This window comes from Rhodococcus maanshanensis NBRC 100610 (genome assembly GCF_001894865.1).
In the GTDB taxonomy this organism is placed as follows: Bacteria; Actinomycetota; Actinomycetes; order Mycobacteriales; family Mycobacteriaceae; genus Rhodococcus_G; species Rhodococcus_G maanshanensis.
The window spans coordinates 56335-112879 of sequence record NZ_BCXA01000005.1 but is presented as its reverse complement, the minus strand read 5'-3'; the positions used below and the strand labels follow the sequence as shown (position 1 = coordinate 112879).

The 56545-nt window shown below is 69.4% G+C and carries 58 protein-coding genes and 1 pseudogene (2 of these 59 running past the window's edge); 42 read left to right on the top strand and 17 right to left on the bottom strand.

Going from position 1 to position 56545, the window contains the following annotated elements; all coding sequences use genetic code 11:
• Positions 1-18, top strand: partial view of an Ig-like domain-containing protein gene (locus RM1_RS03350; RefSeq protein ID WP_169922278.1) — the 3' portion only. Its footprint begins 1125 nt before the window's first position; 18 of the gene's 1143 nt are visible here — the last part of the coding sequence; the start codon falls outside the window, past its left edge; the stop codon is at positions 16-18.
• 52 nt (positions 19-70) lie between these two features.
• Positions 71-943, top strand: coding sequence for an Ig-like domain-containing protein (locus RM1_RS03345; protein WP_072750002.1), 873 nt, complete (start codon positions 71-73; stop codon positions 941-943).
• Between the two features lie 72 nt (positions 944-1015).
• Here RM1_RS03345 and RM1_RS03340 read toward each other — a convergent pair whose 3' ends face one another.
• Entirely contained in the window at positions 1016-2149 is a 1134-nt protein-coding gene (locus tag RM1_RS03340) for an IS30 family transposase (protein WP_218019673.1), read from the bottom strand.
• Between the two features lie 193 nt (positions 2150-2342).
• On the opposite strand from RM1_RS03340, the gene RM1_RS03335 reads away from it, so the two are divergent.
• On the top strand, positions 2343-2906 hold the full coding sequence (locus RM1_RS03335) for an NADPH-dependent FMN reductase (protein ID WP_072750000.1): 564 nt from the start codon (positions 2343-2345) through the stop codon (positions 2904-2906).
• Positions 2907-2913: 7 nt separating this feature from the next.
• Here the strand turns inward: RM1_RS03335 and eccE are convergent, their stop codons facing one another.
• Positions 2914-4518: a type VII secretion protein EccE gene (gene eccE, locus RM1_RS03330; RefSeq protein WP_072750052.1), complete on the bottom strand. Its 1605-nt coding sequence runs from the start codon at positions 4516-4518 to the stop codon at positions 2914-2916.
• Positions 4519-4660: 142 nt separating this feature from the next.
• On the opposite strand from eccE, the gene eccB reads away from it, so the two are divergent.
• The gene (gene eccB / locus RM1_RS03325; protein WP_072749999.1) at positions 4661-6127 is read left to right on the top strand and encodes a type VII secretion protein EccB; all 1467 of its coding nucleotides are present in this window, start codon (positions 4661-4663) and stop codon (positions 6125-6127) included.
• Here eccB and mycP read toward each other — a convergent pair.
• Both mycP and eccD read right to left on the bottom strand, forming a co-directional pair.
• Positions 6094-7482 (bottom strand): type VII secretion-associated serine protease mycosin, encoded by a 1389-nt coding sequence (gene mycP / locus RM1_RS26685; protein WP_245815983.1) that lies wholly within the window; start codon positions 7480-7482, stop codon positions 6094-6096. The two genes, eccB and mycP, sit on opposite strands and share 34 nt — an antisense overlap.
• Positions 7479-8945, bottom strand: a complete 1467-nt coding sequence (eccD, locus tag RM1_RS26680; RefSeq protein ID WP_072749998.1) for a type VII secretion integral membrane protein EccD — start codon at positions 8943-8945, stop codon at positions 7479-7481. Before eccD ends, mycP begins: the two co-directional genes overlap by 4 nt.
• 207 nt (positions 8946-9152) lie before the next feature.
• Here eccD and eccCa point away from each other — a divergent pair, with 207 nt between their 5' ends.
• The 12 genes from eccCa to RM1_RS03255 all read left to right on the top strand — a co-directional run bounded on the left by eccCa (position 9153) and on the right by RM1_RS03255 (position 21484).
• Positions 9153-13157: a type VII secretion protein EccCa gene (eccCa, locus tag RM1_RS03310; RefSeq protein WP_072749997.1), complete on the top strand. Its 4005-nt coding sequence runs from the start codon at positions 9153-9155 to the stop codon at positions 13155-13157.
• Positions 13154-13780: an Hsp70 family protein gene (locus tag RM1_RS26340; protein WP_072749996.1), complete on the top strand. Its 627-nt coding sequence runs from the start codon at positions 13154-13156 to the stop codon at positions 13778-13780. Before eccCa ends, RM1_RS26340 begins: the two co-directional genes overlap by 4 nt.
• Positions 13777-14529 (top strand): type VII secretion-associated protein, encoded by a 753-nt coding sequence (locus RM1_RS26335; protein WP_072749995.1) that lies wholly within the window; start codon positions 13777-13779, stop codon positions 14527-14529. The genes RM1_RS26340 and RM1_RS26335 overlap by 4 nt, the downstream gene beginning before the upstream one ends.
• 144 nt (positions 14530-14673) lie before the next feature.
• The gene (locus tag RM1_RS03295) at positions 14674-14988 is read left to right on the top strand and encodes a WXG100 family type VII secretion target (RefSeq protein WP_027501821.1); all 315 of its coding nucleotides are present in this window, start codon (positions 14674-14676) and stop codon (positions 14986-14988) included.
• A 77-nt stretch (positions 14989-15065) separates the two neighbouring features.
• Positions 15066-15356 carry a WXG100 family type VII secretion target gene (locus tag RM1_RS03290; RefSeq protein ID WP_027501820.1) on the top strand — a complete coding sequence of 97 codons (291 nt, stop codon included), beginning with the start codon at positions 15066-15068 and terminating at the stop codon, positions 15354-15356.
• A 144-nt stretch (positions 15357-15500) separates the two neighbouring features.
• Positions 15501-16370, top strand: a complete 870-nt coding sequence (gene ddaH, locus RM1_RS03285) for a dimethylargininase (RefSeq protein ID WP_245815972.1) — start codon at positions 15501-15503, stop codon at positions 16368-16370.
• Positions 16367-17593 carry an ornithine--oxo-acid transaminase gene (gene rocD, locus RM1_RS03280; protein WP_072749994.1) on the top strand — a complete coding sequence of 409 codons (1227 nt, stop codon included), beginning with the start codon at positions 16367-16369 and terminating at the stop codon, positions 17591-17593. The genes ddaH and rocD overlap by 4 nt, the downstream gene beginning before the upstream one ends.
• A gap of 172 nt (positions 17594-17765) precedes the next feature.
• Positions 17766-18209, top strand: a complete 444-nt coding sequence (gene rplM / locus RM1_RS03275; protein ID WP_027501817.1) for a 50S ribosomal protein L13 — start codon at positions 17766-17768, stop codon at positions 18207-18209.
• Positions 18206-18730, top strand: coding sequence for a 30S ribosomal protein S9 (rpsI, locus tag RM1_RS03270; RefSeq protein ID WP_027501816.1), 525 nt, complete (start codon positions 18206-18208; stop codon positions 18728-18730). Before rplM ends, rpsI begins: the two co-directional genes overlap by 4 nt.
• A gap of 118 nt (positions 18731-18848) precedes the next feature.
• Positions 18849-20189, top strand: a complete 1341-nt coding sequence (glmM, locus tag RM1_RS03265) for a phosphoglucosamine mutase (RefSeq protein ID WP_072749993.1) — start codon at positions 18849-18851, stop codon at positions 20187-20189.
• Positions 20190-20376: 187 nt separating this feature from the next.
• Complete coding sequence (locus RM1_RS03260) at positions 20377-20580, top strand: PspC domain-containing protein (RefSeq protein WP_027501814.1); 204 nt, start codon at positions 20377-20379, stop codon at positions 20578-20580.
• A gap of 157 nt (positions 20581-20737) precedes the next feature.
• Positions 20738-21484, top strand: a complete 747-nt coding sequence (locus RM1_RS03255; protein ID WP_083576501.1) for an IclR family transcriptional regulator — start codon at positions 20738-20740, stop codon at positions 21482-21484.
• 23 nt (positions 21485-21507) lie between these two features.
• Here RM1_RS03255 and RM1_RS03250 read toward each other — a convergent pair whose 3' ends face one another.
• Together RM1_RS03250 and RM1_RS03245 are read right to left on the bottom strand one after the other, a co-directional pair.
• A complete protein-coding gene (locus RM1_RS03250; protein ID WP_072750049.1) occupies positions 21508-22125 on the bottom strand; it encodes a PadR family transcriptional regulator in 618 nt (205 codons plus the stop codon).
• A gap of 87 nt (positions 22126-22212) precedes the next feature.
• Positions 22213-23076: an SDR family NAD(P)-dependent oxidoreductase gene (locus tag RM1_RS03245; protein ID WP_072749991.1), complete on the bottom strand. Its 864-nt coding sequence runs from the start codon at positions 23074-23076 to the stop codon at positions 22213-22215.
• A 272-nt stretch (positions 23077-23348) separates the two neighbouring features.
• Between RM1_RS03245 and RM1_RS03240 the strand changes: the two genes are divergently transcribed.
• The 6 genes from RM1_RS03240 to RM1_RS03215 all read left to right on the top strand — a co-directional run bounded on the left by RM1_RS03240 (position 23349) and on the right by RM1_RS03215 (position 28760).
• A complete protein-coding gene (locus tag RM1_RS03240) occupies positions 23349-24269 on the top strand; it encodes a tyrosine-protein phosphatase (protein ID WP_072749990.1) in 921 nt (306 codons plus the stop codon).
• A gap of 202 nt (positions 24270-24471) precedes the next feature.
• Positions 24472-26307 (top strand): acyl-CoA dehydrogenase, encoded by a 1836-nt coding sequence (locus tag RM1_RS03235; RefSeq protein ID WP_072749989.1) that lies wholly within the window; start codon positions 24472-24474, stop codon positions 26305-26307.
• A 20-nt stretch (positions 26308-26327) separates the two neighbouring features.
• Positions 26328-27005 (top strand): enoyl-CoA hydratase/isomerase family protein, encoded by a 678-nt coding sequence (locus RM1_RS03230; protein WP_072749988.1) that lies wholly within the window; start codon positions 26328-26330, stop codon positions 27003-27005.
• An 80-nt stretch (positions 27006-27085) separates the two neighbouring features.
• Positions 27086-27331 carry a hypothetical protein gene (locus RM1_RS03225; RefSeq protein WP_143069399.1) on the top strand — a complete coding sequence of 82 codons (246 nt, stop codon included), beginning with the start codon at positions 27086-27088 and terminating at the stop codon, positions 27329-27331.
• A complete protein-coding gene (locus tag RM1_RS03220) occupies positions 27328-28572 on the top strand; it encodes a hypothetical protein (RefSeq protein WP_072749986.1) in 1245 nt (414 codons plus the stop codon). Before RM1_RS03225 ends, RM1_RS03220 begins: the two co-directional genes overlap by 4 nt.
• On the top strand, positions 28569-28760 hold the full coding sequence (locus RM1_RS03215) for a hypothetical protein (protein ID WP_072749985.1): 192 nt from the start codon (positions 28569-28571) through the stop codon (positions 28758-28760). Before RM1_RS03220 ends, RM1_RS03215 begins: the two co-directional genes overlap by 4 nt.
• Here the strand turns inward: RM1_RS03215 and RM1_RS03210 are convergent.
• Entirely contained in the window at positions 28736-29560 is an 825-nt protein-coding gene (locus RM1_RS03210) for a poly(ethylene terephthalate) hydrolase family protein (protein ID WP_072749984.1), read from the bottom strand. The two genes, RM1_RS03215 and RM1_RS03210, sit on opposite strands and share 25 nt — an antisense overlap.
• Positions 29561-29605: 45 nt before the next feature.
• Between RM1_RS03210 and RM1_RS03205 the strand changes: the two genes are divergently transcribed.
• From RM1_RS03205 to glmS, 3 genes are all read left to right on the top strand, one after another.
• Positions 29606-30688 (top strand): alpha/beta fold hydrolase, encoded by a 1083-nt coding sequence (locus RM1_RS03205; protein ID WP_083576500.1) that lies wholly within the window; start codon positions 29606-29608, stop codon positions 30686-30688.
• Positions 30689-30793: 105 nt separating this feature from the next.
• Entirely contained in the window at positions 30794-31927 is a 1134-nt protein-coding gene (locus RM1_RS03200; RefSeq protein ID WP_072749982.1) for an exo-alpha-sialidase, read from the top strand.
• 68 nt (positions 31928-31995) lie between these two features.
• Entirely contained in the window at positions 31996-33861 is a 1866-nt protein-coding gene (gene glmS, locus RM1_RS03195; RefSeq protein WP_027501800.1) for a glutamine--fructose-6-phosphate transaminase (isomerizing), read from the top strand.
• A gap of 21 nt (positions 33862-33882) precedes the next feature.
• Here the strand turns inward: glmS and RM1_RS03190 are convergent, their stop codons facing one another.
• The gene (locus RM1_RS03190; RefSeq protein WP_083576499.1) at positions 33883-34227 is read right to left on the bottom strand and encodes a cupredoxin domain-containing protein; all 345 of its coding nucleotides are present in this window, start codon (positions 34225-34227) and stop codon (positions 33883-33885) included.
• Between the two features lie 47 nt (positions 34228-34274).
• On the opposite strand from RM1_RS03190, the gene RM1_RS03185 reads away from it, so the two are divergent.
• From RM1_RS03185 to RM1_RS03150, 8 genes are all read left to right on the top strand, one after another.
• A complete protein-coding gene (locus tag RM1_RS03185; RefSeq protein ID WP_072749980.1) occupies positions 34275-35720 on the top strand; it encodes an NAD(P)H-hydrate dehydratase in 1446 nt (481 codons plus the stop codon).
• A 100-nt stretch (positions 35721-35820) separates the two neighbouring features.
• Positions 35821-36978, top strand: coding sequence for an alanine racemase (gene alr / locus RM1_RS03180; protein WP_072750048.1), 1158 nt, complete (start codon positions 35821-35823; stop codon positions 36976-36978).
• Positions 36975-38051, top strand: coding sequence for an alpha/beta fold hydrolase (locus tag RM1_RS03175; RefSeq protein WP_072749979.1), 1077 nt, complete (start codon positions 36975-36977; stop codon positions 38049-38051). The genes alr and RM1_RS03175 overlap by 4 nt, the downstream gene beginning before the upstream one ends.
• Positions 38044-38526: a tRNA (adenosine(37)-N6)-threonylcarbamoyltransferase complex ATPase subunit type 1 TsaE gene (gene tsaE, locus RM1_RS03170; RefSeq protein WP_072749978.1), complete on the top strand. Its 483-nt coding sequence runs from the start codon at positions 38044-38046 to the stop codon at positions 38524-38526. The genes RM1_RS03175 and tsaE overlap by 8 nt, the downstream gene beginning before the upstream one ends.
• Before the next feature lie 15 nt (positions 38527-38541).
• Positions 38542-39186 carry a tRNA (adenosine(37)-N6)-threonylcarbamoyltransferase complex dimerization subunit type 1 TsaB gene (tsaB, locus tag RM1_RS03165; RefSeq protein WP_072749977.1) on the top strand — a complete coding sequence of 215 codons (645 nt, stop codon included), beginning with the start codon at positions 38542-38544 and terminating at the stop codon, positions 39184-39186.
• Positions 39183-39665: a ribosomal protein S18-alanine N-acetyltransferase gene (gene rimI / locus RM1_RS03160; RefSeq protein ID WP_072749976.1), complete on the top strand. Its 483-nt coding sequence runs from the start codon at positions 39183-39185 to the stop codon at positions 39663-39665. The genes tsaB and rimI overlap by 4 nt, the downstream gene beginning before the upstream one ends.
• Positions 39662-40714, top strand: a complete 1053-nt coding sequence (gene tsaD / locus RM1_RS03155; RefSeq protein ID WP_072749975.1) for a tRNA (adenosine(37)-N6)-threonylcarbamoyltransferase complex transferase subunit TsaD — start codon at positions 39662-39664, stop codon at positions 40712-40714. Before rimI ends, tsaD begins: the two co-directional genes overlap by 4 nt.
• A complete protein-coding gene (locus RM1_RS03150) occupies positions 40704-41246 on the top strand; it encodes a potassium channel family protein (RefSeq protein WP_072749974.1) in 543 nt (180 codons plus the stop codon). The genes tsaD and RM1_RS03150 overlap by 11 nt, the downstream gene beginning before the upstream one ends.
• Positions 41247-41255: 9 nt before the next feature.
• Here RM1_RS03150 and RM1_RS03145 read toward each other — a convergent pair whose 3' ends face one another.
• The 3 genes from RM1_RS03145 to RM1_RS03135 all read right to left on the bottom strand — a co-directional run bounded on the left by RM1_RS03145 (position 41256) and on the right by RM1_RS03135 (position 43909).
• Positions 41256-41699, bottom strand: a complete 444-nt coding sequence (locus RM1_RS03145) for an RrF2 family transcriptional regulator (RefSeq protein ID WP_072749973.1) — start codon at positions 41697-41699, stop codon at positions 41256-41258.
• A gap of 43 nt (positions 41700-41742) precedes the next feature.
• Entirely contained in the window at positions 41743-43473 is a 1731-nt protein-coding gene (locus RM1_RS03140) for a TIGR03767 family metallophosphoesterase (RefSeq protein WP_072749972.1), read from the bottom strand.
• Between the two features lie 85 nt (positions 43474-43558).
• Positions 43559-43909 (bottom strand): DoxX family protein, encoded by a 351-nt coding sequence (locus RM1_RS03135; protein ID WP_072749971.1) that lies wholly within the window; start codon positions 43907-43909, stop codon positions 43559-43561.
• A gap of 88 nt (positions 43910-43997) precedes the next feature.
• Between RM1_RS03135 and RM1_RS03130 the strand changes: the two genes are divergently transcribed.
• From RM1_RS03130 to RM1_RS03115, 4 genes and pseudogenes are all read left to right on the top strand, one after another.
• Positions 43998-44624, top strand: a complete 627-nt coding sequence (locus RM1_RS03130; RefSeq protein ID WP_169922277.1) for a TetR/AcrR family transcriptional regulator — start codon at positions 43998-44000, stop codon at positions 44622-44624.
• A 158-nt stretch (positions 44625-44782) separates the two neighbouring features.
• Positions 44783-45082 (top strand): co-chaperone GroES, encoded by a 300-nt coding sequence (gene groES, locus RM1_RS03125; RefSeq protein ID WP_027501788.1) that lies wholly within the window; start codon positions 44783-44785, stop codon positions 45080-45082.
• 89 nt (positions 45083-45171) lie between these two features.
• Positions 45172-46788, top strand: a complete 1617-nt coding sequence (groL, locus tag RM1_RS03120) for a chaperonin GroEL (protein WP_072749969.1) — start codon at positions 45172-45174, stop codon at positions 46786-46788.
• A gap of 318 nt (positions 46789-47106) precedes the next feature.
• A pseudogene (locus tag RM1_RS03115) lies at positions 47107-47413 on the top strand (IS30 family transposase); the annotation flags it as partial.
• Here the strand turns inward: RM1_RS03115 and RM1_RS26990 are convergent.
• A complete protein-coding gene (locus RM1_RS26990; protein WP_072749968.1) occupies positions 47410-49368 on the bottom strand; it encodes an Ig-like domain repeat protein in 1959 nt (652 codons plus the stop codon). The pseudogene RM1_RS03115 and the gene RM1_RS26990 overlap by 4 nt on opposite strands.
• A gap of 399 nt (positions 49369-49767) precedes the next feature.
• Between RM1_RS26990 and RM1_RS03105 the strand changes: the two genes are divergently transcribed.
• Entirely contained in the window at positions 49768-50040 is a 273-nt protein-coding gene (locus RM1_RS03105) for a sigma factor-like helix-turn-helix DNA-binding protein (protein ID WP_072749967.1), read from the top strand.
• A 177-nt stretch (positions 50041-50217) separates the two neighbouring features.
• Here the strand turns inward: RM1_RS03105 and RM1_RS03100 are convergent, their stop codons facing one another.
• From RM1_RS03100 to RM1_RS03085, 4 genes are all read right to left on the bottom strand, one after another.
• On the bottom strand, positions 50218-50952 hold the full coding sequence (locus RM1_RS03100) for an anti-sigma factor (RefSeq protein ID WP_072749966.1): 735 nt from the start codon (positions 50950-50952) through the stop codon (positions 50218-50220).
• Positions 50952-51602, bottom strand: coding sequence for a sigma-70 family RNA polymerase sigma factor (locus RM1_RS03095; protein ID WP_174562903.1), 651 nt, complete (start codon positions 51600-51602; stop codon positions 50952-50954). The genes RM1_RS03100 and RM1_RS03095 overlap by 1 nt, the downstream gene beginning before the upstream one ends.
• A gap of 31 nt (positions 51603-51633) precedes the next feature.
• Positions 51634-52287: a fasciclin domain-containing protein gene (locus tag RM1_RS03090; RefSeq protein WP_072749964.1), complete on the bottom strand. Its 654-nt coding sequence runs from the start codon at positions 52285-52287 to the stop codon at positions 51634-51636.
• Positions 52288-52413: 126 nt separating this feature from the next.
• Positions 52414-52707: a WhiB family transcriptional regulator gene (locus tag RM1_RS03085; protein WP_027501783.1), complete on the bottom strand. Its 294-nt coding sequence runs from the start codon at positions 52705-52707 to the stop codon at positions 52414-52416.
• A 485-nt stretch (positions 52708-53192) separates the two neighbouring features.
• Between RM1_RS03085 and RM1_RS03080 the strand changes: the two genes are divergently transcribed.
• The 3 genes from RM1_RS03080 (at position 53193) to RM1_RS03070 (ending at position 55696) form a co-directional block, all read left to right on the top strand.
• Complete coding sequence (locus RM1_RS03080) at positions 53193-53987, top strand: hypothetical protein (protein WP_072749963.1); 795 nt, start codon at positions 53193-53195, stop codon at positions 53985-53987.
• 88 nt (positions 53988-54075) lie between these two features.
• The gene (locus RM1_RS03075) at positions 54076-54654 is read left to right on the top strand and encodes a sigma-70 family RNA polymerase sigma factor (RefSeq protein WP_027501781.1); all 579 of its coding nucleotides are present in this window, start codon (positions 54076-54078) and stop codon (positions 54652-54654) included.
• Positions 54647-55696: an anti-sigma-D factor RsdA gene (locus RM1_RS03070; RefSeq protein WP_083576497.1), complete on the top strand. Its 1050-nt coding sequence runs from the start codon at positions 54647-54649 to the stop codon at positions 55694-55696. The genes RM1_RS03075 and RM1_RS03070 overlap by 8 nt, the downstream gene beginning before the upstream one ends.
• A gap of 73 nt (positions 55697-55769) precedes the next feature.
• Here the strand turns inward: RM1_RS03070 and RM1_RS03065 are convergent, their stop codons facing one another.
• A complete protein-coding gene (locus tag RM1_RS03065) occupies positions 55770-56174 on the bottom strand; it encodes a DUF5319 domain-containing protein (RefSeq protein WP_072749962.1) in 405 nt (134 codons plus the stop codon).
• A gap of 208 nt (positions 56175-56382) precedes the next feature.
• On the opposite strand from RM1_RS03065, the gene guaB reads away from it, so the two are divergent.
• Positions 56383-56545: the beginning of an IMP dehydrogenase gene (gene guaB / locus RM1_RS03060; RefSeq protein WP_072749961.1), read on the top strand. It continues 1361 nt past the right edge of the window; 163 of the gene's 1524 nt are visible here — the first part of the coding sequence; its start codon is at positions 56383-56385; its stop codon lies beyond the right edge, outside the window.

Sequence of the window (56545 nt, the reverse complement as noted above, 5' to 3'; positions counted from 1 at the left end):
CTCGGGTTCGGCTCCTGATCACGAGGGCCGGTCGCATTCAGTTCCACACAAGCACCTTGGAGGAATTCTCATGTCTCAGACGGTGATGCGCCGCGCAGCGGCCGCGATCAGCGTGGCGGCCGTTGTCGCCCTCGGTCTAGGGGTCGGTGGTGGTGTCGCGTCGGCGGCGCAGACGTCGGCGACGGTGACGACCACGAACATCGTGGCGACGAAGACGCTGCTCGGTGACGGTGTGGTGTTTCCCGGTGAGGTGGTGACCTACCGGACCGAGTTCTCGGTGAACAGCATCATCGATCGGTACCTGAACAAGATCACCGATGTGCATCCGGCCGGGTTCGAGTATGTGCCTGGGAGTGCGAAGGTGTCGGCGGCGTCGACGTCGGCGGTGACGCCGAGCGTGGATGTGGCGAACAACCGGGTGTCGGTGTCGAACTCGCTCAGTGCGTGGATGCTGTCGAAGAACGTCAACCGGACGGTGTCGCTGGAGCTGTCGTACAAGGTTCCGGACAATGCGCCCGCGGGCACGTTCGACAGTGGTCTTACGTTCGACGTGAACACCTTCGGTTCGACGCAGGTGTTCAACCCGATCGGCGTCTTCGCGACCGTTGAGGCGCCGGACACCGCCACCTTGACCGGGCTGACGGTGCCGGGCTCCGCGGCGGCGGGCACCGCCGTCGAGCTGTCGGCGACGGTGGCACCGGTTCCCACCGGCGGCACCGTGCAGTTCAAGGACGGCGGCGCCCCGATCGGTGCACCCGTCAACGTCGTGGACGGCAAGGCGGTGCTCTCGCACACCTTCGACACGAACGGGAGCCACCCGATCACCGCGGTGTACTCGGGCGCGGGTCGGTTCCTGGAGTCGACCTCGCCGACGTTGTCCGTGAACGTGTCGGGCGGTAGCGGCGGCGGAACCGGTTCGGCAGGATTGAACTTCGGCTCCTGATCATCTGCAGCGTGAAAGGCCCCCACCCGACCGGGGCGGATTCGAGGGGTCGTCGCAACACGGTGGTTGATTTCAGGCCGCGGTGAGCTTAGCCAGGCGCTCGGCTGGGGTATCCCAGCCGAGCGCCTTTCTTGGTCTGGCGTTGATTTGGGCCGCGACGGCGTCGAGGTGATGGCGCGAGTGCTGGGACAGGTCGGTGCCCTTCGGGAAGTACTGACGGAGAAGGCCGTTGGTGTTCTCGTTGGAGCCGCGTTGCCACGGTTTTCCGGGTTCACAGAAGTAGACGGGAATGCCGGTTTCGCGGGTCAGCTCGTGGTGGCGTCCCATCTCGCTGCCCTGATCCCAGGTCAGAGACCGCTTGAGGTGGGCCGGTACGTGATGCAGGGTCTCGACGAGTCGGTCTCTGACAGTTGTGGCGGATCGGTCGCACGGCAGGTGAACGAGCATGACGTAGCGGCTGGTTCGTTCGACGAGCGTCCCGATCGCGGAGAATCCGTTCTTCCCGATGATCAGGTCGCCTTCCCAGTGTCCGGGGATAGCGCGATCGTCGACCTCCGCGGGTCGGTCTTTGATCATGACCATCGGTGACGAGTACCGCCTTTGCCGCTGCTCCGGGTGCCGCCGCCGTTTGCGGCGGGGTCGCGCGGTTCGCAAGGCCCGGTGCAGGTCGCGATGCAGGTCACCGCGCCCGGGCGTGTACAGGGCCTGATAGATGGTTTCGTGGGTTACGTGCATCTCGGGCTGCTCCGGGAAGTCCCTTCGGAGGCGTTGACTGATCTGCTCAGGGCTCCATCTGCCGTGCAACAGGTCCTGAATCGCCTCGCGCAGCGCGGGGATCCGCGCAATCTTGCCTGCCTTTGGCCTGGGCAGCCTGGCGGTGGCGCGGGCGTGCGCGGCGTGCGGGCGATACTGCCTACTTGTGGGGGTGGTGTTCCGTCGAATCTCCCGGCTGACGGTCGACGGGGATCGACCCAACTCCCGGGCGATGGTGCGAAGCGACGCCTTCTCTCGGAGTCTGTCGGCGATATAGATCCGGTCCTTCTCCTGAAGGTAACGACCAGAACAGGCCTGCGACACCTCAGCATTCGTTGGAGGTGTCGCAGGCCTGTTGTTCGATCGGCGGCGTCCGTTGCGCCACCCTCGCCCGGTCCGATAGTGGATCCCGACGATCCGGCATGCCTCGAGATTGCTTACGCCCTGCTGCATGAGCTCGAAGTATGCTTCCCGCTCCCGATGCAGCTTCCGACGTCCCTGTGTCGAACGGTCCTTGCGTATCTCAAAATCCATCGCATCCCCAGGTTTCGGGTGTTGCGACGATCCCTAGAACGCAAGCCGGTGGGGGCCTTTCACATGTCCGGGGGACACGCGCCCGACGACCGATACGTGGTTCGATGGGGACGTGGCAACAGAACCGATCCGGCTCGAGGTGATCGTCGGAAGCGTCCGCGTCGGCAGGTTCGCACCGGTGGTAGCCGACTGGTTCGTGCGTCGGGCGCGCGCGCACCAGGCCTTCGATGTCGGCGTGCTCGACCTCGCCGACATCGCGCTGCCCGCCGATCTGTCGGACGGCCCCGACGCTGACGCCTTTCGCGAACGGGTCGACGCCGCAGCGGCGTTCGTGGTGGTGACCCCGGAGTACAACCATGGCTATCCGGGTGCGCTGAAGAACGCGATCGATGCCGCGAAGGAGCAGTGGCGGGCCAAGCCGGTGGGTTTCGTCTCCTACGGCGGGCTGTCGGGTGGTCTGCGCGCCACCGAACAGCTACGTCAGGTGGTCGCCGAGGTGCACATGGTCTCGATCCGCCAGACCGTGAGCTTTCATCAGGCGCGCAAGCGATTCGGTCCGGATGGGGAGACCGAGGACGGCGCCGCGATCGACGGCTCGGTCCGACTGCTCGATCAGCTGGCGTGGTGGGCAGAGGCGCTGCGTTCCGCGCGTGCCGCCGACCCGTATCCCGGCTGACCGATCCTCACCGGGCCGGCTGAAGCGGACGGGTGGCCCTCGGCCTGCCGATGAACGCGGTCTCCTGCGCGATGGTGACCAGGACCAGGTCGACCTGATTGCCGCCGGCACGGAGGGTGACACGGTCGCCGCTCGCGCCCGGCTGCACGATCGAGATCTGTGGATCGATCGCCGACACGGGCTCGTGGACGTCGCGAACCCGGATGGTGGTGACCCCGGCGCGCGGCGGCACCGGCTCCACCCCGTCGAACAGAACCGCGGTGAAGGTCGGGTCGAGCCGGGTGGGATCCTCGACCAGCCGCAACCGGTCGGGCGTGGCGATGGAATCGATCAGCGAGCCCCATACCTGGGGACGGTCCGAGTGGATCTGGATCCGGGCACCCGTCGCGACGGCTCGGAAGACCAACTGCTGCGCGAGGTACAGCTCGCCGAGCACGTCCACGTAATCGATCTCCGGTCCCACGATCCGGGCCGTCAGTCCGTGCCCGTAGTTGTCGGAACCGATCAGCTGGCCGCACCCGGACAGCGGCAGGGCCAGGGCATCGAGCTGCGCAGTGGAGAACTCCGTGAACGGGGTGAGCGAGTCGAGATGGGCCGAGGCAAATGGCAGGTTGGAGGCCAGTCCGTCGGCCTGTCTGCCCTGCATCGAGATGAGGCCGGAAAGCTCGAGCCGCTCCGGCAGGGTGCGGGTGGTCATCCGGCAGGAGGCGGCGATCCGTACCTCGCCCGCGCGTGCACCGGGACGCAGCCGCACGGTCACCGTGGTGCCGAGGCTCGACGGTGCCCACAGCTTGGCCAGCAAGTCGTCGGACAGCACCCGTGGATCGATCGCATAACCGGTGTTGCACACGCCAGGCAGCGGAGTGTGGGTCCAGGAACGGGAGAACGAGTCGGGTCGCACGCCGCGGGTGATCTGTGAAGCGGCGGAGGTGATCTCGCTTGCGCTGAGCAGCCGGGACGGGCAGCCGGCCTCGGACAGTGCGCGGACGATCCGCCGTGCCGCGACCGACGCCGCCCGCGCCGCGCCGGTGGTGCCGCCTCCGCGCCGCGCGACCGCACCGGACTGGGTGGTCGCGTCGAATCGAACCGCGAGCCATACCGTCCGCTGGGCCATGGCAGGCAGCGGACCCACCAGTTGGTCGTACACCTCGGTGGCGGGGCTGCCCGCGCTCGCGCGGTAGCCGTGGCTGACGATGTCGATGCCACCGAGACTGATGTCGTGCTGGGTCATCGATTCGGCCAGGGCGAGCACAGGGAGCCGGTGCACCGATTCGAATCCGTCGCGGGTGACCTGAGTGAGGTTGCCCGGGATCGGGAGCACCTCGATGACCGCGACCACAGACCCGTCGTCCCAGTGCAGTCCGACCACGGGACCCGACGGGGTGCGGAAGTTGGACGTCTCGCCGAGACGGCGTTCGCGCCCCAGCAGATACCGCCATCCGGTGGCAGCCCAGTCGAGCAGGCTGCGACCGCCGACCGGGATCAGGCCGAGCAGGGCGACGGCCGCTCCGACAGCCACGGCAGGCCACCAGGTCGCGCCGAGGCCTGCCACCGCCACACCGGCACCCGCCCCCAACAGCTGCGCGATCACCAGATTTCGAATCGACACCATCGGCACCACACGCCGACGCCGCCCCCGCGGTCGAGACACGATCTTCCCCCATCGCCCCTGATCCGTGCGGTCCCCGCCGCTCGGTTCCTCGACAGAACTGTACTGTGTCCCTCCGTAGTGCGCGCCAAACGGGGGAGGGATCATGGCAGCACAGCCGACCACGCGTTGGCAGGTCAACGGGTATCGCTTCTTGGTTCGTCGGATGGAACACGCCCTGGTTCGCCGGGATGTGCGAATGCTGCACGACCCGATGCGGACCCAGTCGCGTGCGCTGACCGTGGGGGCGGTCCTGGCGGTGATCGGCCTCGCCGGGTGCGGAGCGTTGGCGTTGATCCGGCCGCAGGACAAGATCGGTGACGCGCAGATCGTCGTCGGCAAGGACTCCGGAGCGATGTTCGTGATGGTGGAGGACACCCTCCACCCGGTGCTGAACCTGGCGTCCGCCCGACTGATCGCCGGCGACGCGGCGACGCCGGTCATCGTCAAGGAGTCGGAGCTCGGCACTCGTCCGCGTGGCGCCCTGATGGGCATTCCCGGTGCGCCATCGGCACTTCCGCACGGTGAACCGACCGCATGGACCGTGTGCGATTCCATCGCGTCGGGCGGGACAAAGGCGATCAGTACCGCTGTCGTCGCCGGCGACCCGGAGCTCGGTGAGAACATCTCGACCCTTGCCGACGGCAAGGCGCTACTGGTGACAGGAACGGACGGCACGTACCTCGTCTACGACGGAAAGCGTGCCCGGATCGACCCCGGCAATCGCGCGGTCTCGCTCGCGTTCGGCCTCGACGGCGTCGAGCCGCGGCCGGTGAGCCCGGGCCTGCTCGCGGCGATCCCGGAGGCGCCCGCCATCAGTCCTCCGGTCATCGAAGGAGCCGGCAGCCTGCCGGGTTACTCGTTGCAGGGCAAGACGATCGGATCGGTCGTTCGCGTGCAGGACGCGCAGGAGACCAAGTCCTATGTGGTGCTGCGGGACGGGCTGCAGCGGATCAGCCAGGCCACCGAGGACCTCATCCGGTACTCGGACTCCCAGGGCAGCGCGGGCACGGACAGCGTCACCCCGGACGTCGTGTCTCGTGCTCCTCAGGCGAATGACCCAGCCGTGTCGACCTTTCCGGCGGTGGCGCCGGAGATCATCGATATCGACAGCCGCCCGGTCAGTTGCCTGTCCTGGCGGCCGATCGACGGGGCGGACGAGTCAGACGGGGGACTGCGTGCCACCGTGGACGTGATCACCGGCAACGCGATTCCGCTCCCGCATGACGCCGAGATGGTGGCGCTGGCGCAGGCAGACGGAACCGGACCCAACGCCGACACCGCCTACCTGAAGCCGGGTAGCGGTGGGCTGGTCCACACCACGGGTATCGATCCCTCGAGCGAGCGCAAGGGCGCCCTGTTCTTCGTTGCGGATACGGGAGTCCGCTACGGTGTGGAGAACGTCGAGACAGCAAAGGTTCTCGGCTTCACGGACGGGAGTGCCGCGGCGCCGTGGTCGATCGTCGGGATGCTCCCTCCCGGTCCGATGCTCGGCAGGGAGGCCGCCTTCCTGGCGCACGACGGGGTCGCCCCCGACGATCAGCCGGTCGACGTTTCGCCGCCGTCCCGTTGAAGCCTGCGGCGCAACGGGTACGAGGCCAGTAGTCCGAGGCCCAGCAGCGCAACGACGCCACCCGCTCCCGCCACGGCGACATTTCGTGGGCGATCGTCGGGCGGCTCAGGCCCATCGGGGATGGCCATCGCGGCGGACTGGGCGTCTTGCGTTGGTACGGCACCGGGTAGCTCCGCGGTCACCGCGGCCGCCGGGTCGATGACGCCGTGCCCGACGAGCGGGTCCCATCCGTCGGCGGGCGCGTGCGCTGTCCGCTCGATCCGGTCCATGACCTCACGGGCGGTCAACTGTGGGAACCGGGCCCGGATCAGCGCAGCGGTGCCCGCCGCATAGGGCGCGGCGAAGCTGGTGCCCTGCACCGAGCCACCGTTGACGGAATCCGTCAGCCCGGTCGGTTCCGGCCTGCGCGGGTCGAGCGAGGTGATCTCGGTGCCCGGCGCGGCGACGTCGACCCACGGGCCGGGGACGGTGAAGGCGGACGGCGCGCCGTCCGGGTCGACCGAACCCACGGCGAGCACCTGATCGTCGTACCAGGCCGGGGTCGCGATGGTGGTCACCGAGTCCCATGGATTCGCATGGGGTGTAGCGGGATTCGTCGGCGGGTTCGATGCCTTGCAAGCCTCGCTGTCGAGATTGCCCGCCGCGGCGACCACGACGATGTCCTTGATGCGGGCGGCGTAGTCGACGGCGGCGCCGAGCATCGCGCTGTCGCCCCCGCTCACGGGGACGCACGCCACCTCGGAGATGTTGATGACCGTCACCCCGGGGAAGTCCGCGGCATGCCGGATGGCCCGGGCGAGGGTGCTCACATTGCCCACGCCCTGCGCGTTCTGTCCCTCGGCGTCCTTGCGGCCGTCGGTTTCCCGATAGATGTTGCTCGACTGCCGGATGCTCAGGATCCGGGCATCGGGAGCAACGCCTGCGAATCCGGTCTCACCGTCACGTTTCGCGGCGATGATGCCCGCCACCAGGGTTCCGTGCGCATCGCAGTCCTGGGTGCCGTCGCCGGTGGAGACGTAGTCCCCGCCGGGGATCAGTCCGGGCAGGCGGCTGTGCCGCTCGACCCCGGTGTCGATCACCGCGACCGTCTGGCCCCGCCCGGTGCTGAGAGGCCACACCGACTCCAGGTCGAGAGCGCGCTGCGGAGGCGGTACCTGCGCGAGGTCCCCGACCGGCTGTGTGGTCGAGCAGGGATCCCTTAGCTCGGTCTTCGGCCCGGAGGGCGCCGAGTTGGGCGGTACCCGGCCGGGGTCGATCGACGGCGGGGGGACTGCGATCGCGGTCGCCTGGCCGAGTGACACCGTGAGGGCGATGCCGGCGAGTGCGATCGGGATCCGTCGTGCGGGGCCGCTCACAGGCCGCGCATCATGGTGAACAGCCCGGACACCCAGCAGACCAGCGGGACGACCGCGGCGATCGCCGCGTAGTCGAGCAGTTCGACGCCGCGACGAAGGACCGGCGAGAAGGTCTGGTTCGGCGCGACGACGCCAAGCGCCAGCGCGAGACCCGCGACGACGACGGCGAGTGCGAAGACGCCGACGGACTGCCCGGGATTGGTGACGGCGGCGCCGACGAGGAGCATCAGCACGATGGCCGCGCCGCCGCCGATCAGGGGCGCCGCCTGCTCGGCACTGGCGTAGGTGCGGCCGCGGAGCATCAGGACTCCCGCGCACACCACCGCGAGAATGGTTCCGGGCCAGTAGATTCCGCCGTCGGCAAAGATCTTGGCGGCGATCAGGGCGCCCACCGCGGTCAGCACGGTCATCGCGCACACGAGGCCGGTGAGGTACTGCCGGGCACGGGCAGCGCGCGACGCGAGGGAGGTGAACGAAGGCAGTGCGGCGTCCGGCTCGATGGCCTCCTCCTCGATGTCGACCGCCGACCCTGGTGCGGGCACGGGTGGCAGGGGGAGTTTGGCCAGCAACATCGCGATGCGCGGGGCGGCGGCGAGTCCGGTGAGCGCGACGGCCGCGAGGACCGCACCGATCGCGTAGGTGGGCTGTGCGGTCAGCGTGCCGACCGCGGCGGCGGCGGACACCGGCAGCGCGGCGGACGCGATCCCGGTGAACAGCGCCGGGCCGACGCCGCTGATCCGCAGCGCGAGTGCGGCGGCCGCCCCGCATGTGACCACGCCGAGCAGCAGGCCGGGGGCGCCCAGTCGGCCCGGCACCATCAGGGCGCCCGCGGTGAATGCGAGAGGCATCGCGCATCCGCACAGCACCGCAGCCGCGGCACGGTCGAGGTAGATCCGGCTCACGACGGTGCCCGCCGTGATCAGCAGTGCGGCGACGAACAAGGCCGCGAACGCGCCGAGGAGGCTGTCCGATTCGGCGCGGGCCAGCAGCAGCGCTCCCGCGCCCGCCACCGTGGCGAGGACGGCTACGGCCCCGCCCATCACCCGTGCCGAGAGTGGGGTCCAGCGCCGGTACCGGTCGGCCTCCAGCGCCGCGACGTTGTGCATGATGTCGTCGAACAGGGGTGCCGGGGCGCTCGTCGGCGCGGATTGGAGGACCAGCAGGTCGCCGTCGCGAACTCCGTGTTCGCCGAGGCTGAGGGTGGCCGACAGCGGTGACTGCCCGATCCGTGCCAACACCCATTCGGTTGGCTCGAACGGCTCTGCCGGCGTGGCGAAGTCGTTTGCGATGCTGTGGCTTTCGATCATGTCGACGATGCCGGGAATGATCAGTGCCAGCGGCACCCCGAACGGGACCGCGAGGTCCACCTGGGTGTGATCTGCCAGGATCGTCAGGCGACACAGGTCCGTGCGGCCACCCCGATGTGCGTCGGCCGAAGACGCATCCACGCGCGCAGCGGTCATTGTTCGTTTCCCCCCAAGAAACTCGGTGTGCAGGTCCCCACCTGCACCGATCCTCGCCTAACGGGTGCACTCTACGACATCGGGATCCTCGGACCGGCGCTGTGGGGCGGGCGCGGGATGGGCTAACCTCTCATGGCTCGAGGTGTCGACTCAGGGGGAGTGGGTCCATTTCGGGATTGCCGAGCGGAATCTGGGGGGTGAACGCGCGTGAGTACCGTGCGATTCGTACGTAGGGCGCGCCGAGAGGTGCCGCGCACGCCTGGCGGCGAGCTGAGCCTGCAGGCGCCGCCTGAGATCCCGAAGATCATTCCTGGCAACCTGCTCACCAAGCTGCTGCCGGTGGTGATGGTGGTGGCGATGCTCGGCATGGTCGCCCTGATGTTCACCTCAGGCATGGCCGCCAACCCGATGTCTCTGCTGTTCCCGGTGATGATGGTCGTCTCGATGCTGGGGATGCTCGCGGGTGGGGGCGGAAAGGGCGGGGGCGCCAGGTCAGCCGAGGCGAACGAGGACCGCAAGGACTATCTGCGCTACCTCGATCAGCTACGCAGGGACGTCTACGACACCGGCGACAAGCAGCGCGCGGCGCTCGAATGGAGTCACCCGGACCCACGGTTCCTGTGGACGCTCGCGGGGACCGCGCGGATGTGGGAGCGGCGGGTCGCCGATCCGGATTACTGCCACGTTCGGGTCGGCCGAGGCAGTCAACGGCTGGCGACCCGGTTGATCGCCCCCGAGACCGGTCCGGTGGAGGATCTCGAACCGGTCGCCGCGGTGTCGCTGCGACGATTCGTGCGCACCCATTCGGTGGTCCACGAGCTGCCGACCGCGGTCTCGGTGCGTGGATTCGCCGCCATCGGAATCGACGGTGACCGGCAGGCGGCCCGGGCGATGGTGCGTTCGATGCTGGTGCAGTTGTGCACCTTCCACGGTCCCGATCAGTTGCAGATCGCGGTCGTCTGCGGTCCCGACACCGCTCCCGAGTGGGAATGGGCGAAATGGCTGCCACATTCGCAGCATCCGGAGGCGCTGGACGGGGCAGGAACCAGCCGGATGTTCTTCGGGTCGTTGATGGAGCTCGAGGCATCGCTCGGGCTGCAGCTGGCTGTGCGCAGCCGATACTCGCGCAACGCCCCGGCGACTCCGGGGGTGGCGCAGATGATCGTGGTGATCGACGGCGGGATCCTGGACGGCGAGTCCATCATCGACGGCGGCCTCGACTCGGTGACGGTGCTCGATCTCAGCGGCTACTGCCCGAAGCTGGCGGCGAGCCGGGGGATCCAGCTCGTGATGGATGGCGAATCCATCGGCGCACGAAGCGGTTCCGGGATCGAGATCTTCGCGGTCGCGGATCAGCTCAGTACTCATCAGGCGCAGACCGCGGCCAGGCGACTGGCCCCGTACCGAACGGCAACCCAGCAGGCGACCGACGCGGTCGAGGACGGTCAGCCTGTTGCGAGCTGGCACCACCTGCTCGGTATCCCGGATGTCGCCACCCTCGACCCGGAGGTGGCTTGGGCGCCGAGGACCGCGCGCGAGCGCCTGCGGGTACCGATCGGCGTCGGTATGGACGGTTCGCCGGTCGAGATCGATCTCAAGGAAGCCGCCGAGAACGGCATGGGCCCGCACGGCCTGTGCATCGGCGCAACCGGATCGGGGAAGTCGGAGTTCCTCCGCACCCTGGTGCTCGGGCTCCTGGCCACCCATTCGCCGGAATCGCTGAACCTCGTGCTCGTCGACTTCAAGGGCGGCGCCACCTTCCTCGGACTCGAGGGGGCGCCGCATGTCGCCGCGGTCATCACGAACCTCTCCGAGGAGCTCGCGATGGTGGACCGGATGAAGGACGCGCTGGCGGGTGAGATGAACCGCAGGCAGGAGCTGCTGCGTTCGGCGGGCAACTTCGCGAACGTGTCAGACTACGAGAAGGCGCGTGCCGCCGGAGCCGACCTCGCCCCGCTGCCTGCGCTCTTCATCGTGGTGGACGAGTTCTCCGAGCTGCTCAGTCAGCAGCCGGAATTCGCGGATCTGTTCGTGGCGATCGGGCGGCTCGGCCGGTCTCTGCACATGCACCTGCTGCTGGCCAGTCAGCGGCTCGAGGAGGGCAAGCTGCGCGGGCTCGACAGCCACCTCTCATATCGGATCGGCCTCAAGACGTTCTCCGCCAACGAGTCCCGCACCGTTCTCGGTGTGCCCGACGCGTACCACCTTCCCGGGACGCCGGGCTCGGGCTACCTCAAGTGTGACTCCGCCGAGATCGTCAGGTTTGCAGCGGCCTATGTCTCCGGTCCCTACCTCGGTGGACGAACCAGGGGAGCGATCGAGGCGGCCGCGTCCCCTGTCGACCTGCGCCCGCGCCCGTTCACCGCCGCACCGGTGTCCGATCTGATCATCGATGTCCCGGCCGCGCCGCCGCCGAGCGCCGCGGACACAGAGCCCGAACCGAGCGGGGCGACGGTCCTGGAGACGGTGGTGGAACGGATCCGTGGACGCGGACCCGCCGCCCACAACGTGTGGCTACCTCCGCTGGAGGACCCGCCGACCCTGGACTCGATGTTGCCGAGATCCGTTCTGGTCGAGCCGGTTTCCGCGGTCAGTACGCTGCGGGCACCGATCGGCATCGTGGATCGGCCCTACGACCAGCGGCGCGACGAGCTCGTGGTCGATCTCTCCGGGTCACAGGGCAACATGGCGATCGTCGGTGGACCGCAGTCGGGCAAGTCGACCGTGCTGCGCACCGTGATCATGTCGATGGCCCTGGTCCATTCTCCCGAGCAGGTGCAGTTCTACTGCCTCGACTTCGGTGGCGGCACCCTCGCGGGCCTGGCAGGACTCCCGCACGTCGGATCTGTCGCGAACCGCCTCGACGTGGACCGGGTGCGGCGCACCGTCGCCGAGATGAACTCCATCGTGCGTCAGCGGGAGCACCGCTTCCGGGAGCTGGGCATCGATTCGATGGCGGAGTTCCGGCGGCTGCGTTCGCTCGACCCGGCCACCGGCGGCCCTGCAGCGCTTGGCGTCTCCGAGGACCCGTTCGGCGACGTGTTCCTGGTGATCGACGGCTGGCCCAGCATCCGGCAGGACTTCGAACCCCTCGAGGCGCAGATCGGCGCACTGGCCGGTCAGGGGCTCTCGTTCGGCGTGCACGTGGTCCTCACGGCGTCCCGGTGGGGCGAGATCCGCCCGGCCCTCAAGGATCAGCTGGGCACCCGGATCGAGCTCCGCCTCGGCGACCCGTCGGATTCGGACGTGGGCAGGCCGAAGGCCTCCCGCGTGCCGGAGGGGCGACCGGGCCGCGGTATGACGCGAGAGGGGCTGCACCTGCTGACGGGCCTGCCGCGGGTGGACGGGAACCCGAGCAGTGCCGACCTCACCGCGGGCGTCGCGGATGCCGTCGCACGGATCTCGGCGGTCACCGTCGGGCGCGCCGCACCGCCGGTGCGGATGCTCCCCGAACGGTTCCCGCGCGCTGAACTGCTCGCGATGGCGGCGCCGGGTCGTCCGCCCGCGGGGGACGGCGGATGTCTCCGGTTCCCGATCGGCATCGACGAGGCCGAGTTGGCCCCGGTGTTCGTGGACTTCGCGGAGCAGCCGCACATGCTGACGTTCGCCGACAGCGCCTCGGGCAAGACCACACTGCTGCGCGGGATCTGCGCGGGCATCATGGAATCGAGCACTCCATCGCAGGCCAAGATCATCCAGATCGACTACCGGCGGACCATGTTGGGGGTCGTCGATGGAGATCATCTCGCCGGCTACGCGCCGAACTCGTCGACGGCGACCAAGTTCATGAACGAGCTCGCCTCGATCATGGAGACCCGGATGCCTGCGCCCGACATCACCCTCCAGGCGATGCGCGAGCGGAACTGGTGGACCGGCCCCGAGATCTACGTGGTGGTCGACGATTACGACCTCGTCGCCACCGCGAGCGGGAACCCGCTGACCCCGCTGCTCGAGTATCTGCCGCACGCCAACGACATCGGCCTGCACCTGGTCATCGCCCGCCGGTCCGGCGGCGCGGCCCGGGCGCTGTACGAGCCGATCATCGCGCGGTTGCGCGATCTCGTCCCCGCGGGTCTCGTGATGAGCGGAAGCCGCGACGAGGGCAACCTGATCGGCGCCATCCGTCCCAGTGAGATGCCGCCGGGCCGAGGCACTCTGGTCACCAGGGCCGGGGCGTCCCTGGTGCAGGTGGCCTGGCTCCCGCCGCTGTGACCGACGACGGGGTGCTGGCCATCCACCTCACCGAGTCGACGGTCTGGGGATGCCACGCAGGCGTCCACTTCGATTGCCCGGCAGCGGTGTACGCCGACTCCTTCGGCTTGCGGTTCGGGGAGCAGGCCTTCGCCGCGGGGATCGCCGATCCGGAGTCCTTCGAGCCGTACCCGGTCAGGTATGTCGACGACGAGTACCTCTCGCTCGGCGATCGCGTGTTCCCGATGGGGGACGTGCTGGCAGGCGTGCTGGGAAACCTGGTGGCCGGGCTCGGGGTGCGTGCCGTGCCGGATCTGGTGGTGCTCACCCACCCGGCGCACTGGGGTCGCGGTCGTCGGCGGGTCCTGGTCAAGGCCGGCCGCGGCATCGGCAAGGGGGTGCTCCTGATCAGCGTCCCGGATGCGGTGGCGCGGTGGTCGCCCGAGTCGATGCCGACCGGAAGCGCGGTACTCGAGGTCGGGTTCCTCGAGACGACGGCCTCGGTGCCGGGCGCCGACGGCGACGACTGCGTCCACCGGGGGAGCTGGGCTCGTCTGATCTGCGTGACAACCCCGACGCGGCAGGCGAGTTCGTCGCGGCGATGCGTGAACTGTGCCCCGAGCGGCCGCCGAGAATCCTCGTGACCGGCGAACTGCCGGGAACGGCTGGACTCTCGATCGTCGATGCGGTCGAGGCCGGGTGGGATCTACCGGTGGTGGCCACGACGGTCCCCGGCTCCGCCGTCGCGGCGGGTGCGCTGGCCCGCGGGCTCGACGTGGTTGTCCGGGCCCCGGCGCCGATCGAGACGATCGCGCCGGTGGTGCGCCGGTCGCGGTGGGACGGCGTCGGCCGGTGGGGCCCGCTCGTAGCGGCCGGTCTGCTCGTGGTCGCGGCGATCACCGCGGTCGTCGTCGTCGCGGGCAGCGCCGATCCCCGCGCACCGGCGGAGCAGGAGAAGGAGGTGCGGGCGCAGGCATCGGCGAACGCGGGCCGGGTGAGCCTGACCGTTCCCCGGGGGTGGCGCGAGCGCGCCGACCGCGGCGACGCCGCCCGGGTGGAGTTGGTTCCGGAGCAGGGCGCGGCGGCCCGAATCCTGGTCGTGGCGCAGGAACTGACGCCGGGCGCCGATCTCGAGGCGGTGGCGCACACCCTGCGCCGGCGCGCGGCGATGCGGCCGGAGACCTTCGCCGAGCTCGAGCGCGGTGTCGTCCACGGGCGGCCGGGACTGCTGTACCGGGAGAGACCGGACCCCGATACCGAGGTGCGGTGGTCCGTCTTCGTCGAGGACGGGCTGCAGGTCAGCATCGGCTGCCAGATCTCGCCTGATCGGTGGGGCGACCTCGCCGGTCCGTGCGAGCAGGCGGTTCGCTCGGCGGCGATCGCCGGTCGCTGACCGTGCGCCGGCTGGCGGAAATTGATCCGGATTCGATGGAACCGAACGGCCGGGCGCGCGCGTCCAACTATCTGTAGGCGCGGTCCGTCTCAGTCCAGAGGGGGCTGGAAATCCAGGACGCGGATGATTTCGAAGGAGCTGGGCATGAGCGGTCAGATGAGGACCACCACCGAAACCATGGAGACCGCGTCGCGGCACGTGGGTGACGTCAATGCGGACATCCAGGGACAGCTGTCCTCGCTCCAGGGTCGGCTCGCCGCCGTCAACGGTGCCTGGGAGGGCGCCGCCAAGGTCGCGTTCGACAACCTGATGGTCCGCTGGGACTCCAGCGCCAAGCGCCTCAACGAGTCGCTGCTCGCGATCAGCGAGAACATCAAGGCCAACGGAGTCGCGTACGCGGCGGTGCAGGACGACCACACGAGCGCCATCAACAGCGCGGGCGGCGGCCTCAACATCTGACGTCGCGCTCGGGTCGGGCCCGGGCGAGATCACCTTTTCGAACCAGACTGCTTCCGATCCACACTGTAGGAGGACCCATGAGCGGGACCATGCGTTACGACTTCGGCGCCATCGACGGCGCCCGCGCGGACATCGCCGCCACCAGCGGCAACATCAACGGCAAGCTGGGTGACCTGAAGAGCTACCTCGCTCCTCTCGTCTCCGAGTGGGAGGGCTCCGCGTCGGAGGCATACCAGGCGCAGCAGGCCAAGTGGGATTCCGCCGCCAACGAGCTGAACCAGGTCCTCGAGGCCATCGGTCGGGCCGTCGGCGCGGGCAATGACGACATGAATGCGACGAACAACAGCGCGGCCGCCAGCTGGGCCTGAGGTCGGCGCGCTGGTCGCGTTCATGCCATGAGGATTCCCCGGTGGAGGAGAGCCACCGGGGAATTCTCGTGTTCGGGGCCGGGTCATTGATTCGGGTTCGTCGGACGCGGATACTCGTAGCACCTTCGCCGAAAGGGGCAGGGGATGACGCAGACCGCAGGGGCCGACTCCGGCCCGACGGACGCCCGCCGCGCGCGGCCGCGAAGCTACCTGATGTGCCCCCCGACCTACTTCGACGTGGTCTACAGCATCAACGAATGGATGCGGCCAGACGATCCCGTCGACACCGCGTTGGCGATGTCCCAATGGGAGCATCTGGTCGACACCTATCGGCGGCTCGGACACGAGGTCCTGACGATCGAACCCGTGCCGGGACTCCCGGACATGGTCTTCGTCACCGACAGCGGGCTCGTCATCGACGGGGTCGCGCTCGGTGCGCGTTACCGAACCGAGCAGCGGGCGGCGGAGGCCGACCACGTGCTGCGATGGTTCCGCGCCAACGGACTGCTCCGGCCCAGCCGTCCCGAGTACATCAACGAGGGCGAGGGTGACCTGCTGGTGGTCGGCGACATCGTCTGCGCGGGAACCGGGTTCCGCACCGATGAGCGCGCGCACGCCGAGGTGGCCCGGCACCTGGGGCGCCGGGTGGTCACCCTGCGACTAATCGATCCCCGGTACTACCACCTCAACACGGCGCTCGGCGTGCTCGATGATCACACCGTCGCCTACCTGCCGGGGGCCTTCGCCCCCGAGAGCCTCGGTGTCCTGCAGGAGCTGTTCCCCGACGCGATCATCGCCGAGGAGGCCGACACCGAGTGGCTCGGCCTCAACCTGGTCAGCGACGGTCGCAATGTGGTGCTGCCCAGTCAGGCGCACCGGCTGGCGGACCGGCTCGCGGAGCGCGGCTACACCCCGGTCCCTGTGGACTTCTCGGAGTTCCTCAAGTCCGGCGGTGGGATCAAATGCTGCACCCTCGAACTCCGCGGGTATCGCGAACTGAAGGCGGCTCGATGAGCGCGCGGGTGCCGGTGACCGCGGGCACGCTCGCGGAACTCGCACGGGCGCGGGAGCACAGCGCACACAACTACGAACCGTTGCCGGTGGTCATCGACTCGGCGCACGGTGCATGGGCGCGCGGCATCGACGGCGTCGAGTACCTCGACATGCTCGCCGGGTACTCGGCGCTCAATTTCGGACACGGGCACCCGCGTCTCGTCGAGGTCGCCCGCGCGCAGCTCGGCACGCTCGCGCTCACCAGCCGAGCCTTCCAGCACGCGGCGTTCGCCGGATTCTGTGAGGACGTGAGCCGACTGTGCGGCAAGGAGGCGGTCCTCCCGATGAACACCGGGGCAGAGGCCGTCGAGACCGCGCTGAAACTGGCTCGGCGCTGGGGGTACGACGTCAAGGGTGTCGCCGAGGACAGCGCGGAGATCATCACCTTCGCCGGGAACTTCCACGGCCGGACCATCACCATCGTCGGGTTCTCCACCGACCCCGATGCGCACGACGGCTTCGGCCCGTACCCACCCGGGTTCCGCACCGTCGACTACGGCGACCTCGATGCGCTCGCCGCCGCGATCACCCCGAACACGGTGGCCGTCCTGATCGAACCGATCCAGGGCGAGGCCGGTGTGCTGGTCCCGCCCGCCGGTTATCTCGCCGCGGTCCGGGCGTTGTGCGACGAGCACTCGATGCTCATGCTCGCCGACGAGATCCAGAGTGGGCTCGGCCGGACCGGCGACACCTTCGCCTGCGATCACGAGAACGTCGTTCCCGACGTCTACATCCTCGGTAAGGCGCTCGGCGGCGGGCTGATCCCGGTCTCCGCCGTGGTGGCGGACCGGTCGGTGATGGAGGTGATCCGTCCCGGTCAACACGGCAGCACCTTCGGCGGGAACCCGCTCGCCTGTGCGGTCGGCAGCGAGGTGGTCCGGCTGTTGGACACGGGGGAGTTCCAGCAGCGCAGTCGTGAACTCGGCGCGCACCTGCACGGTCTGCTCGGGCAGCTGCCCGCGGACCAGGTCTCGGAGGTCCGCGGCCGCGGGTTGTGGGCAGGCGTGCAGCTGGCGGCGGGTCAGCCGGGCGCCCGGGTCATCTGCGAGCGCTTGCTCGCCCGGCGCGTGCTGGCGAAGGACGCACACGAGGGCACCATCCGGATGGCGCCGCCGCTGGTCATCGAACGCGACGAGATCACCTGGGCGGTCGAGCAGCTGGCGGACGCGCTCGGCGAGCGGTGAGCCCGACTTTGACCGGGCCCTGACCTGCGCGGTATGGTTCTACGTCGGCGTGCGGTACGGCGCGGCACTCACGTGCCCGTTGTAGTGCGGGTTCTCGGGTCTCCACTGGCCGCCGAGATCATCCGGACCACACGCTGTGGCCAGCAGCTACACGATATGACGAGGAAGTTCTGTGTCTACGTACACCCCGAAGGCCGGAGATGTGACCCGCACGTGGCACGTCATCGACGCCACTGACGTGGTGCTCGGCCGACTTGCCGTGCAGGCAGCGAACCTGCTGCGTGGCAAGCACAAGCCCACCTTTGCACCGCACGTTGACGGCGGCGACTTCGTCGTCATCATCAACGCTGACAAGGTCGCGATCAGCGGCAACAAGCGTGACGGCAAGCTCCTGTACAACCACTCGGGATACCCGGGTGGTCTGCGGTCCCGCACCGTCGGCGAGGTCCTCGAGCGGACCCCCGACCGCCTCGTGGAGAAGGCCATCGTCGGCATGCTCCCGAAGAACAAGCTCGGCAGCGCCATCGCCGGCAAGCTGAAGGTCTACGCAGGCCCGAATCACCCCCACGCCGCGCAGCAGCCGGTTCCGTTCGAGATCAAGCAGGTGGCCCAGTGACCGAGCAGAACGAGACCGCTGAGGTCGTTGTCGAGGAGACCGTGGTGGAGGAGTTCGACTCCGCGGATCAGCCCGAGATCGTCGAGGAGTTCGAGGCCGAGGCGGCCGTCGCCCCCGCAGCCCCGATCTACATCGATCGCCCGATCCAGACCGTCGGCCGTCGTAAGGAGGCGGTCGTCCGCGTCCGCCTGACCCCCGGCACCGGCGAGTTCAAGCTCAACGGCCGCACCATGGAGGATTACTTCCCCAACAAGGTGCACCAGCAGCTCATCAAGGCCCCGCTCGTCACCGTGGAGCGCACCGAGTCCTTCGACATCGTTGCCCTCCTGCACGGCGGCGGACCGTCCGGACAGGCAGGCGCCCTGCGTCTGGCCATCGCCCGCGCCCTGATCGAGGTCACCCCCGAGGATCGCCCCGCCCTCAAGAGCGCCGGCTTCCTCACCCGTGACGCCCGCGCCGTCGAGCGCAAGAAGTACGGCCTGAAGAAGGCCCGCAAGGCATCTCAGTACTCGAAGCGCTGATGTGTCGCCGATGCCGGCCCCAAGGGTCGGTATCGGCACCTGTTCACCAACAAGAGCAGGCGTCCAGCAGTACCGGACGCCTGCTCTTGTCGTAGCGAAGACAGAGGGGTCTGCTTACATGGGTCGGATGTTCGGTACGGACGGTGTGCGTGGCTTGGCGAATGCGGAGCTCGACGCCGAGTTGGCGCTGCGGATCGCGGGGGCGGCAGCCTCTGTGCTCGCGCTCTCCGAGCGGGGCGCGCCCCGACCGACCGCCGTCCTCGGACGAGACCCCCGCGCGAGCGGTGAGATGCTCGAGGCGGCTGTCACCGCCGGGCTCACCGCGGCAGGCGTCGACGTCATCAACGTCGGTGTGCTGCCAACTCCTGCCGTCGCCTTCCTCACCGGTGCCTACGACGCCGCGCTCGGCGTGATGATCTCCGCCTCGCACAACCCCATGCCGGACAACGGCATCAAGATCTTTGCGGCGGGTGGGCACAAGCTCGACGACGAGTCGGAAGACCGCATCGAGGCCGCCATCGCCGACCGCGACCTGATCCCGCGGCCGACCGGTGCCGGGATCGGTCGCGTCCGCGCCGCGGCCGACGCGGCCGAGCGGTACCTCGAGAATCTCGCTCGTGCCACCACTCACCGAGTCGACGGGTTGACCGTGGTGGTGGACTGCGCGAACGGCGCCGCGTCTACGGTTGGCCCGGAGGCCTACCGGGCGGCAGGCGCGCGGGTCATCGCGATCCATGCCGATCCCGACGGCCTGAACATCAACGACGGCTGCGGCTCCACCCACCTCGACGAGCTCAAGACCGCGGTGCTCGCGCACGGTGCGGACCTGGGCATCGCGCACGACGGGGACGCGGACAGGTGCCTGGCCGTCGATGCCACCGGCGCCGTGGTCGACGGCGACGCGATCATGAGCGTGCTCGCCCTCGCTATGCGCGAGTCCGGCGAACTGGCCCAGAACACCCTGGTCGCGACCGTGATGAGCAACCTCGGCCTGCACATTGCCATGCGTGAGGCGGGTATCGAGGTCCGCACGACGGCGGTCGGCGACCGGTATGTCCTCGAGGAGCTGCGCAACGGTTCGTTCAGCCTCGGCGGCGAGCAGTCGGGACACGTGGTGTTGCCCGGCTTCGGGACCACCGGCGACGGCGTGCTCACCGGGCTCCGCCTGATGGGCCGGATGGCCCAGACCGGCAAGTCGCTGCGCGAGCTGGCCGCGGTGATGCGCACGCTGCCGCAGGTGCTGGTCAACGTCCAGGTCACCGACAAGGCCGCGGTCGCCTGCGCACCCTCGGTGCTCGAGGCGGTCGCCGAGGCCGAGGCGATGCTCGGCGAGGCGGGCCGCGTGCTGCTCCGCCCGTCCGGCACCGAGCAGCTGGTGCGGGTGATGGTCGAGGCCACCGAGATCGAGATCGCGCAGAAGCTGGCCGACGGGCTCGCGGACCGGGTCGCCTCGGTCTAGGACGCCGCGCGTCCGCGGTCCGGGACCGGGGGTGAACCCCGAACCGTTTCGGGGGATTCGCCTCATCCTCCAAGGGGATACCCCGAGGCCGAAATCAACCCTCAGCGCGATGCGGTGTGGGCGCCGACTCCCGAATAGTGGAGGACAACGCAGCGAGCCGCTGCATCGTCCGACGAAAGGGAGCGCCATGACCACCCAGACCACCAGCCGTCGCCTCACCCGCGCCCGTACCGGGAACATCTTCGGCGGTGTCTGCGCAGGCCTTGCCGAGTATCTCGGCTGGAAGCCGTGGCTGGTGCGGGCCCTGTTCGTCGCCTCCTGCCTGCTGCCGGGTCCTCAGTTCCTCATCTACCTGGCGATGTGGATCTTCATTCCGAAGAGCGAGATCTGACCAGGTCCGACTTCTCCTCGAAGAGCACCGCCCGACACCAGTCGGGCGGTGTTCTTCGCTGCGCCTCTGTGACCCGTTGCACACGCTCGGCCCGATATGACACACTTCCGATTAGAAATAGCCATGTCACAAGCTTGGGGGCAGGGAAGGAGTCCGGATGGATCGGGAAGTCTCAGCAGAGTCGGCCACCAGTACTTTGGAGCGCGCCTCGCGGGTCCTCGATGTCTTCGACGGTGGAAGGCGCCTGAATCTGACGCAGATCGTGCTGCGGACGGGGCTGCCCCGTTCATCGGTGCACCGGATGCTCGAGCGGCTCGTGTCGTTGCGGTGGGTGATCCGGCAGGGCAACGAGTACGGACTCGGCCTACGGATGATGGAGCTCGGTTCCAGCGCCGTGCACCACGATCCGCTGCGACAGGCGGCCCTGCCCAGCCTGCAGTGGCTGCACCGGACCACCGGATGCATCGTGCACCTCGGGGTGCTCGACGGAACCGACGTGATCTACCTCGAGAAGATCGGTGGGGAGCTCGCCGCCGCGGTCACCTCGCGGGTGGGTGGCCGGCTACCCGCGTACTCGTCGGCAGTCGGCAGGGCAATGTTGGCCTCCTACGATTGCGCGATACTCAAGGCTCCTGGGCTCGTGACGGTCCGCGAGACCGGCACAGCCTACGAGCGCGAGGAGTCCCTGCGGGGGTTCGGCTGCATCGCCTCGCCCATCGGGCCGCCCGGCGGCCGCGAGGCGGTGGCCGCCGTCTCCATTTGTGCGCCCATCAACCGGGTGGTGTCGGAGGATCGACTCCGCTTTCCCGTGCGGACGGCCGCCGCCCAGATCTGGCGTGAGTACAAGGACTCGCAGAGCGGATCGGCGCGACCGCTCGTACGCAGTCACTCCGCGTCGCTGTAGGCCAAGCCCGGTCCCGGCGGGAGTCAGTCCTCTGCGACCGGGGCGTCGTCGGTGACCTCGCCGCCGCGCCAGCCGCCAGGGGCGATCGGCCGGGGCAGGTCCCACTTGTCGAACTCCTCGACGCGACTGAATTCCCTTGCCGCGGCATCGATGTCCTCGAGCAGGCCGCGGGCCAGATCGATCTCGGCCTGGAAGTAGCGCTGCGACCACCGCAAGCTCAGTGCGGTGAACGCCCATGCCGGGTCGCGATCGGACCTGACGGCCTGCGCGCCTGCTCGGTCCCGGATCTCGCAGAGGTTCTTGATGTGCTCGGTGACAAGGAATTTCAGGTGTTCCGGATCGTTCAGGTGTCCCATCCAGAGTCGGAGCACGACACCGTGCTTGAGGACCGGCAGTTCCACTGGCGCGCTGTGGGACCAGGCCCGGATCGCGCCGACGCCTGCATGGGTGATCTCGTAGACGCGACGTGCCCGGATGCCGGGTTCGCAGACGACGGTGGACCTGACCAGGTCCAGGTCCTCGAGCTTCTTGAGCTCCGAGTAGACCTGACTCAGGGACGGACCCCAGTAGAAGTACTTGACGCTCAGATCGGCCCAGCGCTTCAGGTCGTTGCCGGTGAGCTTCTCCCCGAACGTGAACATCCCCAGGACCGCCCACGCGGTCGCAGGGAGTTCGGGGTACGGCGTGGGCTCAACCACGGCTGGAGAATAGCATTCGGCGGCCGACGATCAGCTGCGCTGACGGTTCGGTATCTGCCCTGCGAGCAGCGTCTCGACGGTCGCCTCGCCGAGCTCGTCGCGCAGCCGTCGGGTGATGTCAGGGGCTCGGCGCATGTGCGCGCCACCGTCGACGGTGATGGCCGTGCCCGTGACCCAGGACGATTCCGGCCCAGCGAGGAACCGGATGGCGCCTGCGATGTCCGTTGGTACCCCGAGTCGCCCGAGGGGCGTCTGCTCGAGGAACGCGGTCGGCCGGCCGTCCGTGAAGCTGGCCGCGACCTTCGGATTGTCCGGTGAGTTCACCAGGCCCGGCCTGATGCAGTTGATCCGGATGCCGAGATGGCCGAATTCGTCTGCTGCCGTTCGGATGAGCGCCTCGAGCCCGGCCTTGCCCGCGCAATAGCCGCTCATGTACGGGAAGGTCTGGGCAGCGATGACCGACGAGGTGAACACCATCGAGCCGCCGCCGGCCTTCGCCATGGCAGGCACGCACGCCTTGATGGCGACGAACGCGCTCGTGATGTTGACCTGCAGCTCGGCGGTGAAGTCGTTGGCGTTGTTCATCAGCAGCGGCGTGGTGCTGCCGCGGCCGACGGTGCTCACGCAGATGTCCAGGCCGGCGTCCCCGCCTGCCCTTGCTACGGCGGCGGCGACGTCCTCCTCGACGAGTGAGTCGCCGGCGATGTGTTCGACCCGGGCGCCGTCGGGGGCCTGCGACGCGAGTTCCGCGGCGAAGGCGGCGATCCTCGACTCGTCACGGCTCATGATCGTCACGGACGCACCAGCCGAGACCAGGGCGCGAGCTCCCGCGCCGCCGATGCCGCCTGCGCCGCCGATGATCAGCGCCGTCTTCCCTTTCAGATCGAGCGTCATGGGTACACCTCTCCAGTGGTGGGTCCTTGCCGGGACCGCCGACGCTAGCGCCGCCCCATCTGCACGAGACGGCCGATGTCCGGTCCGCGGGAACATCGGTCGAACGCCGACCCGTGGCGAGAGTGCTCCTGTGGCAGTCGATTCGGATTCCCGCCGGTGTCGGGCGAATGACGGGTTTGTCCGCTCCGTGGGAATCCTCGCCCGGCGGGGTCGCACTGCGGCCTACCTTCCCCGGCGACAGAAGTTCGGTCAATCGACGAAGGTAGGTCTTCATGTCTCGACGCGTTACCAGGGTCGCTACCCTGCTCGTCACGAGTTCGGTGCTGTTCATGGGTTCGGCTGGCCTTGCGGCGGCCGAGCCCGTCCTTCCCCCAGCCCTCGCCGGGCTGCTCGAGTCCGGCTCCGCCGGCCTCGGAAGCTCCGCGCCTGTCGCGGATGCCCCGCGCTTGGCGAGCGTGGACAACTTCCGCGATGTCGCGGGCATCGGAACCGGTTACGCCGCGGCGCACGATCGGCACGTCGCCAAGGGGGTCTTCTTTCGCTCCAACGCGATCGCACCGCACGATGCGGACCGCGCGACCCTCGCGGGCCTCGGGCTGACCGTCGCCTACGACTTGCGAAGCGCGGGGGAGATCGCCAAGAAGCAGGACCGGCTGCCCGACGGGGTCGCGTACATGAACATCCCGATTCTCTCCGGCAACGTCAACGAGGCCGAGATCGTCGCGAACATCCACACGCCCGAGGACGCTCGCGAGTTGATGCGCACGGGCAACCGTGCGTTCGTCACCGGTGAGGTGGAGCGGGCCGGGTTCGGGAAACTGCTCACCGAGCTGGCGAACACCGATGGGCCGCAGGTGTTCCACTGCACCGCAGGCAAGGACCGCACCGGTTGGGCGTCGTACCTGCTGCTGAGCATCGCCGGGGTGGCGCAGGGGACGATCATGGACGATTACCTGCTCACCAACGAGTACGCCAAGGACTCGATCGCGGCCACGCTCGCGCACATCGAGCAGGGCCAGGGGCCTGAGATGGCCGCGAAGATCGCCCCGCTGATCGGTGTCGAGCAGAGCTACCTGCAGGCGGGCATCGACCAGCTGGTCACCTCCTACGGCACGGTCGAGAACTACCTGACGTCCGGGCTCGGGCTCAGCGCGGACACCGTGACAACGCTCCGGCACAAGCTGATCGGCTAGCCGCTCGCGCCTCCGATCGGTGGATCACGGCGTCGACGCCGGCCCTGAATGAGTCGCCCCGCCTCAGGCGGGGCCGGCGGACGCCGCGGGAGGCGAGATGACGTCGGCCGACCGTCGCGGTCTGCCTACCTACGGTTGCGTACTGATCCGCGACTCGGGCAGGCTTTTCCCCGCATCGACCACAGACCGCGGGAGAGATGACATGGGGCACTACAAGAGCAACGTGCGCGATATTGAGTTCAACCTGTTCGAGGTGCTCGGAATCGGAGAACTGCTCGACGGTGGCGCCTACGGCGACCTCGACACCGACACCGTGCGCAACATCCTCGCGGAGGTCGCGAGGCTGGCCGAGGGGCCGGTGGCAGACTCCTTCGCCGCCGCGGATCGGCATCCCGTCGAGTTCGACGCGCAGAATCACTCGATCGTGGTCCCCGAACCACTCCGCAAGACCGTCGAGGCCGTGAACGAGGCCGGCTGGTCGCGACTCGGGCTCCCCGAGGGCATGGGTGGCGTGCCCGCTCCCGCTCCGCTGGTCTGGGCCATCGGCGAGATGCTGGTCGCGGCGAACGGATCGGCGAGCTTCTTCAACATGGGGCCGCTGATGGCCAGCGTGCTCTACACCGTCGGGACCGAGCAGCAGATGCACTGGGCCAAGGCCGGATTCGAGCGCGGCTGGGCGGGCACCATGGTGCTGACCGAACCCGATGCCGGATCCGATGTCGGCGCGGGCCGGACCAAGGCGATCGCGCAGGACGACGGCACCTGGCACATCGAGGGCGTCAAGCGGTTCATCTCCGGCGGCGACGTCGGTGACACCGCCGAGAACCTCTTCCATCTGGTGCTGGCCCGTCCCGAGGGTGCGGGCCCTGGGACCAAGGGCCTGAGCCTGTTCTACGTCCCGAAGTTCCATTTCGACCCGGACACCCTCGAACTCGGTGAGCGCAACGGCGTGTACGTCACCGGCGTCGAGCACAAGATGGGCATCAAGTCGTCGCCGACCTGTGAGCTCACGTTCGGGGCCACGGACGTTCCCGCGGTCGGCTGGCTCGTCGGTGACGTACACAACGGCATCGCCCAGATGTTCCAGGTGATCGAGAACGCTCGAATGATGGTGGGTACCAAGGCCACCGGGACGCTGTCCACCGGGTACCTGAACGCTCTCGCCTACGCCAAGGAGCGCGTGCAGGGCGCGGACCTCACCGAGATGACGGACAAGACCGCACCCCGGGTGACCATCACCCACCACCCGGACGTGCGTCGCAGCCTGGCGATGCAGAAGGCGTACGCGGAGGGTCTGCGCGCGGTGTACCTCTACACCGCGGCGCACCAGAACGCCGACGTCGCCGAGTTGGTGTCCGGCGCCGACGCCGAGCTCGCGGAGCGGGTGAACGACCTGCTGCTGCCGATCGTCAAGGGTGTCGGCTCCGAGCGGGCCTATGAGCTGCTCACCGAGAGCCTGCAGACCCTCGGTGGTTCCGGCTATCTGCAGGACTACCCGATCGAGCAGTACATCCGCGATGCCAAGATCGACACCCTGTACGAGGGCACCACGGCGATCCAGGCGCAGGATTTCTTCTTCCGGAAGATCGCCCGCGACCGCGGTGTCGCCCTTGCGCACGTGTCCGGCCAGGTACGCCAGTTCATCGACAACGCCGCGGGCAACGGCCGCCTCAAGACCGAACGGGCGCTGCTCGAGAGCGCGTTGACCGACGTGCAGGAGATGGCGGGGACCCTGACCGGCTACCTGATGGCCTCCCAGCAACAGCCGACCGAGCTGTACAAGGTCGGTCTCGGCTCGGTGCGCTTCCTTTACGCCGTGGGAGACCTGCTCATCGCGTGGCGCCTGCTGGTGCAGGCGGAGGTGGCGCTAGCGGCACTCGACGGCGACGCGCCTGCCAAGGACCGGTCGTTCTATCGGGGCAAGGTCGCCGCCGCTTCGTTCTTCGCCAAGAACGTCCTGCCGCACCTGGCCGCGACGAAGGTGGTCCTCGAGACGATCGACAACGAGATCATGGAGCTGGAGGAAGAGGCGTTCTAGGGCCATCGACGGGAAGCGTGATGTCCGATCGACTGATCACCGTCTCGGCGCCGACCGATGCCGCGGTCACGATCACGATGAACCGGCCCGCGAAGAAGAACGCGCTCTCGATCGCGATGCGCGACCAGATCAGCGATGCGCTGGACGGTCTCGCGTCCGATGAGACCGTCAAGGTGGTGATCCTCACCGGAGCGGGCGACGTCTTCAGTGCGGGATTCGACCTGCGCGAGTTCGGATCCGAGGATCCGGACGTGCAGGCGGGGCTCTGGCCGTCGAGCGACCGGTTTCATCGCACGGTGCTGCAGCACCCGCTGCCGATCGTGGCCGCGGTGAACGGGCCTGCCCTGGCCGGCGGGTTCGATCTCGCGGCGATGTGCGACATCCGGATCGCGTCCGTCACCGCGCGCTTCGCCCACCCCGAGCAGGCGTTCTCCGACGTCGTCTACGGCCCGCTTCACGACCTGGTGGGTGGCGCGACGGCTCGATATCTGTGTCTGTCGGGGCGGTCGGTCGACGCGGGGGAAGCGCTGCGGCTCGGAATCGTCAGCGAGGTCGTCGCGGCGGGGGAGCTGGCCGCGGCCGCGTGGGGCCTGGCGCGCGACATCGCTCGTGCTCCGCGGGACATTCTCGTGCGGACCAAGGCCAAGGCCCTGCGTCGCGCGAGCGGACCGGCGGGTACCGCGACGCTCGAGCTGTGAGCCTGTGCCACCGGAGGGAACCGAACCGGCGTCGGCTGCGTCTGTACTCGTGACAGGTGTATTCGGCGGGGGGAGTCGCGGTGGGGGAGCGTTTCGAACTGGACGTGGCGGCGCTGCAAACCGTCGCGGCGGGGTTCGTCACCTCCGCGGCAGCGCTGGACGCGGCGGTGGCGGCGCTGCGGAGCCGTGACGAACGGTTCGCGGCTCCCGTGCGGGCCTGGGCGGAGGCGACGAGGTCGAACGCGGACCGGCTGGAGCGGACGACGACCGAGTACCTGCAGCAGGAGCGGGAGAACGTCGGGGCCGTGGGCGGGGCGGACCGGTGAACGCCGCCGCGTCGGGCGAGCTGGCGTACTTCGCCCGGTTCCTGCCGCGGCTGGGTTCCGTGACCGAGCCGACGATCGACTACGACCAGCTCGGCGAGCGGTACTTCGGACGCATCGAGTGTGATCTCGCGGCGCTGCGCGCGGACGCGGAGGTCGTCGGGGCCGCGGTCGACACGATGCGGGCGCAGTGTGACGCGCAGCGGCAGCTGATCCTCGGCCTCGCGGCCGGCTGGGAGGGTGCCGCGGCCGACTCGGCGCGGGCGGCGCTCGATACCGACCTCGGTCGTGCCCGTGCGAGCACCGAGGCCATGGCCGCCGTGCACGCGGCCCTGCTGGCGGCGGCCGACGTGATCGCGAGGGTGGTCGCCGCGAACGCCGCGGTGATGAGCGAACTCGACGCGACGCAGATCGGCGGGCGCACCCCGGCGGAGGTCGACCTGATGATCGCGCTCGCGCGGCTCGAGCCAGGCGATCACGCGTGGGGGCTGCTGCGGCAGGCCTCGGGTCTGTTCGCCGAGCTGACCCCGATGATCCCGCCCGTGGTGCGACCAGGGGCACTGGTCGGCGACCGGCTCCTCGACGTCGCCGTCGACCTCGCCTCGACGTGGTTGAGCGAGGTGTTCGTGCCGCACGTGCAGGCGCAGCTGGCCGGCGTTCTCGAGCTGTGCGACGCGACGGCGCTGGCGGTCGAGGGCGCGCACCGGATGGTCTCGGACGCAGTGGAACTCGCCGGATCCGATCCGAATGGAACCGGTCCGGTCGACGCGGTGGCCGATCCCGTCGCCGGATCCACCCCGGCGGCCCCCGGACAATCGCCCGTCGCGCCGGTGGCGGCCGGTGCACCGACGGTGACGATGGTCGTCGTCGAGACCACCGACGGCCAGACCCTGCAGCTGGTGCGGGATGACGCCGAGCCGAGAACCTACCGTGTCGAGATCGGCGCCGACGGTGAACCGTTCCTGTGCGAATGCGGTTCGCGGGCACCCGAATCCGCGCCACCGCCGGTGTCGCCTGATCTGGCCGCGGTCACGACGGATCGTCCGGTGTCCGAATCCCCGGCGTCGGAGCCCCCTGCGCCCGAATCCCCGCCCCCGGCAATGCCACCGACAATGCCGCCGGCACCGCCGCCACGGCAGGCTCGCGACGGCGGGTCGAAGGCCCCCGCATCGACCCTCGACGGGCAACCGGCAAGCCCGGCACCGGAGTCGGGGGCCGAACTGGCCGAGGCCGGCCCGCTGTGAGGGACCGGCCGACGGCCGAGTCGGTGCTCGCGGAGCATTCCGCCGCGCTGGATCGGATCCGGGTCGGCATCGCGGACGCGAACCTCGCCGCCGAGGCGCGTTCGCGTCAATTGTGTTCCGCGGCGGTGGACCGACCGGCTGCGGAGCCGGAGCCCGGCGAGGGCTATCCGGTGAGCTGGCTCGTCTGATCGGCCGCCGGCTCGACCACCAGGGAGCCGGGGAGGTGGGCGCCGGGCAGCGCAAACTGCTCGTACCGGGTCTCGCCGAGCAGGTGATAGAGCAGGTATCCGGTCAGCAGGGCGCGTGTCGTCTTCTGCGTGCGGCGCTCGGATCCGCCGAGGCCGAGTGCGCCGAGCAGCCTGCGGCCCTCGGGCAGCCCGCCTGCGGAGCCGCCGTCGACCGTCCGCAGGATCGCCTGACCGCCCCAGGCCTCGGCGATCGCGCGGGCATTGCAGTTCAGCGAGTCGATGTCCTCTTCGCCCGCGATGATCAACCCGGGACCGGCGATGCCGGCGGCGGACTTCTCGGCCGACGGCGCGGTCGGTGCGGGGAACAGTGCGGCGACGGCCGCGGCCGGGCCGTGCTGGGCGGCCGCGATCACCGCTGCGCCCGCCCCCATGCCGTGGCCTGCGTAGGCGACCCTGGTCGGGTCGACGCTGATCTTCCCCGGGCCGAGGCGCACGCCCGCACAGATGTCGACCGCGGTCCGCAGGTCCGCGGCGAGGCCGAGGTGTGAGGGGACCGGCGTGCGCTGGGTGGCGGGCGCGGCGACGACCAGGCCCCAGGACGCGAGGTGGGTGAGGGTCTGGGCGTACCGGTCGACGCCGGTCATCCAGCCGTGCGCGAACGCGACCGCAGGCAGCGAGAAGCCTTCCGCCGGTGTGTACACCACACCGGGCTGGCCCGCGAGGGAGAGGTCGCCGCGCAGCACCTTGTGCGGACCGCGCTTAGATAGCTGAGAGGCCAGGGTCTTCGGAGTCGGCGCCACGAGGATGACCGTATCCGATCGAGAACCACGAGGGAGAAGCGACAAGTGTTTGGCATTCCGCTACCGGTGCCCCGCGATCTGCCGCGCGCGTTCGAGAACGTGTGCGCCCGGCTCGGGTCGAACGGGCTGGCGGACCTGCGGCCGACGCCGTCTGAGGTCGTCGACTCGAACGCCGAGCGCACGATCCGTCGCTTCCGCTCCGCCGACCGTCCGGCGACGGGCGCGCCCCTGCTGTTGGTGACACCGCTGGCGGCCACCTCCGTCGCCTTCGACCTGCGTCGCGGCTGCAGCGTCGTCGAGTACCTGATGGAAACCGGCCGTGACGTGTACGTCGTCGACTACGGCCCGGTGAACTTCCAGGACCGGAGCCGCGGCTTCGAGCATTGGGTGGACGACGTGATCCCCGATGCGGTGCAGGTGGTCAGCGACGACGCCGACGGCGCGCCGGTCCATCTCGCCGGCTGGTCGCTCGGCGGGATCTTCGCCGTCTACGCGGCCGCGGCACATCCGGAGTTGCCGTTGGCCTCGCTCACCCCGATCGCCAGCCCCTTCGACCTGCGGCAGGTTCCGTTGTTCGCGACCCTGCGTCCGCTCGACCGGCTGTTCGGTCCCTACACCGTCGCGCCCCTCTACAGGGCGCTCGGCACCATCCCGGCCCCGCTCACCAGCCTCGGCTTCAAGGCCGCGAGCGTCGACAAGTACCTGACCAGGCCGTTCACCATGCTCGCGAACCTCGACGACCGGGACCACCTTGAACAGCTCGAGGCGGTGGACCGCTTCATGAACAGCATGTACGCCTACCCGGGGCGCACGTTCGGCCAGCTCTATCACGTGGTGATGCGCTCGAACGAGTTCGCGACCGGCCACATGGAGATCGGTGGCCGCCGGGTGAGCCTGAGCGACATCGACGTACCGACCATGGTCATCGCGGGCGCGGGCGACGGGCTCGCACCCGTGAAGGCCGTCCATCACCTCACCGAACTGCTCACCGGGGCGCCATCGGTCCGCTTCGGGGCGTACCCGGGCGGGCACCTCGGCGTGCTCACCGGGCGCGCGGCCCGCGAGACGATGTGGCCCGCGCTCGCCGACTTCCTCGATCGGTCCGAGCCGGATATCACAGCACAGTAACTGCCGTTTGCGCACAGAAATCCGGATGTCGCGAAAGCATCACGATCGGGGGTTCCGGTCTGTTTGAATTCGCGGGAATTTCCCCGACTATCCGGACGGTGCCCCATGCGCAGAGCGGCATATTGTCTCGCACTCTCGTTCCTGTTTCTCCTGGTCGCCGGTCCGACGCCCGCAGTAGCGCAACCGGGTCCCTCCGTACTCGGGGTCGGGGAGTACCCGCGCCTCGTCCGGCTCAAGCAGTCGGGCACGATCCTGGCGTCGATGACCAGCCGCGACGCGCAGGGCTACTTCTCGCCGATCCTCGAGAGCACCGACGACGGCGCCAGTTTCCATCCCATCGGCGCGATCCGTGACCCCGAGGCCAACTCGGGGCTGTGCTGCAGCACCCTCTTCGAGGTGCCGCAGCAGACCGGCCTGCTGCCGCCGGGGACGCTGCTGTGGGCAGGCACGGTCGGGTACGAGGCGGGCCGCGACCGGCGGATCGCCATCAAGGTGTGGGCGAGCTGGAACGGCGGCCGGGACTGGGTGCCGCTCGGCGTCGCGGCCAGGTCCCCGAACCACGAGGGCGTCTGGGAGCCCGAGTTCGTGGTCGATGCGGCGGGGACCCTGTGGCTGTACTACGCCGACGAGACCGAGATGCCCCGGCACTCACAGGTGCTGAGCAGGGTGTCGTCCGTCAACGGCCTGGACTGGGTGAACAAGCAGGTGATCCTCGCGCGCGATCCGCAACGCGTGCGTCCCGGCATGGCCGTGGTGACCCGGCTGGCGGACGGGCGGTTCGCCTCGACCCACGAGATGTGCAACTTCGGCGCCGAATACTGCAGTCCCTACGTCAAGGTCTCGCACGACGGCGTCAACTGGGGTGCGACGACCGACCCGGGTATCCGGGTGACCACCGCAGACGGCAGCTACTTCCAGCACTCGCCGTACCTGCAGTCCGTGCCCGGCGGGCCGAACGGAACCCGACTGGTGCTCGGCGGTCAGACGTATGTCGGCAAGGACGGCAAGCCGTCTCCGAAGAACGGCAGGGTGCTGCTCGCCAACGACAACTTCGGGGCTGGCAACTGGTTCGAGATCCCGGCGCCCGTGGCGGCACCGAGCGCGAAGAACAAGACCTGCGCGAACTACAGTTCGCCGCTGCTGCCGGTCGCCGGTGGATCCAGGGTCCTGCAGGTCGCCGTCGAACTGCACAACGGGGTGTGCACCGCGTTGTTCGGCACCGGCCCGGTCGCACCGTGACCCAGGTCACCCCACGGCCGCGCCCTACCGGTCGGCAGGGGTTCGGCAGCCCAGTACCCTGGTGAACCATGTGCGGAATCGTGGGATACGTCGGCCACCGCCAGGCGCTGGACGTCGTGGTGGAGGCGCTTCGCCGGATGGAGTATCGCGGCTACGACTCGGCCGGCATCGCGGTCCTCGACGGTGCGGGCGGCGTCGCGATCGAGCGTAAGGCGGGCCGGCTGGCCAACCTGGAGGCCGAGCTCGCGGAGACCGGCACCGAGCGTTTCGTCGGCACCACGGGCATGGGCCACACCCGCTGGGCGACACACGGCAGGCCGACCGACCGCAACGCGCACCCGCACCGGGACACCGCGGGCAAGGTCGCGGTCGTGCACAACGGCATCATCGAGAACTTCGCCCCGCTGCGCGCCGAGCTCGAGAACGACGGCGTCGAGTTCGCCTCCGACACCGATACCGAGGTGGCGGTGCACCTGGTCTCGCGGGCCTACGCATCCGGTGACACCGCCGGGGACTTCGTGGAGAGTGCCAGGACGGTGATCCGCCGCCTCGAGGGCGCGTTCACCCTGGTGTTCACGCACGCCGACCATCCGGACACCATCGTCGCGGCCCGCCGGTCCACCCCGCTGGTGATCGGCGTCGGCGAGGGCGAGACCTTCCTCGGATCCGATGTCGCGGCGTTCATCGAGCACACCCGCGATGCGGTCGAGCTCGGTCAGGACCAGGTCGTCGTCATCACCGCCGACGGCTACACGGTGACCGACTTCGACGGGAACGAGGACGTCCCCACGCGTCCGTTCCGGATCGACTGGGACCTCGCCGCCGCCGAGAAGGGCGGCCACGACTACTTCATGCTCAAGGAGATCCAGGAGCAGCCTGCGGCGGTGGCCGACACCCTGCTCGGGCACTTCGATGCCGGTCGCATCGTGCTCGACGAGCAGCGGCTCTCCGATCAGGAACTCCGCGATGTGGACAAGGTGTTCGTCGTGGCCTGCGGCAGCGCCTACCACTCCGGCCTGCTCGCCAAGTATGCGATCGAGCACTGGACCAGGCTGCCCGTCGAGGTGGAGCTGGCGAGCGAATTCCGTTACCGCGACCCGGTTCTCGACCGTTCGACGCTCGTCGTCGCGATCTCGCAGTCCGGTGAGACCGCGGACACCCTCGAGGCCGTGCGGCACGCGAAGGACCAGAAGGCGCGCGTGCTCGCTGTGTGCAATACCAACGGGTCCCAGATCCCGCGTGAGGCCGACGCCGTCCTCTACACCCGGGCCGGACCGGAGATCGGTGTCGCGTCCACCAAGGCCTTCCTGGCCCAGGTGACCGCGAACTATCTGGTGGGGCTGGCGCTGGCGCAGGCGCGCGGCACCAAGTACCCGGACGAGGTGGCCAGGGAGTACCGCGACCTCGAGGCCATGCCGGAGCTGGTCGCGCGCGTGCTGCAGACGGTCGAACCGGTCCGGGCGCTGGCGCGGGAACTGGCGCACTCGCCGACCGTGCTGTTCCTCGGCCGCCACGTCGGGTACCCGGTGGCGCTCGAGGGTGCGCTCAAGCTCAAGGAGCTCGCGTACATCCACGCCGAGGGCTTCGCCGCGGGCGAGCTCAAGCACGGGCCGATCGCGCTGATCGAGGAGGGCCTTCCCGTCATCGTCGTGATGCCGTCGCCGAAGGGTCGCGCCGTCCTGCACTCGAAGCTGGTCTCCAACATCCAGGAGATCAAGGCCCGCGGCGCGCGGACCATCGTGATCGCGGAGGAGGGCGACGAGGCGGTGCGTGCGCACGCGGATCACCTCATCGAGATCCCGGCGGCGCCGAGCCTGCTGCAGCCGCTGCTGTCCACGGTCCCGCTGCAGGTGTTCGCGGCCGAGGTCGCGCAGACCCGCGGCTACGACGTGGACAAGCCGCGCAACCTGGCGAAGTCGGTCACCGTCGAGTAGTCACCGAGGTGTGGGGCGCCGTCATCGCACGATGACGGTGCCGCCCATCTGCGGATGCAGGGTGCAGACGTACGGGTAGGTGCCCCGCCTCATGAACGTGTGGCTGAACGAGCCCTCGGACATCGTCTCGCTGGCGAAGTTGTCCTGCGAGGTTGCTCGCGAGGTCGCGGTGACGTTGTGCTCGACGCCCTCGTCAGTGAACTCCCAGGTGACGGTGTCACCCATGAGTATTCGGGCGGTCGACGGCCAGAAGGCATAGTTGTTGATCTCGACGGTCTTGGTCCGCGCCTCCGCCGGACCAGCTGTTCCCGCGAGAACCGACGCGACCAGTAGTCCCGTTGCGATGGTGGCGCCGAGTGCGCGCATGGATAAAGGGTAGCCCCGAACGGCGGCCGTGGCGATACGGTGATCCGATGCGCGACTACTTCACGGTCGACCAGGTGCGCGCCGCCGAGGCCCCGCTGCTCGCCGCGCTCCCCGAGGGCGCCCTGATGCGCCGAGCCGCGTACGGACTGACCGCCGTGGTGGCCTCGGAACTGCGTGCTCGGACCGGAGGTGTCGCGGGCAGGCGGGTGACCCTGCTGGTCGGCTCCGGCGACAACGGCGGGGACGCGCTGTGGTCGGGAGCGATGCTGCGCAGGCGCGGGGTCGCGGTCCGGGCGATCCTGCTCGACCCCGGCAGGGTCCACGCCGCGGGGCTGGCGGCGTTGCGGGCCGCAGGCGGGCGGGTCGAGATGGGCGCCGACGCCGATCTCGGCGACCCCGACCTGGCGGTCGACGGCATCGTGGGGATCTCGGGCCGGGGGCCGTTGCGGCCGCCCGCCGCCGCCCTGGTGGCCAGGATCTGCGTGCCGATCGTCGCGGTGGACCTGCCGAGCGGGGTCGACCCCGACACTGGCGTCACGGCGGGGCCCGCCGTGACGGCGGCGGTCACGGTGGCGTTCGGGGCGCTCAAGCCCGTGCACGCCCTCGCTGCGGCGCACTGCGGCAGGGTGGAACTGGTCGACATCGGACTCGACCTCCCTGATGCCTCGGTCCGGACCATGGCCGCGGCCGAGATCGGCGCCCGCTGGCCGATGCCGGGATCGGCGGACGACAAGTACAGCCAGGGTGTCGTCGGGGTGATCGCGGGCAGCGCCCGCTATCCCGGCGCGGGTGTGCTGTGCGCGGGTGCCGCGGTCGCCGCCACGTCCGGCATGGTGCGGTACGGGGGAACAGCTGCGCCGCAGGTTCTCTCGCGCTGGCCGGAGGTCGTCGCGGTGGACGGGTTCGGCGCGGCAGGCCGGGTGCAGGCCTGGGTGGTCGGCCCGGGGATGGGTACCGACGAGGAGGCGTTGACGGTGCTCCGCGCCGTTCTCGGCACCGACCTGCCGGTGCTGGTGGACGCGGACGCCCTCACCCTGGTGGCCGCGGAGCCCGGGCTCGTCGCCGGACGCTCGGCGCCGACGCTGCTGACCCCGCACGCGGGAGAGTTCGCCCGGCTCACGGGGCGCGATCCCGCGACGGACCGGGTGGGTGAGACCCGTCGCCTGGCGGCCGAGTGGGGGACCGGCGTGCTGCTCAAGGGCCGGTGCACGGTGGTGGCCGATCCGGACGGATCGGTCCTGCTCAACGAGGCCGGTGGTTCCGCCGCGGCGACCGCCGGTGCCGGGGACGTGTTGTCCGGCGTCATCGGGGCCCTTATGTCGACCGGGCTGGCGCCGCTGACCGCTGCGGCGATGGGTGCCCGCGCGCACTCGCTTGCCGCCAATCTGGCCGCGGGGCAGGGCTCGGACACGGCGGCGCCCATCTCGGCCGATGCATTGTTGTCCCAGGTCAGGGCGGCAGTGAGGGTGCTTCGTGCCCAAGCGGTGCCCTAACTGTGACCTCGTTAGTGATGGAAATCATTTGGCCTTTTCGTGGTCAATGGCAGGATCGGGGATCGTGACCTCCGACTTGTCCGTATGGGACGATCTGCGCATGACCTCCGCGGTTGGCCCCTCCGCGCCGCAGGCGGAAGCGCTGATCGATCTCGACGCGATCGCCCACAACGTCCGGCTGCTCCGTGAAAACGCGGGCGACGCCGCGGTGATGGCCGTGGTCAAGGCCGACGCCTACAACCACGGGGCGGCGGAGGTGGCGCGCACGGCGCTCGCGTCGGGGGCCGCCGAGCTGGGGGTCACCACGGTCGACGAGGCCCTGGTGCTGCGGGCCGCCGGCATCGACGCACCGATCCTGTCCTGGCTGCACACCCCGGACACGGACTTCACGGTCGCGATCGTCGCCGGTATCGAACTGAGCGTGTCCTCGCCCCGGCACCTGCGATCGGTGGTCGCGGCGGCCCGTGAGCTCGGGTTGACGGCGACCGTCTCGCTCAAGGTCGACACCGGCCTGGGGCGCAACGGTGTCTCGCCGTTCGAACTCGAGGACACCCTCCGCGATCTGGCCAGGGCCGAGGCCGAGGGCGCGGTCCGGCTGCGCGGGATGTTCTCCCACCTGGCGCACGCCGACCAGCCGCACCATCCGGTGATCGACACCCAGGCCGCCCGCCTCGAGCACGCCGTGGCCGAGGCCAGGCGGGTGGGGCTGCGTCCGGAGCTGGTGCACCTGGCGAACTCGGCCGCCGTGCTGACCCGGCCGGACCTGCGTTTCGACATGGTCCGCCCCGGTATCGCGATCTACGGGCTCTCCCCGGTGCCGGAACTCGGCGGGTTCGGGCTGCGGCCTGCCATGACACTGCGGGCGCGGGTGGCGCTGGTGAAGAAGATCGCCGCGGGCGAGGGCGTGTCCTACGGGCACACCTGGATCGCGCCCCGCGACACCACGGTCGCCCTGTTGCCGGTCGGCTACGCCGACGGCATCCCGCGTGCCCTCGGCGGCCGTTTCGAGGTGCAGATCGGTGGCAGGCGCCATCCGCAGATCGGCCGGGTCTGCATGGACCAGGTGGTCGTCGACCTCGGACCGGATCCCGCGGGGATCGCGGAGGGGGACGTGGCGGTGCTGTTCGGCAGTGGCGACGAGGGTGAACCGGTGGCCCAGGACTGGGCCGAAGCCCTCGACACCATCCACTACGAAGTGGTGACCGGGGTTCGGGGGCGAATCGTTCGGGGCTTCACCGGCCGGGAGGACCTGCGATGAATCCGTTCGGGAAGGCGGGCCTCGTCGGCGGCGCGGTCAGCGCCGCCGCGCTGGGCGCACTCGCGGGGATCACCGTCGGGCACCGCCCTGCCGCCCGCCGCAGCGGCAGGCGAGACCGGTACGCCAAAGAGGACTTCCGGTTGATGAGCGCCGACCGCGCCAGCATCGTCGCGGCCGAGGACGGCACGGCGCTCGCGGTTCGGGAGGTCGGTCCAGCCGACGCCCCCCTCACTGTGGTCTTCGTGCACGGCTACTGCCTGCGCATGGAGTCCTGGCATTTTCAGCGGCGCCAGCTCGAGAAGCGTTGGGGCAAGGCGGTTCGGATGGTCTTCTTCGACCAGCGCGGCCACGGCCGGTCCGGGGTCCCCGCGCCCGCGAGCTGCACCATCGGTCAGCTCGGCCGGGACCTCGATGTGATCCTCCAGGCCGTCGCGCCGAGGGGACCCGTCGTGCTCGTCGGACACTCGATGGGCGGCATGACGATCCTGGCCCTGGCGAGGCAGGTGCCGGAGTTGTTCGGCACCAAGGTGATCGGGGTCGGTCTCATCTCCACCGCGGCCGAGGGTCTCAACAAGACCGGGCTGAGCAGGAACCTGCAGAACCCGGTGATCGACGCGTTCCGGCTCGCGGTCCGCACCTCGCCTGGCCTGGTCCAGTTCGGGCGCGGTGCCGCGCGCATGCTGATCTCGCCGATCCTGCGCGCCGCCTCGTACGGCACCGATGTCAGCGAATCGCTGACCCGATTCTCCGAGTGGATGCTCAACCAGACGTCCGTGACCACGATCGTGAACTTCCTCAAGTCCCTTGAGCTGCACGATGAATCGGCGGCGCTGCCGGTCATCGCCGAGCTGCCGTCGTTGGTGCTCTGCGGAGATGCGGACATGATCCTGCCGTTCTCCCAGTCCGAGGCGACGGCGGCCGAGCTGCCGGAGTCCGAGCTGGTCCGCGTGGTCGGCGCCGGGCACCTGGTGCAGCTCGAGTTCCCGATCCGGGTGACGGACGCGATCGACAGACTGGTGGGCCGCTCCATCGCCGAGCAGGGCGATTCCGAACGGACGGTCGTCGGTGGCTGACGAGGAACCGCGCACGATCCATCTGCCGACGACCGAGGACACCGAGGCGTTCGGCAGGCGCCTCGCCCTTGAGCTGAGCGCGGGCGACCTGGTCGTGCTCGACGGCCCGCTCGGCGCGGGCAAGACCGCGCTCTCGAGGGGGATCGCGGCCGGGCTCGGCGTGCAGGGCCGGGTCAGCTCGCCGACGTTCATCATCGCCCGCGAGCACCGCGCGGGCGGCCAGCGTCCCGGCGGCGGTGAGCCGGTGGCGATGGTGCACGTCGACGCGTACCGGCTCGGCATCGGTGCCGATCCGGGACAGACCTTCGACGAACTGGATGCCCTGGACCTGGACACGGACCTCGCGGGCGCCGTCGTGGTGGTCGAGTGGGGCGAGGGCGTCGTCGAGCACCTGGCCGAGCGGCATCTGCTGGTGCGGTTGCGGCGCGAACCGGAGTCGGACGTGCGCACGGCGCAGTGGACCTGGGTCTCCTAGGTATCCTCGATAACCGTGCTCGTACTCGCGGTCGATACCGCCACGCCTGCCGTCACAGCCGGGGTGGTGCGCCTTGAGGGCGACACCCCACGAACCCTGGCGACCCGGATCACGGTCAACGCACGGGCCCACGCGGAGGTGCTGACCCCGCACATCCTCGAATGCCTCGCCGAGGCGGGCGTTGTCCCCGCGGACCTCGACGCCGTCGTGGTCGGGTGTGGCCCCGGCCCCTTCACCGGCCTGCGGGTCGGCATGGCCACGGCCGCCGCATTCGGTGATGCCCTCGGGATCCCGGTGCACGGTGTCTGCAGCCTGGACGCGATCGCGGTCGAGGCCGCGCTGGGACGGGACCTGCTGGTGGTCACCGACGCCCGTCGCCGGGAGGTGTACTGGGCGCGTTACAGCGGCGGTAGCCGTGTGGAGGGACCGGAGGTGAACAAGCCGGCCGACCTGGAGCCCACTCCCTCGCAGGCGATCGCGGGATCGGCCGGGCACGTCGACCTGTTCGACCTGCCCGTCGAGCCGGTCGAGACGCCGTCGCCCGCGGGCCTGGTCGCGGAGGCCGCCGTCGCGTTGCGTTCCGGCGCGGAGCCCGCACCGTTGGTGCCGCTGTACCTGCGTCGCCCCGATGCGGTCGCCATCGCGGACCGGAAGAAATGACCGCGCGGATCGTCGGGATGACCGCGGCCGACGCAACCCGCTGCGAGGAGCTGGAGACGGTCCTGTTCCCAGGGGACAGCCCGTGGAGCGCGGAGGCCTTTCGTTCGGAGCTGACCGGGCCGCACAACCGCTACTTCGTCGCCCGCGACGAGTCCGACGTGATGCTCGGCTACGCGGGGATCGCGTTGCTCGGTCGCGGGGCCGACGCCGAGTCCGAGGTGCACACCATCGGGGTCGATCCCGCTCATCAGCGGCGGGGCCTCGGCGCGCAACTGCTCGCCGCGCTGTTGCGGGAGGCCGATGGACACGGCGGTCCGGTGTTTCTCGAGGTCCGCACGGACAACGAGCCGGCGATCGCCCTGTACCGAGGAACGGGTTTCGAGATCGTCGGGACCCGAAGGAACTACTACCAGCCCAGCGGCGCCGACGCGTACACCATGCGCAGGCCCGCCGCCCGGGTCGAGGGGCAGCTGTCATGATCGTGATGGGGATCGAGAGCTCGTGCGACGAAACGGGCGTCGGCATCGTCCGGTGGCACGAGGACGGCACCTGTGAGCTCCTGGCCGACGAGGTGGCCTCGAGCGTCGACCAGCACGCCCGCTACGGCGGCGTGGTGCCGGAGGTGGCCTCACGCGCCCATCTCGAGGCGATCGTCCCGACCATGCGGCGGGCCCTCGCGCAGGCGGGGATCGCCAAGCCGGACGCGCTCGCGGTCACGATCGGACCGGGACTGGCGGGGGCGCTGCTGGTCGGCGCGGCCGCCGCGAAGGCGTACGCCGCGGCCTGGGACGTCCCGTTCTACGCGCTGAACCATCTGGGTGGGCATGTCGCGGTGGACACCCTCGAGCACGGCCCGATGCCACCCTGCGTTGCGCTGCTGGTCTCCGGCGGGCACACCCACCTGCTGCACGTCGAGGATCTGGCGCGGCCGATCGTCGAACTCGGCACCACGGTGGACGACGCCGCGGGCGAGGCGTTCGACAAGGTGGCCCGGCTGCTCGGACTCGGATTCCCCGGCGGCCCGGCACTGGATGCGGCAGCGCAGGAAGGGGATCCACGGGCGATCGCCTTCCCGCGCGGCATGACCGGACCACGGGACGCCCGCAACGACTTCTCGTTCTCGGGGCTCAAGACGGCGGTCGCGCGATTCGTGGAGTCGAAGGAGCGGGCGGGGGAGCCGCTCCCGATCCCCGACATCGCCGCGTCCTTCCAGGAGGCGGTGGCCGACGTGCTCACCATGAAGGCGGTGCGGGCGGCGACCGACGTCGGGGTCGACACGCTGGTGCTCGGCGGCGGGGCGACCGCCAATTCACGCATCCGCTCGCTGGCCGAGGAGCGTTGCGCCGCGGCCGGTTTGACCCTTCGTATCCCCAAGCCGCGGCTGTGCACCGACAATGGGGTGATGATCGCCGCGTTGGGAGCGCACGTCATCGCCGGGGGCGCGACGCCCTCGCCGCTGACTGTCGCCACGGATCCGGGCCTCTCGGTGACCGTCAGCCAGTCACGGACGGCGAGCGATGGACGATGAGGCGTTCGACAACCTGCCGAGGGAGCAGCGGCGCAGCCTGATCCGGCGCGCCGCCTTCCGTCCGCTGCTCAGCGCGGTCGTGCTGGTGGCGGTGTACTTCGTCATCCCGATGGAGAACCTGGAATCCGCCTCCGCGATCGGCGGGCTGGTGCTGGGAGTGATCTTCGTCGGCGCGCTCTTCGCCTGGCAGATCAGGAAGATCGTGCGCGCGGAACATCCGGGCCTGCAGGCGATCGCAGGCCTCGGGCTGATGCTGCCGGGGTACCTGCTCGCGTTCGCGACGCTGTACCACCTCATGTCCGTGTCGGCGCCGGGGAACTTCGACGAGCCGCTGACGAAGATCGATTCGCTGTATTTCACGCTGGTGTGCTTCTCGACCGTCGGGTTCGGGGACATCACCGCGACCACCGAGGTCGCCAGGGCCATCGTCTCGGCGCAGATCGTGGGGAACCTGTTCCTGATCGCGGTCGGTGTCCGCATCATCACCGCCGCGGTGCGGCTGGGGCAGCGCCGCAGGGGCGTCGCGAAGTGAGCGGGTGGCTCAGGCCCTGACGGGGACGGACAGCTCCAGCAGGGTCGGCCCGGTCGGTGCCTGGATCAGGTCGGCGATGGTGACCTCGTCGAGCGAGTCGTAGAACGCGATCTGGGCGCGGCGCAGTGCGCTGCGGAGCCTGCACCCGCTGCGCAGCGGGCACGGATGGTCCCCCTCGCAGGTGACGACCTCCTCGTCGCCCTCGAGGGCGCGGGCGAGCGTGCCAACGGAGGTGTGCAGGCCAGCCTCGGTGATCGTGAGCCCGCCGCCCCGACCGCGGCGGGCTTCGACCATGCCGAGTTCGCGTAGCCGGACAACGACCTTGGCCGTGTGCGTGTACGGAATCGACATCTGATCCGCCACCTGACTCGTGGTCAGGCCGCCGCCTCCAGGGGAGGCGGCCAGGCGCATCACAACGCGCAGCCCAAGGTCGGTGAAACGCGTCAGCTGCACGCCCCGACCGTATGATACTTGCATCTGAGATGCAACATAACCGTCACGCCCGTGGCGAGACCAGCACCAGCTCGGTGTTGTGATCGACGGATCCGCCGAGCAGTTCCGGGTCGGCGTGGATGTCGTTGAACGACAACTCGCGGTACAGCGAGGCCAGGCCCTGCTGGCTGAAGTCCCCGTGCCGGACCTCGTACGGGCTGTCCGACTCGACCAGCGTGGTCAGCAGCGAGAGCGTGCCGTCGGTGTTGTCGACCACCTCGATCAACCGCGCGTGCTGCGGGAAGTCGATGTGCGAGGCGGTGTTGATCTCCCAGAAGCCCTGCGCGGCAGTGGCACCCGGGTGCGGCGTGATCTTGTTCTCGTGGGTGTGCCCGTTCACCCAGGCGAGCACGTTCGGGAAGCGGTGCAGCAGATCCAGCAGCTCGGGACCGCTGTGGCGGCGCTCCCCGGGGCGCTCGGGATCCGGAACCAGGTTGTCCATCGAGCCACTGGTGTGGTGACTGAACAGCAGGAAGTAGGTGTCCTCCCGCGACTGCGTCACCGGGCGGCCGCCCGCGTCGAAGAAGCGGCTGCTGCCGGCCTGCAGGGTCTGCTCGATCCAGCGGAACTGGGCCTCACCGAGGGAGCCCTCGACGAACCCGGCTCGGTTGGTGGAGTCCATGCTGATCCCGACCACGCCCGGCGCGATCTCGAACGAGTAGTAGCCGATGCCGGTCTCGCCCGCGTCGGGGGCGAAGCCGTGTCCGACCGGACCGGGGCCGGCATTCCTCGGGTCGAGGTGGGCGGCGATGTACTGCCGAGGGGTGAACGGCGCCCGGTTGGCGTCGGGCGTGACGATGCGCGGCGGGGTGGTGACCGCGGCGAGGATGCTCGGCAGCGCAGCCGGATCCGAGCTCGCGGCGCTCCCGATCGCGCGGGCCTGCTCGGAATCGGGGGTCTCGATCTTGATCGAGCCGGTGTACATGGCCTCGAGCGGTCCGATGCCGCTGGGGATGGTGCCCTGGATCGAGTCGTCGTGGTTGCCGAACACGCTGTACCAGGGAGTGCGCAGGCCCGGGCTCGTGACGGGCGTGAGGGCCGCGGCGCCGAGCAGTCCGGGCAGCTCGGGGAATCCGGCCTTCTTGTAGATGTCGCGGATCGGCGACTCCGGATTCCAGTACAGGTCCGACCCGGAGTTCTGCACGCCCTCATAGCGATCCGCGGCACCGGTGTTCGGGATGAAGGTGCCGCCGTTGAGCGCGGTCAGCAGCCAGCCGAGCTCCGCGTGCTCCTTGTTGTCGGTGTTGTCACCGGTGGTCACCACGGCGTCGAACGCGCGGCGGGTGTGCGGGCCGCCCTGCAGGGAGTTGATCCGCGACACGAGCGAGACAAGGCCCTGTGTGGTGAGCGTCTCGTGCGGGCGGAAGGCCGAACCGTTGAGCTGGTGCACGTACTCGAATCGCATGGGGGACTGGGCGTCGACGATGTGCAGGTCGGTCAGCTGCACCACCGAGGCGAGGGCGGTCCTGCGCTGCTCGCGGCCCGACCGTGCCTCGGCGAGCTCGCCGCGCACGATCATCTGCCACCCGGGTCCCGCGGTGAGCCTCCGGTAACCGGACCCGCCGACCGGGGTCGCGACGGCCTCGAGCGTGGTGCCGGCAAACGAGGCGGGCAGCGGATCGGCCGCGGCGTACCAGGTACCCCACGGTGCCCTTCCGAATGCGCCGGCCCCGATGGTGCCCGCGGCTCCGAGTCCGGCCAGTCCGATGAATGCGCGCCTGCTGATGTTTGCCACGGCGACGACTCTAGGTCACCCGTCGTACACCTTGGGTTCATGCCACCGTCTCGCGGAGATCGGCCCGCGGTCGAGGGCCGATCGATCACCCCGACGCGAGGCGCAGGACGAGCGCGGCGACGGCGAGCGCCGCGTACGTGAGCGGTGTGGGGAGGTGCTTCGCGTCGTGTGCGCGTATGTGGACGATTACTGCCGCGGTGAAATAGCAGACCAGCCCGATCGCGGCGGCGATGCCGAGTGGGGCCCACGCAAGGCCGGCGATCAGGCCGGCCGCGCCGGCTAGGAGGATTCCTGCCAGCGGGTTCAGGCGATTCTCGGGTACGCCGAGCCCGGCGTACTCCCGAACCACCCGGTCGCGGTGGCTCAGCTTGCGGATGGCCGCGAACCCGAGGAGTGCGGCGAGCAGAACGGTCACGATGACGGTGGCGACGAACATGGCGAGCTCCGGTCTTGACCCCCCCAATCTAAACAATTGTACAATTTGAGCCGAGGCCCACAAGGGCTCAGGCGGGCCGGGGAGGGTGGTGGCGACCGTGTCCCAGCGCAGCAATCGGTCAAATCTGATCGAGGGCACTCTCCGTTGCCTCGAGCGGCTGCCGCCCGAGCGGATCACCGCACGAGTGATCGCCGACGAGTCGGGGGCGAACCTCGCATCGATCACCTACCACTTCGGGTCCAAGGACGCGCTGCTGACGGCCGCGGTGGTCGAGGGGCTCGATCGGTGGTTGGCCGACATCGCGCACGACCTGGGTGATCTGTCGTCCGAGCCCCGTGCCATCCGATTCGGCCGAGCCGCGGAGGTGATGGCGGCCAGTCGTCGCCTGCACACGGGACTGGCGAAGAACTTCGTCGGCGCGCTCGCGAAGGCGCAGCACGATCCCGTGATCAGGAACCTGCTCGCCGAGGGCTTCCGCCGCTCGCGCCCCGATGTCGCGGCGCTGCTCGGGCTCGGCGGCGATCAGGCGGGTGAGGACGCGGCCGGGCTGGTGCTCGCGCTCTTCGACGGCCTGCTCTTCCAGGCGTTGCTCGACCCCGGCCTCGCGGTCGACGGCGAGCGGATGACGCGGGCGCAGGTCCGGCTGCGCGGGGTCCTGCCCGGGCATGTGGACCCGGCTTCGGCCCGGAGTGGTCCGGATACCCGCCGACCTTGAGCGCTGGCACTCGCATGTATAGAGTGCTAGATGGCGCTGACCGAGCCTCGGCACCCGCGACGACGGGGCTCGAGTGAGATGCCGCAAGCGTACGAACAAACCATCACGTCCTGGGACCAGCCCTGGACGCACAAACCCCTGAAAGTGGAGGGCTCATCGTGGCGAGCGTGAACATCAAGCCGCTCGAGGACAAGATCCTCGTCCAGGCCAACGAGGCCGAGACGACGACTGCCTCAGGCCTGGTCATCCCCGACACGGCCAAGGAGAAGCCCCAGGAGGGCACCGTCGTCGCCGTCGGCGAAGGTCGCGTGACCGACAAGGGCAACCGCATCCCGGTCGACGTCAAGGAAGGCGACACCGTCATCTACAGCAAGTACGGCGGAACCGAGATCAAGTACGCCGGCCAGGAGTACCTGATCCTCTCGGCACGTGACGTGCTGGCTGTCATCTCCAAGTAAGCCACTTGCGATCCGCCCCGGCGTCCCGTCCATCGGACCCGGGGCGGATCGCGTTGCGGACCCTCCCAATCCAGGAGTAGCTGAGCAATATGCCCAAGGAAATCCAGTTCAACGAGACCGCGCGCCGGGCCCTCGAGCGCGGCGTGGACACGTTGGCCGACGCGGTCAAGGTCACCCTCGGCCCCCGCGGTCGCCACGTGGTGCTCGCCAAGGCGTTCGGCGGACCCACGGTCACCAACGACGGCGTCAGCATCGCCCGTGAGATCGAGCTCGAGAACCCGTTCGAGAACCTCGGCGCACAGCTCGTCAAGAGCGTCGCCACCAAGACCAACGACGTCGCGGGCGACGGCACCACCACCGCGACCGTGCTCGCCCAGGCGCTCATCCGTGGCGGCATGAAGAACGTCGCGGCCGGCGCCAACCCGATCTCGCTCGGCGTTGGCATCGGCCAGGCCGCGGACGCGGTGTCGGAGGCACTGATCGCCGCCGCGACCCCCGTCGAGGGCAAGTCCGCGATCGCTCAGGTCGCCACCGTCTCCTCGCGCGACGAGGAGATCGGTGAGCTGGTCGGCGAGGCGATGACCCGGGTCGGTGTCGACGGCGTCGTCACCGTCGAGGAGTCCTCGACGCTGCAGACCGAGCTCGTGGTCACCGAGGGCGTGCAGTTCGACAAGGGCTTCCTCTCGCCGTACTTCGTCACCGACATCGATGCGCAGCAGGCGATCTTCGAGGACGCGCTGATCCTGCTCTACCGCGAGAAGATCAGCTCGCTGCCGGACTTCCTGCCGCTGCTCGAGAAGGTCGCCGAGGCGGGCAAGCCGCTGCTGATCATCGCCGAGGACGTCGAGGGCGAGGTGCTCTCCACCCTGGTGGTGAACTCCATCCGCAAGACGATCAAGGCCGTCGCGGTGAAGGCGCCGTTCTTCGGTGACCGGCGCAAGGCGTTCCTCGACGACCTCGCGGTCGTCACCGCGGGAACGGTCATCAACACGGACGTGGGCCTGACCCTCAAGGAGGCCGGACTGGAGCTGCTCGGCAGCGCCCGTCGGGTGGTCGTCACGAAGGACGAGACGACCATCGTCGACGGCGCGGGCACCGAGGCGGACATCGAGGCCCGGGTCGGTCAGCTGCGTCGCGAGATCGAGAACAGCGACTCCGACTGGGACCGCGAGAAGCTCGAGGAGCGCCTCGCCAAGCTGTCCGGTGGCGTCGCGGTGATCAAGGTCGGCGCGGCCACGGAGACCGAGCTCAAGGAGCGCAAGTTCCGCGTCGAGGACGCGGTCAACGCGGCCAAGGCCGCGGTCGAGGAGGGCATCGTGCCCGGCGGCGGCTCCGCGCTGGTGCAGGCGGGCCAGACGCTCGGCGCGCTGGCCGCATCGCTCTCCGGTGACGAGGCGACCGGCGTCGAGGTCGTGCGCGCGGCGCTGTCGGCCCCGCTGTTCTGGATCGCCACCAACGCGGGCGTCGACGGCTCCGTCGTGGTCAACAAGGTCGCCGAGGCGCCCAAGGGACACGGCTTCAACGCCGCCACCCTCACCTACGGCGACCTGCTCGCCGACGGTGTGGTCGACCCTGTGAAGGTGACCCGCTCCGCGGTGGTCAACGCGGCGTCAGTCGCCCGCATGGTGCTCACCACCGAGAGCGCCGTCGTGGAGAAGCCGGCCGAGGCAGTCGAGGCGGATCACGGCCACGGCCACAGCCACTAGCACCACCGTCGCCCACGGGTGACAACGCGACAGGCCCCGGACGGATCTGGCGGGTTAACACGGTCGTCGCAACACTCTCGATCGAGAGTGTTGCGACGACCGTGTCGTTTTCTGGGGATGTGCATCAGAACCGGGCACTGATCGAAGCCGCGTTCACCGAGACCGGTTTTGTCGCGCGTGCAGTCAAACCTGCCGAGGTCAGCTTCACGGTGGCCCGCCGGACCTTGCTCGAGGAGGGGCTTGATCGACACAGGCCGGATCGTGGTCGGCAAACCCGAAGCCCGGCAGCGGTTCCTGGAGTTGATCGCCACGGTGTCGACCTTGCCCGCGCATCTGCGGGGGTCGTTGACTTGGGGCCAGGGCTGCGAGATGGCGCGGCACAAGCAGGTCACGATGGCCACCGACATGCCCGTCTACTTCTGCAACCCCGCCTCACCCTGGCAACGCGGCACCAACGAAAACACCAATGGCCTTCTGCATCAGTACTTCCCGAAGGGCACTGACCTGAGTGTCCATGGCCCGGCAGTCCTTGAGGACGTCGCTCGCCAACTCAGCGGTCGTCCCACGCAAAACGCTCGACTGGGATACCCCAGCCGAGCGTTTGCGTGATTTGTTGACCCGCTAGTTGGTGCGGATTTTCAGGCCGGGGTTGGCGGCGAGGACCGAGTTGATCGGCTGCCCCCATGTCGTCATTGGCTTGTCGCAATTCCCGTCGTCGCCGGCGCTCACGATGCCCAGTGCCTTGGTGCCGGTCACCATGGCTCCACCGCTGTCGCCAACAATCGTGCAGAGCTTCGCGGCGAAGGCGTTGGGCACCGTGGCGCCTCGGGGACCGGAATTCATGTACTGGTTGATGGCGGTGATTTTGCCGCAGGTGTAGCCGGTGGTTTTGCCGGACTTGCACACCGGCGCCCCGACCAGGGGATCTGCGGTGCCGGTGATCGCCAATGGGTCCCCGCCGTAGGTGTCAACGAAGTTGTTCTGGAAACGCTTGGCGACGCTGTCGTAGATCTTGATCACTCCGTAGTCGCCGCGATCGCGGACTACCTTGTCGAATTCGCCAAATTTGTTTGGCCCCATCGACGCCGGCGTGGCGTCGACGTTGCCCGCGTTTTCGGGGTGCGCGTCACAGTGTCCGGCGGTGATGTTCACTGTGTTGCCGTCACCGTCGGTGCCGTTGAAACCGAGCGAGCAGGGTTTGTCGGCGGTCTCGCCGGTGAAGTACTGCTGGCCGCCCATGACGGCGTCGGGGGCCGGCGTGGGCTTGGTGGTGGTGGGCTTGGTGGTGGTGGTGGCTGCGGGTGCGACGGTGACCTGCTGGGTGGTGGTGGATCCTGTGACGCCGTCGCGACCGGAGAAGGTGGCCGTCATGGTCACCTTGCCGGCGGTCTCGGGGGGGTACCACTGCTCGGTGGCGGTGCCGTCGGCGCCGACCGGCACCTCTTCGTGGTAGCGGTCGACGACCTCGAATACGACGGTGCCGCCCGCTGCTGCGGGGTTGACCTTCGCCTTCAGCGTGATGATCTTGCCGCCGGCGATCGCTCCCTTGATGGGGTCGAGGGTGATCGTGGAGGCAACGGTGTTGCTGCCGGCGGGTGCGACGGTGACCTGCGCGGTGGTGGTGGATCCGGCGACACCGTCCCGGCCGGAGAAGGTGGCGGTGATGGTGTGCTTGCCGTCGGTTTGGGCGTACCAGATCCTGGTGGCGGTGCCGTCGGCCTCGACTTGTTCGGTGGCGATGATGTTGTTGCCGTCCTTGAATTCGACGGTGCCGCCCGCTGCTGCGGGGGTGACCTTCGCCTTCAGCGTGTACTCGTTGCTGTCGGGTGCGGCGGTGATGGGGTCGAGGGTGATCGTGGAGGCCACGGGGTTGGTGGTGGTGGTCGGTTCGGTGGGCTTGGTGGTGGTGGGCTTGGTTGTGGTGGTGGGTTCGGTGGGCTTGGTCGGCTTGGTGGGGTCGGATGAGCCGGATGAGCCGAGTGAGCCGAGTCCCGGCAGGTCGGACGAGGCAGCCGGTCCCTTCGCCACGCGCACGAAGTTCAGGAAGCCGGGCAGTTGCAGGCCCTGGCCTTCGGCGGTGTCCTTGACGTTCAGCGCGATGTCGTTGGCGGCGGGGTCGATCGCGGTGCCGTTGATGAGGCCGGCGAGCGGTGCGGGGAGCTGCTGAATCCAGCCGTTGAGCTGGCCGAGCAGGCCGGACAGGACCTGCTCGCTGCGTGGCTGGTCCTTGACCTGATAGCCGGCGGCCTCCACGGCGGTGCGGGCGGCGGCCTTGTCGGGTCCGTCGGCCAGGCCGACCAACGGGGCGCCGGCCGCGTCGAGCCAGACGCCGGCGAACGCGGTGGGGAACTTGCCGCGCAGCGTGTCGGCGAACCGCAGCAGCTCCTGCCCAGTCTCGGCCTGCTCGAGGTACTGGTCCGGGCTGAGTCCGAGATCGCGCCCGATCGCGGTCACCATGTCCGCGGGCAGCGCGGGTGCCGGTGGGGCGGGTTCGGCCTGGGCGAGGGCCACGCACGGCGCGGCCAGAAGAAGTGCCGCGGTGCCGATCATCGCGGCGCGGCGGGCGCGGGTACTACGCATGGGGACCTTTCGGTTTGAGCGTTGTCGGTACGACCGAGCGCTGGGGCCGGGTCAGCGCCAGAGACTGTAGGGGCGATATCTGCCGCTGCCTACCGAAAATTGGTGGGATGAATATGGGCTAATTGGCTGCGTCGGCGGTCCGGACCTGCAGGGGCTGGCGCCAGATCACCCCCCAGAGTCGTCCAGCCTGCGGATCTCATCTGCACGCCACGCCATCGCGATCCCCACTGACAACAGCGCATTGTCAATTCGTCGTGGAATTGCTTCCAGTTCTGCTCCGACTTGCACTACCGTTCCGCTCATGGATCGACCGTCGCGAGGTCGAGGCCGCCAAGACGGTCGTGACCACCAGCAAGCTGCGTGCGATCGGCCACGACCTGATGAGGAAGGAGCCCACGGGTGGGCGCTGCAACCCCCGCACGGCGTACCAGTTCGGCCCGCGAAGTCGCTGAGCGGCTTGGCATCTCACCGCGCACGGTGCGCAACATCATGGCCGAGCCTCGGGCCGAGTTCGAGGCACGTGCCGCCGAGCGCCGCCGCCGGGTGCTGGAACTGCGCGCCGAGGGCCTCAAGCTGCGCGAGATCGCGGACGAGGTCGGCATGACGGTCGGTGGTGTGGGCACGATCCTGCACCGCGCCTACAAGGCCGAAACCGGCCAACCTGCCAGCTGACCCGACACCAAGGCACCCCGGCCGTGCCTCTGGCGGCCGGCGACCGACACACTCCCCGAGGTCCACCAGTACAAGCGCCTTGCCGCGACCAAGATTCGCCTCAAGGGCTCGTATTCCACCTTCAGTTCACGTGTTGCGACGATCTCTGGAATCGGTCCGGGGCCTGTCGCATTTCCCCTATCCCAGTGGCAGCGAGGCGAACACGTCCGTGGTCGGCTGCTCCGAACCGCCCGCGGGTTCCACCGTGAAGGCCAACAGCGAGGCGCCGTCCAGATCGTCGAGCACGGCAACGGTCGAGGGCGACACCTGATCCGGCGCCATCATGCCCGCCGAGACCGGGGCGCCGGTGCCCGCGATCAGCCACATCTGATAGACCGAGTCCGATGCGGGCGGGGTGACGTCGTTCATCATCAGCACCGCGGCATCGGTCGACCTGGAGTAGACGGCGGTCGCCGAGCCGCCGCCGGGCACCGCTGTCGATGACGTCCGGACGTCCGGGGCGCTCATCACCTGGGCCGCCACCGGCTGTGGTGGCGACGGTTCGCGCAATTGCTGCCCGATGACCACGCCGCCCACGAGCAGCGCGACGGCGGCCGCCGCCACGCCGACCAGCCTCCATCGGGGGGTGGTGCGCCGTCGGTCGGCGAGCGAGACCGGCGCCGGGCCAGGCCCGGTGCGGGGCTCTTGCGCGATCTGCGTCAGCAGGCGTTCGCGTAGCTGCGCGGGCGGAGCGGTCTCGTGCACGGTGGCGGTTGTCGCCAACGTTTCCCTGCATCGGCGCACCACGGTCTCGAAATCGGTCCGCAGCCTGTCGTCGGAGGTCGCGAGCAATTGCTCCACGGCACGCCGTTCTTCCGCGTCGAGGGCGTCGAGCGCGTAGGCGTTGGCCAGGTCGATCTGGTCGTCGTCCATCACGCCACCCCCAGGCATCCTCTTAGCCGGGCCAGCCCGTCCCGGATGCGGGTCTTGATGGTGGGCAGCGCAACCCCGAGTTGCACGGCGACCTCACGGTAGGTGCGCCCGCCGTAGTAGGCGAGCGAGACCGACTCGCGCTGCACCGGTGTGAGGGTGTCGAGGCAGGCGATCACGGCCTGCCGGTCCAGGCGCCCGGAGACCTCCTCGGCGACCTCGTCGAACTCGCTGCCGCGGTTGCGTGACTCGTAGACCACCTCGCGGTTCGAGTGCGACTGCTCCGACCGGACGCGGTCGACCGCTCTGCGATGCGCGAGGGTCATCAGCCAGGACACCGCGGAGCCCCTGGTGTTGTCGAAGTCGTCGGCGGTGCGCCAGAGCTGGAGGTAGACCTCCTGGGTGGTCTCCTCGGCGAAGCCGGGATCGCGCAGCACCCGGAGCACCATTCCGTAGACGCGGGCGCAGGTCCGGTCGTACAGCTCGGCGAAGGACCCCGAATCCCCGTCGGCGGCGCGGGTCAGCAGGGCGGCCAGCTCGGCCGACTCGGCCTCGCGACGAGCGAGGGCCTGCCCGGCGTCCGCCGGGCAGGCCGTCTCACCGAGACCGTGCTCGGGGGCGACGCCGGAACCCGTGGACCCCGGGCCGGTCACCACTGTCCGATCCCGTTCATCGACAACCACGTTACTGCGGCATCAACACGGAATCGATGAGGTAGACGGTGGCATTCGCGGTGCCGACGCCGCCGCAGATGACATTCGCGTCGTTGACCTTGAGGGCGTCCTCCGGCCCGGTCACGGTCACCGCGGCGCCCTCGACCGTCGGGTGTTGGCCCGCGATCTCGCTCGGCGCGATCCGGCCCGGCACCACGTGGTAGGTGAGGACCTTCGTCAGCAGCGCGTCGTCGGTCTTCAGCGTGTCGATGGTGGCCGGATCCACCTGTGCGAAGGCGTCGTCGACCGGTGCGAACACGGTGAACTGTCCTCCGTTGAGGGTGTCGACGAGGTTGACATCGGGATTGAGCTGCCCCGAGACCGCGGCCACCAGCGTGGTAAGGAGGGGGTTGTTGGAGGCGGCGACGGCCACCGGATCCTGGGCCATGCCCGAGATCGAGCCGCCGCCCTGCGGGACGGCCTCGGCGTAGCTCGCGCAGCCGGGTCCGACCAGATTCGCGGCGGGGTCGGCCGCCATCTGCGGTGTCATCGCGTCATCGGACGTGGCGGGGGCGGGCGCGGAGTCGTCGCTGTTGGCGGAGGAACACGCCGAGACGCCGATCAGGGCGACCGACGCGGTGGCCGCGATGGCGAGGGCACGGATGCGGGTGGTGCTGGTGCTCATGGGACTGCCTTCCCGAGTGTTGTGCGAGTGCTGTCGGGAAGGCATTCGGAGCGGGTGGTGCGGAGGATGGGTCATGTATCTCGGCGCGGCCCCTGATACCGGGGCCGCGCCGAGAGACGTGGTTGCCTATACCGCGATGCGGTGGCGGCCCCTGCGGGCGTGCATCTCACGTTCGGTCTCGGACATGCCGCCCCAGATCCCGTACGGCTCGCTGACACTGAGGGCGTGGCTGCGGCACTGCGCGAGTACGGGGCACTGACGGCACATCTCCTTGGCTCGGGTCTCACGCTGCGTGCGCGCCCGTCCCCGCTCGCCGTCCGGATGGAAGAACATCGCGGAGTCCACTCCGCGGCACAGGCCGTGCATCTGCCAGTCCCAGATATCGGCGTTCGGTCCGGGGAGGTGATTCGGCTGAGGCATGCCTTCTCCTGTCCATCCATACACCTGAAGAGCCTCCAGGTCTGCAATCAATTCGTCTCGGCAACGTTAGAGGTATTGCGGAAAATGAGTCAATAGTTGCTCAAGTGGGGATTTCCATAGTGTTCGCACAAGAATTTAACGTTCCGTTCATAGACAAGGACATGTAGCCGTGATCGGCTGTCGCTGCGGCGGCCCTCCGGCCGGGCCTCGGTCGCCTGTAATGGGTGCTGACGAGCGCTTTTGCCCGTTCGATGCGGTGGGAGGGTGTCGCGCGGGTCCTGTCAGTGCGTGGGCCGGTGCTGAGATTCTTGGTTAACGCAATTGCCACAAACCGGACTCTGAATCAGCTGCCTGATTCAATCTTTGATTCAACCTTGCAATACGTTCACGTGGACGCAACTATCGACAAACGCGGGGCGAATAGGGTATTTAGCGGGCTGGGTGCGCCGTCGGGGCGGACGCGGACCGGCCCTACCCTTGGCTCGGTGGGGACACTGATCAACGCCGCATTCGGCGACCTGCCCGGGTTGGCTCCGTTGCCGGCCGCCGTCGACAACACGCAGCTCTGGCTCAGGGCGGTGGCGCTCGGTGGGCAGGGGCGCTACGCCGCGGCCAGGACCGAACTGCTGAGCATCGCGCGTCGGCGCCCGAGCTCTGGTGTCGCCTCGCTCGCGCTGAGCACGGAGGCCTCGTTGCTCAGGCAACTCGGGTGGCATCGACTGGCGGCAGGCTTCGACGGACGCGCGCTCACGGTGCTCGGCGCCAAGGGAGGCGAAGAGGCGGCGGTGCAGACCGCCGCTCGTTGCGACGCACTGACCGGGCTGGCCGCGGACGCGCTCGGCTGCGGTCGGCTCGCGCTCGGTTCCGCCCTGCTCGAGCGGTGCGCGCCGCTCGTGGGGAACGATCCCGCGCTGTGGCGACAGCGCATCCGCCTGAACTGGGTGAGCGCCGAGATCGCGCTGGCGTCGGGGGACGCCGCCACGGCGCGTCGGCACGCGAGCGCCGCCGTCGACCTCGCCCGTGACGCCGATTCGGTGCGGCACCAGGTGAAATCGGACCTCCTGCTGGCGGCGGCCTTCAGTGCGGGCCCGGACCCCGATGCGGCGGTTGATCTGGGCGAACAGGTGCTGGACCGGTGCGCCGAGCACGGGCTGTTGCCACTGCGCTGGGCCGCGGCGATGCTTGTAAATGGGGTCCGTCCCGGTGCGGAAGCGGCGGCGATTCGGGACGACTGTCGACGGCAAATCTCCGACCGCGGTGGCCGATTCAGGGATCTGTGAGTGTCTGTCGCTATCCTTCAAACGTTCCACCACCAGGTGGGAGCGCTCTGGAGCGGGCGCCACTGTAACGCCAGGAATCTCTCTGACGATGACTAATACGAGCGAGGAGTTGGACTCAGCCGTCGCTGCGGCAGCGCAGGGCGATCGAGTTGCCTTGTCTCGAGTGCTGGAGAGTGTTCGACCCTTGGTCGTGCGTTACTGCCGATCACGGGTCGGAGCCGCGGAAAGAGGACAACTGTCCGCGGACGACGTGGCGCAGGAGGTATGCCTGGCAGTGATGACCGCTTTGCCGCGGTATCAGGATCAGGGCCGCCCTTTCATGGCATTCGTGTACGGCATTGCCGCGCACAAGGTGGCCGATGCCCATCGGAACGCCGGGCGTAACAAAGCCGAGTCGATGGCCGAAGTGCCAGATGTCATCTCCACCGAGGAGGGACCCGAGAAGCTCGCATTGGACTCGGAGACCACCCGGCAGATGAACGCGCTACTGGGAACCCTCCCCGAGAAGCATCGGGAGATCCTCGTCCTGCGTTTGGTTGTCGGCCTGTCGGCGGAGGAGACAGCGGCTGCCGTCGGCAGCACGGCAGGAGCAGTACGGGTCGCCCAGCACAGGGCGCTCACGAAGTTGAAGAACGAAGTTGCGAAAGCGGGTGAGATGTATGGCTAGGGGCAGCAAGCGTGGTGGGGACCACGAGGGAACGCGGCGGGACACGTCCGGTGCCGACCTCACCCCGGACGCGTCGTCCCTCGACGACACCGACGACTCGTCCTCCGATGCGACGGCCGTCGATTTCGCCGCCATCGCGCGGGACGATGCCCTCATCGACGCGATCGCCGGTGACGGCCCGATCGCGACCCACAGCCCCGAGGAGTTCGAGCTCGCGACCCTGCTGACCGCATGGCGCGCCGAGATCCTCGCCCCCGCCATGCCTGCCGAGCCCGATCTCGATCAGGTGGCCGCCGCCGTCGACCGGGAACTGGCGACCATCGGATCACCCCGCCGCTCGGGTCTGCGGCTGCTCCGGCCCATCGTGGGCGCGGCCGCGGCCATCGCCGTCGTGATGGCCGGGCTGACGGTCTTCTCCTACAACGCCGTACCCGGCGATCCGCTGTGGAAGGTCAAGGAGGTCGTGTTCACCGAGCGCGCCAACTCGACCGTCGCAGGCATCGACACGACCACCAACCTGGAGGAGGCCGAACGCCTCATCCGCGCGGGCGATCCGCAGGCGGCGCTGGTGGTGCTGGAGTCCGCACGCAAGCGCGCCGACGACGTGAACGAGTCGGCCAAGCGCGACGAGCTGACGGCCTGGCGGGAGCGGCTGGTGGCCGACGCCGCGAAGACCCCCCCGACGACGACCACGCCGCCGTCGCTGCCAGGGACGACCCCCGGACTGCCCGCCGTGCCGGGTGTGACCGTGCCGGGGGACACGGCGACCGCTCCGGTCCTGCCCACCACCGTGCCGAACCTCCCGAGCCTGCCGACCACCGTCCCGCCGGTCGAGACGGGGGTGCCGCCGATCACGGTGCCGCCGATCACGATCCCGCCGACCCAGGTGCCGCCGATCACGATCCCGCCGACCCAGGTGCCGCCGATCACGATCCCGCCGGTGACGACCCTCCCGCCCGTGCCGACCGCCACCAAGGTCGTGCCGCCGACCCAGGACACGCCGACGCCGCGGGACCTGACGTCGAACCCGCCGCCCAGCTGACCCGAGCCCAGACGCGAAACGGCCCGACAAGGTGAATTCCTTGTCGGGCCGTTTTCGTCGTGTCGGTTGCGGGTCAGGCGTCGAAGCCGTCGCCGTGCAGCGCCTCGTTCATCGACGCGTCCGCGTAGCCGCGGCAGTAGTCCCAGGTGACGTAGGCCTCGGGGACCGGGTCGTAGGCGGGCTCGTGCGGGCGCACGGTGCCGTCCACGAGCAGCTGCAGCAGGTTGGCGCGCAGCATGTCCCAGTCGTGGTAGTGATCCTGCTGGCAGTCGTCGCAGCACACGACGAGTCCGCGGATGCCGCGGTGGCCGAGCAGGGCCTCGTAGACGGCGAGGTCCGCGAGGTCCTCTTCGACGGCCAGTCGCTCATGGGGGTCGAGGGGCTGACCCGGCTCGAGCGCGTCCAGCGCGGCCGACGGATCGGAGGGGTCGCCGGCGAACGGATCCGGCGGCAGACCGGGGGGCAATTGATCACGCACAGGTCCACGGTACGCAGCGCATGCGGGTCTGCGCCAGCCGTTCCGCTCACCACGTTCGCTCGCACCCGTGTCCAGCCGATACCATGGTGGGCGGGTCAAGGGAATAGTTCGCCCCTTGCCGAGCATTCACGACTTATCCGCGCCGCGGGGGATCGACGCCCCCAACCAGGTGTGCCGCAACACAGTTCCAGGAAAGGTCCCGAGCCGCATGAGTATTTCCGGAGGGCACGTGCGTACCGGCGGTGACGACCCCGACAAGGTTGCGATGCTGGGTCTCACATTCGACGACGTGCTGCTGCTGCCTGCCGCGTCGGACGTGATCCCGGGTCAGGTCGACACCTCCAGCCAGCTCACCCGCGACATCCGCCTGC

Coding starts and splice junctions, on each gene's coding strand:
- RM1_RS03345 (WP_072750002.1), top strand. CDS start 71: ATGTCTCAGACGGTGATGCGCCGCGCAGCGGCCGCGATCAGCGTGGCG.
- RM1_RS03340 (WP_218019673.1), bottom strand. CDS start 2,149: ATGCAGCAGGGCGTAAGCAATCTCGAGGCATGCCGGATCGTCGGGATC.
- eccE (WP_072750052.1), bottom strand. CDS start 4,518: ATGGTGTCGATTCGAAATCTGGTGATCGCGCAGCTGTTGGGGGCGGGT.
- eccB (WP_072749999.1), top strand. CDS start 4,661: ATGGCAGCACAGCCGACCACGCGTTGGCAGGTCAACGGGTATCGCTTC.
- eccD (WP_072749998.1), bottom strand. CDS start 8,945: ATGACCGCTGCGCGCGTGGATGCGTCTTCGGCCGACGCACATCGGGGT.
- RM1_RS03295 (WP_027501821.1), top strand. CDS start 14,674: ATGAGCGGTCAGATGAGGACCACCACCGAAACCATGGAGACCGCGTCG.
- RM1_RS03290 (WP_027501820.1), top strand. CDS start 15,066: ATGAGCGGGACCATGCGTTACGACTTCGGCGCCATCGACGGCGCCCGC.
- ddaH (WP_245815972.1), top strand. CDS start 15,501: ATGACGCAGACCGCAGGGGCCGACTCCGGCCCGACGGACGCCCGCCGC.
- rocD (WP_072749994.1), top strand. CDS start 16,367: ATGAGCGCGCGGGTGCCGGTGACCGCGGGCACGCTCGCGGAACTCGCA.
- glmM (WP_072749993.1), top strand. CDS start 18,849: ATGGGTCGGATGTTCGGTACGGACGGTGTGCGTGGCTTGGCGAATGCG.
- RM1_RS03260 (WP_027501814.1), top strand. CDS start 20,377: ATGACCACCCAGACCACCAGCCGTCGCCTCACCCGCGCCCGTACCGGG.
- RM1_RS03255 (WP_083576501.1), top strand. CDS start 20,738: ATGGATCGGGAAGTCTCAGCAGAGTCGGCCACCAGTACTTTGGAGCGC.
- RM1_RS03250 (WP_072750049.1), bottom strand. CDS start 22,125: ATGTTCACGTTCGGGGAGAAGCTCACCGGCAACGACCTGAAGCGCTGG.
- RM1_RS03245 (WP_072749991.1), bottom strand. CDS start 23,076: ATGACGCTCGATCTGAAAGGGAAGACGGCGCTGATCATCGGCGGCGCA.
- RM1_RS03240 (WP_072749990.1), top strand. CDS start 23,349: ATGTCTCGACGCGTTACCAGGGTCGCTACCCTGCTCGTCACGAGTTCG.
- RM1_RS03235 (WP_072749989.1), top strand. CDS start 24,472: ATGGGGCACTACAAGAGCAACGTGCGCGATATTGAGTTCAACCTGTTC.
- RM1_RS03230 (WP_072749988.1), top strand. CDS start 26,328: ATGTCCGATCGACTGATCACCGTCTCGGCGCCGACCGATGCCGCGGTC.
- RM1_RS03200 (WP_072749982.1), top strand. CDS start 30,794: ATGCGCAGAGCGGCATATTGTCTCGCACTCTCGTTCCTGTTTCTCCTG.
- glmS (WP_027501800.1), top strand. CDS start 31,996: ATGTGCGGAATCGTGGGATACGTCGGCCACCGCCAGGCGCTGGACGTC.
- RM1_RS03190 (WP_083576499.1), bottom strand. CDS start 34,227: ATGCGCGCACTCGGCGCCACCATCGCAACGGGACTACTGGTCGCGTCG.
- RM1_RS03185 (WP_072749980.1), top strand. CDS start 34,275: ATGCGCGACTACTTCACGGTCGACCAGGTGCGCGCCGCCGAGGCCCCG.
- alr (WP_072750048.1), top strand. CDS start 35,821: ATGACCTCCGCGGTTGGCCCCTCCGCGCCGCAGGCGGAAGCGCTGATC.
- RM1_RS03175 (WP_072749979.1), top strand. CDS start 36,975: ATGAATCCGTTCGGGAAGGCGGGCCTCGTCGGCGGCGCGGTCAGCGCC.
- rimI (WP_072749976.1), top strand. CDS start 39,183: ATGACCGCGCGGATCGTCGGGATGACCGCGGCCGACGCAACCCGCTGC.
- tsaD (WP_072749975.1), top strand. CDS start 39,662: ATGATCGTGATGGGGATCGAGAGCTCGTGCGACGAAACGGGCGTCGGC.
- RM1_RS03150 (WP_072749974.1), top strand. CDS start 40,704: ATGGACGATGAGGCGTTCGACAACCTGCCGAGGGAGCAGCGGCGCAGC.
- RM1_RS03135 (WP_072749971.1), bottom strand. CDS start 43,909: ATGTTCGTCGCCACCGTCATCGTGACCGTTCTGCTCGCCGCACTCCTC.
- groL (WP_072749969.1), top strand. CDS start 45,172: ATGCCCAAGGAAATCCAGTTCAACGAGACCGCGCGCCGGGCCCTCGAG.
- RM1_RS26990 (WP_072749968.1), bottom strand. CDS start 49,368: ATGCGTAGTACCCGCGCCCGCCGCGCCGCGATGATCGGCACCGCGGCA.
- RM1_RS03100 (WP_072749966.1), bottom strand. CDS start 50,952: ATGGACGACGACCAGATCGACCTGGCCAACGCCTACGCGCTCGACGCC.
- RM1_RS03090 (WP_072749964.1), bottom strand. CDS start 52,287: ATGAGCACCAGCACCACCCGCATCCGTGCCCTCGCCATCGCGGCCACC.
- RM1_RS03085 (WP_027501783.1), bottom strand. CDS start 52,707: ATGCCTCAGCCGAATCACCTCCCCGGACCGAACGCCGATATCTGGGAC.
- RM1_RS03075 (WP_027501781.1), top strand. CDS start 54,076: ATGACTAATACGAGCGAGGAGTTGGACTCAGCCGTCGCTGCGGCAGCG.
- RM1_RS03070 (WP_083576497.1), top strand. CDS start 54,647: ATGGCTAGGGGCAGCAAGCGTGGTGGGGACCACGAGGGAACGCGGCGG.